General features: G+C 59.9%; 43 protein-coding genes and 1 tRNA gene. 19 read left to right on the forward strand and 25 right to left on the reverse strand.

The window, feature by feature from the left end:
* Positions 1–66: 66 nt before the first annotated feature.
* On the reverse strand, positions 67–1470 hold the full coding sequence (locus tag HMPREF2849_RS01435; protein WP_070862501.1) for a hypothetical protein: 1404 nt from the start codon (positions 1468–1470) through the stop codon (positions 67–69).
* Position 1471: 1 nt separating this feature from the next.
* A complete protein-coding gene (locus HMPREF2849_RS01440) occupies positions 1472–2410 on the reverse strand; it encodes a Ppx/GppA family phosphatase (RefSeq protein WP_161798518.1) in 939 nt (312 codons plus the stop codon).
* A gap of 34 nt (positions 2411–2444) precedes the next feature.
* Between HMPREF2849_RS01440 and HMPREF2849_RS01445 the strand changes: the two genes are divergently transcribed.
* Positions 2445–3377, forward strand: a complete 933-nt coding sequence (locus HMPREF2849_RS01445) for a DUF3109 family protein (protein WP_070862502.1) — start codon at positions 2445–2447, stop codon at positions 3375–3377.
* A 51-nt stretch (positions 3378–3428) separates the two neighbouring features.
* Here HMPREF2849_RS01445 and HMPREF2849_RS01450 read toward each other — a convergent pair whose 3' ends face one another.
* From HMPREF2849_RS01450 to mshA, 5 genes are all read right to left on the reverse strand, one after another.
* Positions 3429–4124 carry a response regulator transcription factor gene (locus HMPREF2849_RS01450; protein ID WP_016421979.1) on the reverse strand — a complete coding sequence of 232 codons (696 nt, stop codon included), beginning with the start codon at positions 4122–4124 and terminating at the stop codon, positions 3429–3431.
* A 3-nt stretch (positions 4125–4127) separates the two neighbouring features.
* Positions 4128–5435 carry a sensor histidine kinase gene (locus HMPREF2849_RS01455; RefSeq protein WP_016421978.1) on the reverse strand — a complete coding sequence of 436 codons (1308 nt, stop codon included), beginning with the start codon at positions 5433–5435 and terminating at the stop codon, positions 4128–4130.
* Positions 5436–5565: 130 nt separating this feature from the next.
* Positions 5566–6312 (reverse strand): phosphoglyceromutase, encoded by a 747-nt coding sequence (locus tag HMPREF2849_RS01460; RefSeq protein ID WP_016421977.1) that lies wholly within the window; start codon positions 6310–6312, stop codon positions 5566–5568.
* Between the two features lie 71 nt (positions 6313–6383).
* On the reverse strand, positions 6384–6869 hold the full coding sequence (locus HMPREF2849_RS01465) for a type III secretion system chaperone family protein (protein ID WP_048732346.1): 486 nt from the start codon (positions 6867–6869) through the stop codon (positions 6384–6386).
* Positions 6870–6928: 59 nt separating this feature from the next.
* The gene (gene mshA, locus HMPREF2849_RS01470) at positions 6929–8191 is read right to left on the reverse strand and encodes a D-inositol-3-phosphate glycosyltransferase (RefSeq protein WP_172620248.1); all 1263 of its coding nucleotides are present in this window, start codon (positions 8189–8191) and stop codon (positions 6929–6931) included.
* A 259-nt stretch (positions 8192–8450) separates the two neighbouring features.
* Here mshA and HMPREF2849_RS01475 point away from each other — a divergent pair, with 259 nt between their 5' ends.
* Complete coding sequence (locus HMPREF2849_RS01475; RefSeq protein WP_083295712.1) at positions 8451–10286, forward strand: long-chain-fatty-acid--CoA ligase; 1836 nt, start codon at positions 8451–8453, stop codon at positions 10284–10286.
* Between the two features lie 315 nt (positions 10287–10601).
* Here the strand turns inward: HMPREF2849_RS01475 and HMPREF2849_RS01480 are convergent, their stop codons facing one another.
* Entirely contained in the window at positions 10602–11777 is a 1176-nt protein-coding gene (locus HMPREF2849_RS01480) for a UDP-N-acetylmuramate dehydrogenase (protein WP_070827660.1), read from the reverse strand.
* 85 nt (positions 11778–11862) lie between these two features.
* Between HMPREF2849_RS01480 and HMPREF2849_RS01485 the strand changes: the two genes are divergently transcribed.
* The 3 genes from HMPREF2849_RS01485 (at position 11863) to purU (ending at position 14157) form a co-directional block, all read left to right on the forward strand.
* Positions 11863–12360 carry a DUF2505 domain-containing protein gene (locus tag HMPREF2849_RS01485; protein ID WP_048732343.1) on the forward strand — a complete coding sequence of 166 codons (498 nt, stop codon included), beginning with the start codon at positions 11863–11865 and terminating at the stop codon, positions 12358–12360.
* Positions 12361–12463: 103 nt separating this feature from the next.
* Positions 12464–13234: an LmeA family phospholipid-binding protein gene (locus HMPREF2849_RS01490; protein WP_016421971.1), complete on the forward strand. Its 771-nt coding sequence runs from the start codon at positions 12464–12466 to the stop codon at positions 13232–13234.
* 17 nt (positions 13235–13251) lie between these two features.
* Positions 13252–14157 (forward strand): formyltetrahydrofolate deformylase, encoded by a 906-nt coding sequence (gene purU, locus HMPREF2849_RS01495; protein ID WP_070862503.1) that lies wholly within the window; start codon positions 13252–13254, stop codon positions 14155–14157.
* Between the two features lie 182 nt (positions 14158–14339).
* Here purU and HMPREF2849_RS01500 read toward each other — a convergent pair whose 3' ends face one another.
* The 9 genes from HMPREF2849_RS01500 to HMPREF2849_RS01540 form a co-directional block, all read right to left on the reverse strand.
* The gene (locus tag HMPREF2849_RS01500) at positions 14340–14696 is read right to left on the reverse strand and encodes a DUF2516 family protein (RefSeq protein WP_016421969.1); all 357 of its coding nucleotides are present in this window, start codon (positions 14694–14696) and stop codon (positions 14340–14342) included.
* Positions 14697–14775: 79 nt separating this feature from the next.
* Positions 14776–16125, reverse strand: a complete 1350-nt coding sequence (locus HMPREF2849_RS01505) for a DUF445 domain-containing protein (RefSeq protein ID WP_070862504.1) — start codon at positions 16123–16125, stop codon at positions 14776–14778.
* 190 nt (positions 16126–16315) lie between these two features.
* A complete protein-coding gene (locus tag HMPREF2849_RS01510) occupies positions 16316–16714 on the reverse strand; it encodes a hypothetical protein (RefSeq protein WP_016421967.1) in 399 nt (132 codons plus the stop codon).
* Positions 16715–16754: 40 nt separating this feature from the next.
* Entirely contained in the window at positions 16755–17504 is a 750-nt protein-coding gene (locus HMPREF2849_RS01515; protein WP_016421966.1) for a succinate dehydrogenase/fumarate reductase iron-sulfur subunit, read from the reverse strand.
* Positions 17504–19522, reverse strand: coding sequence for a fumarate reductase/succinate dehydrogenase flavoprotein subunit (locus tag HMPREF2849_RS01520; protein ID WP_049189510.1), 2019 nt, complete (start codon positions 19520–19522; stop codon positions 17504–17506). The genes HMPREF2849_RS01515 and HMPREF2849_RS01520 overlap by 1 nt, the downstream gene beginning before the upstream one ends.
* A 19-nt stretch (positions 19523–19541) precedes the next feature.
* Positions 19542–20282, reverse strand: a complete 741-nt coding sequence (locus HMPREF2849_RS01525; protein ID WP_016421964.1) for a succinate dehydrogenase cytochrome b subunit — start codon at positions 20280–20282, stop codon at positions 19542–19544.
* A gap of 416 nt (positions 20283–20698) precedes the next feature.
* Positions 20699–23314 carry a glycoside hydrolase family 65 protein gene (locus tag HMPREF2849_RS01530; RefSeq protein WP_016421963.1) on the reverse strand — a complete coding sequence of 872 codons (2616 nt, stop codon included), beginning with the start codon at positions 23312–23314 and terminating at the stop codon, positions 20699–20701.
* Positions 23315–23329: 15 nt separating this feature from the next.
* Positions 23330–24103, reverse strand: coding sequence for an HAD family hydrolase (locus HMPREF2849_RS01535; protein WP_172620228.1), 774 nt, complete (start codon positions 24101–24103; stop codon positions 23330–23332).
* Between the two features lie 258 nt (positions 24104–24361).
* On the reverse strand, positions 24362–26572 hold the full coding sequence (locus tag HMPREF2849_RS01540; protein ID WP_016421961.1) for a malate synthase G: 2211 nt from the start codon (positions 26570–26572) through the stop codon (positions 24362–24364).
* A 1017-nt stretch (positions 26573–27589) separates the two neighbouring features.
* On the opposite strand from HMPREF2849_RS01540, the gene aceA reads away from it, so the two are divergent.
* Both aceA and ramB read left to right on the forward strand, forming a co-directional pair.
* Positions 27590–28882: an isocitrate lyase gene (gene aceA, locus HMPREF2849_RS01545; protein WP_016421960.1), complete on the forward strand. Its 1293-nt coding sequence runs from the start codon at positions 27590–27592 to the stop codon at positions 28880–28882.
* A gap of 214 nt (positions 28883–29096) precedes the next feature.
* Positions 29097–30521, forward strand: a complete 1425-nt coding sequence (ramB, locus tag HMPREF2849_RS01550; protein ID WP_224784085.1) for an acetate metabolism transcriptional regulator RamB — start codon at positions 29097–29099, stop codon at positions 30519–30521.
* 213 nt (positions 30522–30734) lie between these two features.
* Here the strand turns inward: ramB and lpdA are convergent, their stop codons facing one another.
* Entirely contained in the window at positions 30735–32150 is a 1416-nt protein-coding gene (gene lpdA / locus HMPREF2849_RS01555) for a dihydrolipoyl dehydrogenase (protein ID WP_042389081.1), read from the reverse strand.
* An 82-nt stretch (positions 32151–32232) separates the two neighbouring features.
* Between lpdA and HMPREF2849_RS01560 the strand changes: the two genes are divergently transcribed.
* The 7 genes from HMPREF2849_RS01560 to HMPREF2849_RS01590 all read left to right on the forward strand — a co-directional run bounded on the left by HMPREF2849_RS01560 (position 32233) and on the right by HMPREF2849_RS01590 (position 40334).
* On the forward strand, positions 32233–34383 hold the full coding sequence (locus tag HMPREF2849_RS01560; RefSeq protein ID WP_016421957.1) for a prolyl oligopeptidase family serine peptidase: 2151 nt from the start codon (positions 32233–32235) through the stop codon (positions 34381–34383).
* A 10-nt stretch (positions 34384–34393) separates the two neighbouring features.
* Positions 34394–35854 (forward strand): M1 family metallopeptidase, encoded by a 1461-nt coding sequence (locus tag HMPREF2849_RS01565; protein WP_016421956.1) that lies wholly within the window; start codon positions 34394–34396, stop codon positions 35852–35854.
* A gap of 18 nt (positions 35855–35872) precedes the next feature.
* Entirely contained in the window at positions 35873–37258 is a 1386-nt protein-coding gene (locus HMPREF2849_RS01570) for a polysaccharide biosynthesis protein (RefSeq protein WP_016421955.1), read from the forward strand.
* 74 nt (positions 37259–37332) lie between these two features.
* Complete coding sequence (locus tag HMPREF2849_RS01575; protein WP_016421954.1) at positions 37333–38154, forward strand: glycosyltransferase; 822 nt, start codon at positions 37333–37335, stop codon at positions 38152–38154.
* Between the two features lie 23 nt (positions 38155–38177).
* Complete coding sequence (locus HMPREF2849_RS01580; RefSeq protein WP_016421953.1) at positions 38178–38870, forward strand: glycosyltransferase family 2 protein; 693 nt, start codon at positions 38178–38180, stop codon at positions 38868–38870.
* The gene (locus HMPREF2849_RS01585; protein WP_016421952.1) at positions 38867–39289 is read left to right on the forward strand and encodes a DUF2304 domain-containing protein; all 423 of its coding nucleotides are present in this window, start codon (positions 38867–38869) and stop codon (positions 39287–39289) included. Before HMPREF2849_RS01580 ends, HMPREF2849_RS01585 begins: the two co-directional genes overlap by 4 nt.
* A 49-nt stretch (positions 39290–39338) precedes the next feature.
* On the forward strand, positions 39339–40334 hold the full coding sequence (locus tag HMPREF2849_RS01590) for a DsbA family protein (RefSeq protein ID WP_016421951.1): 996 nt from the start codon (positions 39339–39341) through the stop codon (positions 40332–40334).
* Positions 40335–40395: 61 nt separating this feature from the next.
* Here the strand turns inward: HMPREF2849_RS01590 and HMPREF2849_RS01595 are convergent, their stop codons facing one another.
* Both HMPREF2849_RS01595 and HMPREF2849_RS01600 read right to left on the reverse strand, forming a co-directional pair.
* Entirely contained in the window at positions 40396–41361 is a 966-nt protein-coding gene (locus HMPREF2849_RS01595) for a GDP-mannose 4,6-dehydratase (protein WP_038629306.1), read from the reverse strand.
* A gap of 129 nt (positions 41362–41490) precedes the next feature.
* Entirely contained in the window at positions 41491–42780 is a 1290-nt protein-coding gene (locus HMPREF2849_RS01600; protein WP_016421949.1) for an MFS transporter, read from the reverse strand.
* Positions 42781–43531: 751 nt separating this feature from the next.
* On the opposite strand from HMPREF2849_RS01600, the gene HMPREF2849_RS01605 reads away from it, so the two are divergent.
* Positions 43532–44875 carry an MFS transporter gene (locus tag HMPREF2849_RS01605; RefSeq protein WP_016421948.1) on the forward strand — a complete coding sequence of 448 codons (1344 nt, stop codon included), beginning with the start codon at positions 43532–43534 and terminating at the stop codon, positions 44873–44875.
* A gap of 215 nt (positions 44876–45090) precedes the next feature.
* Positions 45091–47142 carry an acyl-CoA dehydrogenase family protein gene (locus tag HMPREF2849_RS01610; RefSeq protein ID WP_016421947.1) on the forward strand — a complete coding sequence of 684 codons (2052 nt, stop codon included), beginning with the start codon at positions 45091–45093 and terminating at the stop codon, positions 47140–47142.
* Between the two features lie 69 nt (positions 47143–47211).
* On the opposite strand, the gene HMPREF2849_RS01615 is transcribed toward HMPREF2849_RS01610, so the two are convergent.
* Together HMPREF2849_RS01615 and HMPREF2849_RS01620 are read right to left on the reverse strand one after the other, a co-directional pair.
* Positions 47212–48183, reverse strand: coding sequence for an N-acetylmuramoyl-L-alanine amidase (locus tag HMPREF2849_RS01615; RefSeq protein ID WP_016421946.1), 972 nt, complete (start codon positions 48181–48183; stop codon positions 47212–47214).
* A gap of 161 nt (positions 48184–48344) precedes the next feature.
* A complete protein-coding gene (locus HMPREF2849_RS01620; protein WP_070862506.1) occupies positions 48345–48926 on the reverse strand; it encodes a TetR/AcrR family transcriptional regulator in 582 nt (193 codons plus the stop codon).
* A 93-nt stretch (positions 48927–49019) separates the two neighbouring features.
* Here HMPREF2849_RS01620 and HMPREF2849_RS01625 point away from each other — a divergent pair, with 93 nt between their 5' ends.
* Positions 49020–49988, forward strand: coding sequence for a hypothetical protein (locus HMPREF2849_RS01625; RefSeq protein ID WP_049180733.1), 969 nt, complete (start codon positions 49020–49022; stop codon positions 49986–49988).
* A gap of 38 nt (positions 49989–50026) precedes the next feature.
* Here the strand turns inward: HMPREF2849_RS01625 and HMPREF2849_RS01630 are convergent.
* Both HMPREF2849_RS01630 and HMPREF2849_RS01635 read right to left on the reverse strand, forming a co-directional pair.
* Positions 50027–50099 (reverse strand) — tRNA-Thr (locus HMPREF2849_RS01630).
* Positions 50100–50233: 134 nt separating this feature from the next.
* On the reverse strand, positions 50234–51607 hold the full coding sequence (locus HMPREF2849_RS01635) for a DNA polymerase III subunit delta' (RefSeq protein WP_070546349.1): 1374 nt from the start codon (positions 51605–51607) through the stop codon (positions 50234–50236).
* An 82-nt stretch (positions 51608–51689) separates the two neighbouring features.
* Here HMPREF2849_RS01635 and HMPREF2849_RS01640 point away from each other — a divergent pair, with 82 nt between their 5' ends.
* Both HMPREF2849_RS01640 and HMPREF2849_RS01645 read left to right on the forward strand, forming a co-directional pair.
* Entirely contained in the window at positions 51690–53216 is a 1527-nt protein-coding gene (locus HMPREF2849_RS01640; RefSeq protein ID WP_070549776.1) for an adenylate/guanylate cyclase domain-containing protein, read from the forward strand.
* 65 nt (positions 53217–53281) lie between these two features.
* Positions 53282–54613, forward strand: a complete 1332-nt coding sequence (locus tag HMPREF2849_RS01645) for a DUF418 domain-containing protein (RefSeq protein WP_246822077.1) — start codon at positions 53282–53284, stop codon at positions 54611–54613.
* A gap of 64 nt (positions 54614–54677) precedes the next feature.
* Here HMPREF2849_RS01645 and topA read toward each other — a convergent pair whose 3' ends face one another.
* Positions 54678–57650 (reverse strand): type I DNA topoisomerase, encoded by a 2973-nt coding sequence (gene topA, locus HMPREF2849_RS01650; RefSeq protein WP_070862507.1) that lies wholly within the window; start codon positions 57648–57650, stop codon positions 54678–54680.
* Between the last annotated feature and the right edge of the window lie 21 nt (positions 57651–57671).

Genomic DNA, 57671 nt, shown 5'->3' on the forward strand with positions numbered 1-57671 from the left:
AATGCAGGGACCGGAAAACTACGCTTCCGACCCCTGCATCAGGTGATGATTATTCTGTTGACCCCACTACAACTGGAAGAGAATCCAGGGGCCAAATGTCAGCGCCAAACCGACAAGTCCTGCGAGAATCGGTGTCAGTTTGTCCTTCTCACGGCGCAGGTAGTTCGCCATTCCCGCGAAGCCACCAGCGACCACGAGAGCCATGATGACAACCACAATCTTTGGCAGCGACGACCAGGCCATGGTGAAGCCCAGGAACACCAATGCACCAGCAATCAGACCCACGAAGACCTGGATTAGCAGCAACGGCACCGAGAGGGAATTGTCCTCGGCGTAGCCATCGCGCGCGACGGCCTTGCCCTTGGAGCTCTTGGATTCTTCACGCTTAACGACGTCCCGGGGCTCCGCCTGCTTCTCGTCAGCTGCGGCCTGGGTCGGTGTGGTCTCGACCTGTGCAGCCTCAGCGGGGGCGTCCTCGGCCTGCTCGATATCGGCCTGTGCGCCTTCTGCCTGTGCAACTTCAGGAGCGACAGCGGCTGCCACTGCCGCCTTGGAAGCGGCACCGGTATCGGCGTCAGCGTCGGCAGCCTCGAAGGTAGCGGTTTCCTGAGCAGCTTCAGCCTCAGCAAGCTGTTCACCGTCGACGTCATCCATTTCAGCGGATGCCTCAGACGCTTCGTCGACATTGTCCTGGACAACCGGAATGGAGGCGGTCGGACGGTCGTCGTAAGCGTTGGAACCGGTGAGTACTGCACGAGCGACTGGCCCCGGCTCCCCAATCTGCTGCGACTCGTCTGCCATGTCACGCAGTTCGGTGAAGGTGTAGGTAATCTCCGAACGCTCGGAGTTGACCATGACCGGACGGGGTTCCATCGGAATTGCCAATGGCACCGCAGGGGCTGCTGGCTGCGCAGTTGGTGTGCTCTGCGCGGCTTGCTCCTGCTGCGAAGCTGCCGGTGCTACTGGAGCAGCCGGTTCTTCAGCAACTTCGGCAACCTCGTCAGCTTCGGCCTCAGCGACCTCGGCGTCAGCTACTTCGGCATCAGCCTCAGCTACTTCCGACTCCTCTTCTTCCTGAGCAGCAGCTTCAGCCTCGACCTCAGCTTGAACCTCATGCTCCGAAGAATCCGCCCCTTCAGCAACTACCACTGAATCAGCGACAGCCTCCGAGTGCTCCGGAGCTTCTGCCTCCGGTTCGGCTGCCTGCGCTTCTTCTGCGGCATTGGCCGCAGCTTCGTCGGCAAGCAAATCACTCGTAGTCGTCTGATCGTCGTCTGCGTTGGAAAGAGCGTGAGCACCACGTCGCGGTTCGTCGGCCTTTACACGAGGGATTGAGCCGGTGAGCTCCTGAACAGACACACCGCCTTCTTCAAGGCTGCGTCGACGGCGGCGCCGCGGTGGTTCAGAGGGGGCTCCCTCCTTCTGCCGCCGCGCCAGCAGTTCGGCAACGGTGAGCTTTTCCTCGCTCATCTCAACCCTTTCCGTATAGGTCACTGTCCAGTCGTCGGAAGATAATGCCCTCACGCAGCGCCCAAGGACAAATCTCGACCTTCTCTAATCCCAATGCTCGCATACTAGCCTCTGCAACGAGAGCACCTGCGACAATTTGGTGAGAACGATTCGCACTAACACCCTCAAGTTCAGCACGGTCAGCCGCCGTCATGCGGGAAATAAACGCAATCAACTGGCGCAAACCAGCGGCAGTCAGAGTGCGCTTAACCCGGGGACCAGCAGCGGAAGGCGCCGCACCGGTCAGGCGAGCGAGAGTGCGGAAAGTCTTCGAGGTGGCGACAGCCAAGTCCGGCTCACCAAGCGTACGCAGATGACGAGCTGGCTCAGCGAGCTCAGCATCAATGTAATCGCGCAGCAGGTCAATCTTCTTGCGCTCCGGCGGATCGGTCTCGAACCACTCGTGGGTCAACCGTCCCGCACCGAGCAGCAGCGAGTACGCGGCCTCCGGATCTTCATCGGTACCCGACGTCAGCTCAAGAGAACCGCCACCGATATCCAGGTTGATTAGACGACCAGCAGACCAGCCGTACCAGCGCCGTACTGCCAAAAAGGTCAGACGAGCCTCATCTTCACCGGAGAGAATCTGTAGCTTAATGCCAGTTTCTTTCTCAACGTGGGCGAGAACCTCGTCCGCATTCGTGGCATCGCGAACAGCTGAAGTGGCGAAGCTAATCATCTCTTCGCACTTCATCTGCTCAACCAATTCCTTGGATTCAGCGACGTAGCCCGTCAGCTTGTCAATGCCCTTCTTGGACAGGTTATTGTCCTTATCCAGGTACTCGACCAGCTTCATCGTCGACTTGGAATCGCTCATCGGAGTCGGATGTCCGCCCCGGCGGGCGTCCACCATCACCAAGTGGACGGTATTACTACCTACATCTAATACACCTAATCTCACTCTTAGTAGGTTAGACGGTCTACGGTGTATTGGTGTGAATCAACCCCACCCCCGCCCCGGTCGCGGACCGCAACCGTCTCCCGCTGAAGTCGCCTATGACTTTCCCCGCGAGTGGTTCGAGTTCACCCACCCGGAGGACCCAGAACACATCATCACCTGCGACCTAACCTGGTTGATGAGCTCCTATCAATGCGCTTTCGGCACCTCCGCTTGCCAGGGCATCGACTCCGCGAACGCGGATGTCGGATGCTGTGGCCATGGCGCCTTTATCACCGACGAAGAAGACCGCGAGAGGGTTATTGACGTCGTAAAGCGAATGGAAGGCGACTCCGCAGAGCCCCAGTGGTGGCAGAACCGCCCCGAACAAACTCTGAAGTGGCTTGAAACCTACGAAACCGACCCCTCCGAACCGTTGGAACCGTGGTTAGTGTGGGACGAGCTTGACGACGAAAACGGAGAGCCTGAGCCTGCTCTGAAAACGAAGGTCGTGAAGAATGCCTGCATTTTTGCCAACCGTGACGGATGGCGCAATGGTGCGGGCTGTGCCATCCACCAATGGGCGATGGCCAACGACATTGACCCCGTAAAGGTCAAGCCGGATGTGTGTTGGCAGGTGCCGCTGCGCCGACTGGAGGACTGGGAGGAACGCCCGGACGGCCAGGAGATTCTGCGCACGACCATTACCGAATACGATCGTCGTGCCTGGGGCGATGGCGGCGAGGACTTTGAATGGTTCTGCACGGGCGCGCCGGCCACACATACCGGTGGCGAGCCGGTGTGGCGCACGCACAAGTCCGAGCTAATAGAGCTCATCGGCGAAGAGTGCTACGAAATTCTGGCGGAGCACTGCCGTGCCCGAGAAATAGCGGGCGCGGCCAAGGCTTTCGGGCCGAGTGGCTACCCACTGCTGGCGATTCACCCGGCCACACGCGCAGCGGCCGAGGGGCTGGCGCCGGACGAGGTTTAAGTCGGGGTTTCTCAGACCGACGGCGGAGATTGTCGGCAGCAGTCTGCTGAGCTAGTCCTCGAACTTGTAACCCAAGCCGCGAACGGTGACCAGGAACTCCGGCGAGGAAGGATTGCGCTCGATCTTGGAGCGCAGGCGCTTGATGTGTACGTCCAGCGTCTTGGTGTCGCCGACGTAGTCGGAGCCCCAGACGCGGTCGATGAGCTGGCCACGGGTTAGCACACGACCACGGTTGCGCAGCAAGTACTCCAGCAGGTCGAATTCCTTGAGCGGCATTGCGACATCATCGCCGTCAACGGTGACTACATGGCGCTCGACGTCCAGCACGACCGGGCCGCCGCGCAAGACCTCCTCGTAGATATCCTCGACATCGTCGGAGTCGTCGTGGCGACCGCGGCGCAGCACAGCCCGGATACGGGCAATAAGTTCCCGAGAGGAATACGGCTTGGTCACATAGTCATCCGCACCAATTTCGAGGCCGACGACCTTGTCAATCTCAGTGTCACGGGCGGTCACCATAATCACTGGGACAGAGGACTTTAAGCGGATGTTTTTGCAGACCTCGGTGCCACTCATACCTGGCAGCATGAGGTCCAGCAGCACAATGTCCGGTTCTGCCTTGGAGAATTCTGCAAGTGCTTCCTGGCCGTCAGCGGCCATCCGCACCTCGAATCCTTCGCGCTGCAGCAGAAACGCAAGCGGCTCCGCCAAAGCCGTCTCGTCTTCGACAATAAGTACCTCAGTCACGGATTACTTCATTCCTTCCTTGGAATCCTTGTTCTGGGAATCCTTATCCTTGCCACGGGTTTTGCCCGTACCGCGCTGCGCGTTTTTCTTAGCCGCAATTTTACCCGCAGGCTGGGTGTGGCCGATTGGCAAACGTGCAGATACATCGCCATCATTCGACGCGGAACCGTTCTTTTCCATCAGCGGGAGCTCAATGGTGAAGGTCGATCCTGTGCCCAGCCGACTCCACAGCTTCACGGTTCCCTTGTGATTCGCTGCGACGTGCTTAACAATTGCCAAGCCCAGACCGGTACCGCCTGTCGCCCGCGAGCGTGCCTTATCCGCACGGAAGAAGCGCTCGAAGATACGCTTCTGATTCGCCTGGGAAATGCCGATACCGCGGTCAGTGACGCGGATAGCGACGGTGTCGTTATCCTCCTTGACCGCAGTCACAGATACAGGCGTGGCCTCTGGCGAGTAGTTGATCGCATTTGAAATCAGGTTGGACACCGCGGTGATCAGCAGGCTGCGTTCACCTTCAACCACCAAATCCGGCTCACAGTCAACGGTGATTTCAATACCCGCCTGCTCCGAGAGCATCTGGTTACGACGCACAGCTCCTTGGACAATCTCTTCAACCTTCACGGGAGACATGTCCGGCAGCGGCTCTGCCCCCTGCAGCTTCGACAGCGAGATGAGTTCCGTAATCATGGTCGACATCCGCTTGGACTCCTGCGTCAGGCTCTCACTAAAGTGACGCACGGCAACCGGGTCGTCGGTAGCTTCATTCAGCGCCTCGACCAAGAGGCTGATGGCCCCCACCGGAGTCTTGAGCTCGTGGGAAACGTTAGCCACAAAGTCACGTCGCGCGGCCTCCATACGGGCCTGTTCGGAGACATCCGCCGCATAAATCACCACAAAACGGTCGTCCACCAGTGACAACGGAGTTAGCTGACAGCGGACAATTGTGTCCGGCGCCCCCGCCCGGCGCGACGGCAGCACCAGCGTTAGCTCCTGGTCCTCCTGCGAGTCAAAGACCTTGAGCGCAGCTTCCCAGCCCACGTCATTGAGGCGGCGCTCATAGACCAGCCCTAACTTGTGCGCCATGGAGTTCGACAAAATCAAATCACGTGAGATGTCAACGACCACCACACCCGTCGGAGACTTCTGAATGGCCAGGTGCATGACCTGCGCCATGGTGGTTATTGAACTTTCCTCGTCGCTCTTCTGACGCCGAGCGGCGTTATAGGCACCCGAGACAACTCCACCAAGAATCAGCACAGCTGCCATAACCGCAGCACCTAATAGAGCGGCGATAATGATTTTTGACACGGGTCTTACCCTAAGCTCTTTTCACAATCCGCGCGCGCTGAAAATCAGTGCGCTAGCTAGCTCTAAATAGACCAAGGAGCACAGCCCCACTTGGCTGCGCCCCTTATCGGCCTATCAAACACCTACATTTTTACTTGTTGCCCTGAGCAGCAACAGCAGCAGCACCTGCAGCTGCAGCTTCCGGATCCAGGTAGGTGCCACCCGGGTTCAAAACCTTGCCCTCAGCATCAAAGTCGTAAACCAGCGGGATACCGGTCGGGATGTTCAGAGCGGCAATGTCCTCGTCCGAGATGTTGTCCAGGTGCTTGACCAGTGCACGCAGGGAGTTACCGTGAGCTGCCACCATGACAGTCTCACCGGCCTTCAGACGCGGCAGGATTTCCTCTTCAAAGTAAGGAATGAAACGCTTCACGACGTCCAGGAGGCACTCCGTGCGCGGAACCTCATCCAGGTTGGCGTAACGCGGGTCATTAGCCTGCGAGAACTCGCTGTCATCCGACAGCTCCGGCGGCGGAGTGTCGTAGGAGCGACGCCAGGACATGAACTGGTCCTCGCCGTACTTCTCCTTGGTCTCTGCCTTGTTCAGACCCTGCAGAGCACCATAGTGGCGCTCGTTCAGACGCCAGTCACGGATAACCGGAATCCACAACAGGTCAGCGGTATCCAGGGCAATGTGTGCGGTGTTAATTGCGCGACGCAGCAGCGACGTGTAGAGAACCTGCGGCTTCAGGCCTGCCTCTACGAGCATCTCACCGGCACGTACTGCCTCAGCGCGGCCCTTGTCGGTCAGTGCAACGTCGACCCAGCCCGTGAACTGGTTGGATGCGTTCCACTCACTCTGGCCATGACGGACAAGAATCAGTTTTCCATTGCTCATACCCCTAATTGTGCCCCAAAACGGGAAAGCCCGCCGTTCGTTGCCCCGCTATGTGGGTTGCTACCCCCCGGCTACTCAACCATGTGGCGGAACTGCTCCAGATTGGCCAGGTTTTCCCCACGGTCAACCCGCCACTCCCACTCACGCTTAATTGCCGATGCAAAGCCGCGTTCGAGGATCTGGTTGAAGTCCCCATCGGCCGTCTCCAGCAGCTGACCGAGGAGACGGTCGAGGTCATCGTCGGAAAGCTCAGCGGGCAGTTGACCGACCAGGTAGATGTCGCCGGCGGCATCGATGGTGTAACCGATGCCGAACAGACGACGGTTGCGCTGTAGCAACCACTTGTAAACGGCCTCGTGGTTTTCTTCGACCGCGCGACAGACGAAGGCTTCAACACGCAGGGAGTCCGGCGCCGGGATGAGGCCGACGATAGTCTTGAGCTTCTTCTTACCAGGCAGGACCACCACGGCGGCATTGTCTGCAATACCATGCTCGACACCGAGGCGTTCCAGCTGCTCACCGAGGGATTTCAGCTGTACTTGGATGTCCGTGCTCATCGTGAATCATCTCCCTGTTTTTGTGGTTACGGCCCTGGCGATACTGAAGCTAACGAAACTTACCGGGAGCCGCCCGCATCCCGGATAGAGCCGGGACAATTTTCCTTTTGGAGTTCGGTTCGATGATAGACATCGGCCAACCGATCCACGGTCTTTTGCCAGGAAAACTCCAAGGAGTGCTCACGCGCCTGGGTGGCCAACTTAATGCGCAGCTCGTCGTCCTCCACCAGGCGACCGAGGGCATCGGCCCAGGCTGCGGGCTCGTGACCGTCGACAAGCAAACCGCTGACCCCATCGTCGACAGCGATGGAGAGCCCGCCGACATTCGCCGCGACAACGGGAGTGCCAGTGGCCTGAGCCTCCATCGCCACCAACCCGAAAGTTTCGTTGTAACTGGGCACGGCGACAATATCTGCGGCCTGGTAGAGCTTCGCCAGGTCCTGCGGCGGGCGCGGGGGCATGAAACGGACCAGGTGGTCGATCCCCTCTTCCGCGGCGAGATTGGTGAATTCGTCGGGCGCATGCAGCCCAGAACCGGAAAGTCCACCGCAGATAATCACTCGGACATTAGTGGCGGGATGGCGACGCATGAGCTCACCGACACCCCGCAGCAATACCTGCGGGCCTTTCAGCCGCTGCAGCCTACCGACGAACAAAATGACCTTAGTGTGCAACGGGATGCCCAGCTCACGACGGGACCGCTCGGTGGCACGATCACTGCCCGGCGAAAAGAGCTCCACGTCCACCCCGGGCGGCACGACATTGATGCGCCACGGGTCGGCATCGTGGAGATCCGCGAGCTGCTTAGCCTCGGCATCTGTGTTGACGATGAGCCGGCACGCATTGTCCACAATCTGCTGCTCACAGATACGCCGAGACTCCGGCTCCGGCGTATCTCCCTCCGCCAGATGGAGATTCTTCACTGCCGCCAGCGTGTGCGCCGTGTGCACAAACGGAATGTCAAGCAAATCCGACAGCAGCCACCCCACCTGGCCAGAGAGCCAGTAGTGCGAATGGATCAGGTCGTATTCAATCCCCTGTTTGCGGGCGAATTCAATGACCCCACCGGCAAAGGCCGGCATCTGCGTAGCCAGGTCTGACTTCTCTAACCCCTCATAGGGACCAGCCACAATGTTGATGACGCGGAAGTTCTCACTGACCTGAATCACCGGCCCATCGCTGGAACGCGTGGCGCGGGTGAAAACATCCACCTTCACACCGCGTCGCGCCAGCTCCTCGCAGGTGCGCAGCACGTAGACATTCATGCCACCAGCGTCACCGATGCCCGGTTGCTCCAGCGGAGAGGTATGCATGGAGATCATCGCGATGCGGTTCGGCCACGCCGGGGTGTTAGAGGTGGCCGCGTCTGCGCCCGCCGTTGCCGCCGGAAATGTTTCGCTCATACTGCCCAGAGTGCCTATGCCAGGGGCAACCCCGCAAATGAGTACCTCAAATACGTGTATTGGAATTCCGGCATCGCAGTGCGACGTACGGCACAATAGAGGTCGATACCTACTACGTCGTAGGTTATTATCACCTCACGACATAGTCAGGTGCTAAACAAAAACCTAGGAGGACCCCATGGCCGATACATCCAGCTCACACGCTGCAAATGACTCCGCCCCAGCTCACGGTTCCACACCCAACGCTGCGGCCTCCAAGGCCTGGCTGAACCTGTATCCGGAGTGGACCCCACCCCACATCGACTACAACTTCGACACCCTCCTAGACGTCTACCGCCACACTCTGAGCAACCACCCGCGCCGCAAGGCATTGACCTTCTTCGGTCGCTCCACCTCCTACGCCGAGCTAGATGCCAAGGTTCGCAGCGTTGCCGCCGGCCTGCGCGCACTTGGCGTACGCAAAGGCGATCGCGTGGCACTGCTCATGCCGAACTGCCCGCAGCACGTCATCGCCTACTGGGCAGTTCTGCACCTCGGCGCTGTTGCCGTAGAGCACAACCCCCTCTACACCGCCCACGAACTGCGCCACCCATTCAACGACCACGGCGCCCGCTTTGCCATCTGCTGGGACAAGATCGTCCCCGTACTTGAAGACCTCCGCAACAACACCCCGCTCGAGACCATCATCGCGGTCAATATGCTGCAGGACCTGCCGTTTGTCATGCGCACCGCCCTGTCGATCCCGCTGCCGAAACTCCGCGCCGCCCGCGCTAAGCTGCACTCCTCCGCACCGCAGGTCATGGGTTTTGACGCTTTGCTTCACGACGCCGTCGGCGGAGACGGCCACGACCTCCAGGCCGATGAATCCATCACTGCCGATGACACTGCAGTGATGATGTACACCTCTGGCACCACGGGCTCGCCAAAGGGCGCACAGTTGAGTCACCAGGGGTTGGTAGCGAACATTCTGCAGGGCAAGGCCTGGGTGCCGGGCCTTGGCAAGGAGCGGGAAATCTCCCTCGGCGTTCTGCCGATGTTCCATGCCTACGGCCTGACCATTGTCACCAACTTGTCCATGCTGATTGGCGCTGAACTGGTGCTGGTGCCGGCACCGGAGATTCCGCTGATTATGAAGGTGATGAAGAACAATCGCCCGACATGGGTGCCTGGTGTGCCGACTCTCTACGAGAAGATTGTCGAAGCCGCCGAGCGCGATAATGTCGACCTCTCCGGCGTGAAGTTCGCCTTCTGCGGTGCTGCTACCCTGCCGGTTTCCCTTGTGCAGAAGTGGGAGAAACTCACTGGCGGGCGTCTTGTCGAAGGCTACGGCCTCACCGAAACGTCACCGATTATCGTCGGCAACCCGATGGACGGCAACCGCCGCCCGGGCTACGTTGGCCTGCCATTCCCTGACACCGAGGTCGCCATCGTTGACCCCGAAGATCCCACCAAGCTCCGCGCTGACGGCGAGGAGGGCGAGGTCATCGTCCGAGGCCCACAGGTTTTCGCCGGTTATCTCAACCTCCCGGAGGCAACGGAGAAGTCCTTCACCGATGGGCCTGCTGAGCTTCCCGCTGGCGATCGTTGGTACCGCACCGGCGATGTCGGAGTCATGGAGTCGGACGGCTTCATCAAGCTGGTTGCCCGCATCAAGGAGGTCATCATCACCGGTGGCTTCAATGTCTACCCGGCCGAGGTCGAGGAAGTACTGCTCTCCCACCCAGACATCACCGATGCCACGGTCGTCGGCCTCCCGAAGAGTGACGGCTCCGAGATGGTCGTGGCCGCCATCACCCTTGCTGACTACGCCCGACTGGATTCCGACGCCTACCGCGACCACTGCTACGACAACCTGACCCGGTACAAGGTGCCGCGCGCATTCTTCCACCTGGAGGAACTTCCTCGCGACCAGATGGGCAAGGTCCGCCGCCGCGATGTCCGCGACGTGCTGCTCACGCAGCTGGAGCAGAAGGGCCAGAGCGTCGATTCGCTTTCCCACCGCAAGCACCATTAGTTCACGGTGGTTTTGTAGTTGGGATAGGGGCCTGAGTAGAGCGGGCTCCTATCCCTTTAAGGCGGACCCCGGCTCCCCCCCCAGACTTAGTGACTAGGTTTATGACAAAAAACTGAGGGTGAATAATATTCACATGTCATAAACCTAGTCACTTTCTCTATCCCCGACCCTGAGAGAAGGCCCGGGAGCGCAAGCTGAGGACTACTCAGCGGCTCCAGCGACTCCAGCGCCCCCCCATCAAGCCCGCCAGCCCCAGCAGTCCCGCCAGCCTCTCCAGTCCGCCCCCCCACTGGCCATCAGCCACCCGCCGCGGGCCTAGTCGATGCTCACGCCGACCCACACCGGCTCGGGCACCAGGGTCACGCCGAAGGCCTTTTCCACACCAGCGCGCACATCGCGCGCTAAAGCCACCAAGTCGGCGGCGGTCGTAGGCGTACCGTCGCCGGACTCCCCGCGGTTGGTCAGGGCAAGAGTGTGCTTAGTCGACAGTCGTGCGGGCGCACCGTCACCGGGGTAGCCCTTCGGGAACCCGGCGCGCTCGATAAGCCACGCCGCCGAGAGCTTCACGGCTCCCTCGTGGCCGGGGCCAGCGGGGAATGCGGGCATATTCGCGGCCTCATCGGCCCCACGCAGCGCGGCAACCTTTGCACGCACGGCCTCCACCGAGTTCTCCGGAATGATCGGGTTGGTAAAGAAAGAACCCGCCGACCAGGTATCGCGGTCAGCATCTTCGAGCACCATGCCCTTGCCCCGGCGCAGCTCAAGCACCTTTTCGCGCACCAACTCAGCCGGCCTGCGAATCTCGCCAGCCGCAGCCTCGGCCTCGTCGACGCCCAGGCGCCGCGCCAGTTCGCCATAGCGAAGTGGCGCGGACATGCCATCCACACTGAGCTCGAACCGCACGGCCAGCACCACTGCCCGTGCGGTGAACTTCAGGTTCGAGTAGCGGTAGGAAAGGTCGAGAGACTCCGGTTCCACCCACTCGACCGAGCCGGTTGCGCGGTCGTAAAGCTGCACCGCGTCCAGGACCTGCGACACCTCAGCACCGTAGGCGCCCACGTTTTGCACCGGAGTGGCTCCGGCCGATCCCGGAATACCCGACAGGCATTCAAGGCCGCCAAAACCTGCGTCGACACTCATCTCCACGACCTCGTCCCAGACCGCACCGGCCTCGGCCTCCACGATTGCCGACACGGACTCCAGCCCGTGTCCGCGAGTGCTCATGGTCACGTTGTCGGCCTCGATCACCACGGCCACCAGCGGCTCGAGTTCATCGGCTACCACCAGGTTGGATCCGCCTCCCACGATGAGGAGGGGTACGTTAGCGTCGTCAAGCGCGCGTACAACATCGACCACAGCGTCCGTCGTGCTACACCGGACGACGGCACGCGGCACCCCGCCGAGGCGGAGCGTCGTCAAATCCGCGAAAGCGGTATGCGTGCTGAGCTCCACCCCCTCTAGCCCCGCAAGCCCATCGATGGCTTCTTCCATGTCGGAGGTCAGGTGAATTGGGTTCGGCGATTGGTCGAGATTTTCCACGCCCCTAGCGTAGTGCAAATTACGTATCATCAAGCGCATGACTACGACTAACACGCACACCGTCAACTTCGACCAGCCGATTGAGAAGGTTTACGAGGCCCTCACCGACGCCGGTTTCTGGGAGAAGGTCGCAAACCGTTTCTCGGCAGCTGACGGCAAGGTGGAAAAGTTCGAGACCACCGACGCTGGCACCACCGTCGTGATTCGCCAGACCGTCTCTGCTGACAAGATTCCGGCGCAGGCGCAGAAGTTCGTTAAGTCCGGGGTCGGCATGACGCGCACGTTCGTCATCAGCCCGCTTAACGACGACGGCGCGACCTCTACCGTGACCACAGAAGCTTCGGGCGTACCGGCGTCCTTCAGTGCGTCCCAGAAGCTCACCGCCCAGGGTGAAGGTTCAGTGCTGACCACCAACTCCGAGTTCGCCATCAACGTGCCGCTGCTCGGTGGCAAGCTCGAGGAGAAGGCAGCTCCGTACCTGGAACGCGTCCTCAACGCTGAGACCGCTGTGCTGGCGGACTACGTCGCTAAGTAGGTTGCGCACTGGGGGGGGGCACTCCGGGGCGACACCGAGGGGACGGATACCGGGCGAAGATAAGTGGTAGCGACGGAGCCGTCGTTAAGCAAGACTGGGAACCATGAGTTCTGCTAAACGCTCGTCGAGCGTCAAAGTCCTGCCCACCGTCCTCGGTGTCATCATCGTGGTGGCGCTCATTGCGATCGCCGGCGAAATCGGCGTCCGGATGTTCGTGAGCAAGGAGATTTCCGACGGCTACCGCACCTCCGCCGAAGAGCGTGGTGCGACGGTCACTGAAGACCCCAAGGTTTCTTTCGGCACCCGCCCGATGCTGCTCGCCTTGGCCACCAAGTCAGTGCCCTCGATGGATCTGTCCACTCCGAACACACTGGAGGTCAAGAACCCGGAGGCGCTGGGTGGCGCACCGGAGATCAACGGTGACCCGGCAGCGGAAGTGCACCTGGAAAACGTGGATCTGAGCAATCGTGCGGATCCGACGGCAGAGTCGCTGCGAGTAGACGTCACAATCCCACCTCAACTGCTGCAGGCGCTAATTAACCGGGAAAGCGGTGTACGCGCTTCCACAATCACGCCGTTGCCGGACGAAGGCCTGTTCAACATTGAATTCGCCTCCGGATTTGCGACCTCCAAGTTCCGCCCGATTGCCAACGGCGGTCATATCGAAATCAACTTGGAGGGCGGCTCAATCCTCGGCTTAAACCTCGATGGCCTGGCCGGCTGGCTGGGAGAAGCGAGCGGTACGCTGTTGAGCTACGACATCGGCCACGGTATGCAGGTGGAGGAAGCGCACGTCACCGGGGAGGGCCTGGCGTTGACGCTGACGGGCGCAAATCTGCCTTTGTCGACCGTGAGCGAACTTACCTTTAGCTAGCAGGTAAGATACCGAGAATGACTCGCTCTCTCATCACCGCAAATAGCGGTACTCCCACCGAGCGCCAGTACATCTTCTCGCTCGGCTGTCCAGACCGTACCGGTATCGTTTCCACCCTGTCGACCTTCCTGTCCGACATTGGTGCGTGGATTACCGAGGCGGACTTCTTCTCCGACCCGGAGACCGGATGGTTTTTCACTCGCCAGGCGGTCCGCGCCGACGCGCTCGACCTGACTGTAGAAGAGCTGCGCGAGAAATTCGCCGAGCTCGTCGGTGATTGGGGCCCTGAGGTCCGCTGGAAGGTCACCGACAACGCTGTCCCGAAGCGCGCTGTCATCCTGGTGACCAAGGAAGGCCACTGCCTGCAGGATCTGCTCGGCCGCGTCGCACAGTCGGACTACCCGATGGAAATCGCTGCAGTAGTTGGCAACCACCGCGATCTGGAGCCACTGGTCGCAGCGTATGACATTCCCTTCCACCACGTGCCCTTCCCCAAGGATGCCGTCGGCAAGCGTAAGGCATTCGATGAGGTCGCCGAGATTGTCGACGCCGAAAACCCGGATGCCATCGTGCTCGCACGTTTCATGCAGATTCTGCCGCCGGATCTGTGCGAGAAGTGGGAAGGCCGCGCAATCAATATCCACCACAGCTTCCTGCCGTCGTTCATGGGCGCGCGCCCGTACCTGCAGGCTTATCGACGTGGTGTGAAGCTCATCGGTGCCACCTGCCACTACGCCACTGAGGACCTCGACGACGGCCCGATTATTGAGCAGGACGTCATGCGTGTCTCCCACAAGTACACCGCTGCGGACATGCAGCGTGAGGGGCGCGATGCGGAGAAGCAGGTCCTCGCCCGCGGTTTGCGCTGGCACCTGGAGGACCGTGTGCAGGTCTACGGCAACCGCACCGTGGTGTTCCAGTAGGTTACCGTGGTGTTCCAGTAGGTTTTCGGGGAGCCAGACCTATCCCTATCCCCTCCCCCAGAAAGAAAGTGTCTGGGTTTATGACAAAATCACCGGGTTTTTCACCCAGAAACTGTCATAAACCCAGACACTTTCTCAGTTGTGCGGGCTAACACCCGCCCTGGACTAGCACCCGCCCGGGACTAATAACCGCCCTGTGCGTTCGACAAAATGTCCTTGATCTGTGGGCGAACATCCAACCAGTAAATCCCCGTGATGACTAGTCCGGCAATCAGCGGGATGCCCAGCATTGCCCAGCCCAGCCACGGCAGGAGTAGGAAGATAGCCGAACCGACCAGCATGCCGGCCCAGACGTTGCGGCTCTTGCGGTCTGCAGCGTCAAAGGCATCCGCGCGGGTGGTGATGACAAGCACCGCACCGATTAGCGCCAAGATGCCGATGACAAACGGAATGGCGAACTGAAACAGGACGTCCACATAGACGGAAATTGCCATCAGCGGCGAATCCGCAAGACTGGGCAAAGATGGTAACAGGCGCACCGGGGGAACAACTCCTTTAACAGGGATGCATTGCTTTTTACATGCTAACGCACACGGTCTGATGTGCTGGGTTGTGCTGCTAAATAGCCCCAAACACCAAGGTCGACAGGGTGTAAATAGCCAAACCGGCCAGTGATCCGACAACAGTGCCGTTAACGCGAATGAACTGCAGATCGCGACCGACCATCAGTTCAATCTTGTCGGAAGCCTCATCGGCGTCCCAACGCTCGACGGTCTCGGAAATGATCGAGGTAATCTCGCCCGCGTAGTTCTCAGCGATGAAGACGACAGCCGCTTCCAGACGGCGGTCCATTCGTTTGCGCAACTCAGGATCGGACTGGATTCGCTCGCCGTAGCAGGCGGCCGTTTCCGAGACCTTCCGACGGAGCAGGGAGTCCGGGTCGCGGGCAGCGTCGACAAGCTTTGCGGATGTCGATGCCCAAATCTTCGCCGGTGCCTGTGTGACAGCGGCGGACGAAAGAATGTCAGTCTTAATTTCTTCGACCTTGGCGATGGTCTTCTCGTCGTTCTGCAAATCAACGGCGAGCTGCGTGAGGAAGCGGTGGAGCGCCAGGCGCGCGTCGTGCTTAGGGTCATGCTGCACCTGCCAGGTCCAATCAACCAGCTCGCGATAGACCTTGTCGCCGATGAGATCGTTGACAAAGCTCGGTGCCCAGGAGGGGGCGCGCTCTCCGACAAGTCGGTCGATAAGATTCTGCGAGCCCAGCGACTTCCGGTGCAGCCACTCAGCCATCTGCTGGACAATAGGCTCGGTGCGCCCCTCTTCGATGAGCTGCTCGAGAACCTTACCCGCTGGTGGCCCCCACTCCGGGGCTGCAACTTCGTCGATGACTGCTGACTTCAGCACTGCGGCGGCATCGTCAGGATTAATCGCCTCCAGCACATTTCCGGTGAGCTTACCGACCTCTGCGGACACTTTGTCGGCGTTTCCCGGCGCTACCAGCCATTCGCCGATACGCTCAGGAATCTCGGCCTTACGCACCTTGTCCACAATCAAAGCGGGGTTCAGGAAGTTATCACCGACGAACTGCGCCAGGGACTCACCGACTTGGTCCTTCTTGCGGCGGACGATAGCGGTGTGTGGGATAGGAATGCCGAGCGGGTGGCGGAACAGGGCTACGACTGCGAACCAGTCGGCGAGGGCACCGACCATGCCAGCCTCAGAAGCAGCGCGAACGTAGCCCACCCACGCGGGCACAACTTCGCCTGCGGATAAGTGTGAAGACTCAATACCGCGGCATGTGAAATACACAGCGGTTGCGATGACCAGCAGCATCGTAGCGAAGGCCTTGGCCTTACGCAGTTGCGCACGTTTTTCCGCCTCAACCTCTGGTGATGGCCCGGGAACTTCGAGACGGCCCGAGACCGTATCTACAGCTGCCGGGAGCTTAGCGGGGTTGTTATCCATGTGTATAGATTAGGCGCCGAAAACGCGAAAATGCCACCGCGCCGCAGTCCGCTGTTGGTGAGAGAGGTACTTCTCAATACTTCCCTACCCCAGCGCACTGTGCACAGTGGCATCAACTGTGGAGGTGCTAGTTCAAAAGGCTAGCGTTGCATCCGCCTAGAGGCGAGCCCCTTTAAACTGGGGCAAGCCTTTAGTGGTGAGTGCCGAATTCCTTTCGGTAAGCCTTGTAGTCACGACGACCGATGGAGATGCAGGCCAGACCCGCAATAACCATAACCAGTCCGACTACCAGGCCAGCCCACATGAACACGCTGCCGTCGAAGTTCCAACCACCGGTGTAGTCGGTGTAGTTGGCGGCATCCTTAGCCAGGAAACCGTTGCTGTGAGAGGCAGCAGTCTGGTCGGCAAAAACGGTCGTTGCGAGACCGAAAATGAAGGTGCCCCAAGCCGCCAGAGAGGCGAGCATGAGTCCCATGCCAATCCAGGTAATGCTCTTGTGAAGCGAGGAGTATTCGGCATTCATGCTCTGAGGCACGTAACCGTCGACGAAGTGCTCTTCGCCCTGGTAACGCTTGACTGCATTCGCCATAATCTATGTCCCTTCTGGAAAACTCTAATCGAGAAAGAGTTTAGTCGTCCTTACCGCGGAAGAACGAACGAGCTCGTTCCTTGGTAACGGCGGCAACCGCAGTCAGCGGGATACCGGCCGGGCAGACGTCAGCACATTCACCATAGAGGGAGCACGGACCGAAGGTGCCTTCGACCTCGTCAACCATCTTGCGAGCACGCTTGCCACGCTCTTCCTTACCCAGCGGGACCAGGGAGAGGTGAACCAGCTTTGCGCCGGTGAACAGGTGTGCAGCACCGTTCGGGCAAGCTGCGACACAAGCACCACAGCCGATGCAGGCTGCGTGGTCAAGTGCGAACTCAGCCGTCTCGTGGTTCAGGTGCAGAGTATCTGCATCCGGAGCGGTACCAGCGTTGATGGAGACGTAGCCACCCTGCTCGAGGACACGGTCCAGAGCGGAGCGGTCAACGACCATGTCCTTGATGACCGGGTATGCGGCGGAGCGCATCGGCTCGATCTTCAGGGTGTCACCATCGCTGAACTGGTGCAGACGCTGCTGACAGGTCGGGGTGTTCTGGCCCGGGCCGTGCGGACGACCGTTGACGTTCAGACCACAGGTACCACAGATACCCTCACGGCAGTCAGATGCGAACGCGAACGGCTCCTTGCCGGACTCGACGTACTTGGAGTTGACGTGGTCAAGCAGCTCCAGAATCGACATCTCTGCGACGGCGTCGTCAACGTCAACGGATTCAAAGTGTCCCTCGACGTTCGGACCTGCTTGGCGCCAGATTTCAAGGTGCAGTTTCATTACTTGTAGTTCCTTGTCATGAGCGGGACGGCTTCGAAGGTGAGCGGCTCGGCGTGGCGAATGAATTCGTAACCGGACTGATCCCATGCAGGACCGTTGTTGCCTCGCTCCCATGCGGAAACGAAGCACCAGTTAGCGTCATCGCGCTCTGCCTCGCCATCTTCGGAGATGTGGTCATCGCGGTAGTGAGCACCGCAGGACTCATCGCGGTCGAGGGCGTCGACACACATGAGCTCACCGAGGTCGATGTAGTCAGCAACGCGGTTAGCGTACTCGAGCTGCTGGTTCATCTCGTTCGGCTCACCCGGAATGAACAGGTCAGACCAGAATGCCTTACGCAGTTCGCGGATCTCCTCGATACCGCGAGCCAGGTCTTCCTTGTTACGGGCCACACCACAGTCGCGGTAGAGAATCTCACCGAGCTGGCGGTGGAAGTACTCAGCGCCGTGCTTACCCTGGATGCTCATCAGCTTGTCCAGGCGAGCCTGAGCGCGGTCCAGTGCTTCCTTGGCCTCCGGGGCATCCTCAGCCAGGCGGTCGGTACCGAGCAGCGGGCCGAGGTAGTTCGGAATGGTGAACGGCAGGGTGAACCAACCGTCGACCGAACCGGACAGCAGGGAGTTTGCACCCAGGCGGTTTGCACCGTGGTAGGTCCAGGATGCCTCGCCACCGGTGAACAGACCCGGGATGGAGGTCATCTGGTTGAAGTCAGACCACAGGCCACCCATGGTGAAGTGGCAGGTTGGAGCAATACGCATCGGAACCTTGTACGGGTCCTCACCGATTGCCTCTTCGTACATCTGAATCAGGTTCGAGTAGCGTTCCTTGATGACCGGCTGGCCCAGGCGCTCAATTGCGTCACGCAGATCCAGATAGACGGAGTTCTTCAGCGGGCCAACACCGTAGCCGGCGTTAATCTGCTGAGAGTTGGCGCGGGAAGCGACGTCACGCGGGACGAGGTTACCGAATGCCGGGTAGCGACGCTCCAGGAAGTAGTCGCGCTCGTCCTCCGGGATGTCGTTGGCCGGGCGCTCGTCGCCCTTCTTCTTCGGGGTCCAAATACGTGCGTCGTTACGCAGGGACTCGGACATCAGAATGGTCTTCGACTGCCAGTGCGCGTTGACCGGAAGACCGGTCGGGTGGAACTGGATGAAGGACGGGGATGCGAAGTAAGCACCCTGGTCGTATGCACGCATGATGGCCGAAGCGTTGGAGTTCTTGGCCAGCGTGGACATGTGGTAGACGTTGCCGTAACCGCCGGTAGCCAGAATAACTGCGTGAGCAGTGTGAACGGTCAGCTCACCATTGATGAGGTTACGCATGATGGCACCCTGGCAACGGCCGTCGGCGACGATGATGTCAACCAGCTCGTTGTGGGTGAAGATCTCGACGTTGCCGAGACCAATCTGACGCTGCAGAGCCGAGGTAGTCGACAGCTGCAGCTGCTGACCCGTCTGACCACGGGTGTAGTACGTACGGGAGACCTGCACACCACCGAAAGAACGGGTTGCCAGGGTACCGCCGTACTCGCGAGCGAACGGAGCACCAATTGCATTCAGGTGGTCGATGACGCGGACGGACTCGACAGCCAGACGCCAGCAGTCGTTCTCGCGGCAGCGGTAGTCGCCGCCCTTAACGGTGTCCTTGACGTGGCGGTAAGCGCCGTCGTTGTCGACCTTCTTACCGCGAGCGGAGTTGACACCACCCTGTGCAGCAATGGAGTGCGCACGGCGCGGAGCGTCGTGGTAGGTGAAAACCTGCACGTCGTAGCCGAGCTCACCGAGGGCAGCAGCGGCAGCGCCGCCAGCCAGGCCGGTACCGACGACCATGACGCGGAACTTACGACGGTTCAGCGGCGAAACCAGGTTGGCGTGATCCTTCTGGTACTGCCAGTGGTCCTTCATGGAGACCTTGTCACCCGGGGAGTTATCGGACAGAACCTTGCCGATCTTGACCCCGTCGACAGCGCTTTCCGGCGCGCGGAAGTCCGCAGCGACGGTTGCTTCAGTGTTAGTCATAGTAAATTTCCTCCTCGACCTACGAGACCAGACCGGTCAGGACGGCGACTGGGATGAAGATGTTGCCGACAACAACCAGCAGCGGCAGCAGGCCGGACAGGAACAGCAGAACCTTGCGCCAGCGCTTACCGGTGATACCGAGGTCGGAAGTAGCGGTCCACAGACCGTGGGACAGGTGCAGCAGCAGAGCGAGCTGAGCAATGATGTACCAAACAACAACACCCGGACGCGAGAAGGACGCAACCACGTTCTGGTATGCCTCACCGTGCTCGAAAGAAGACGGAGAAACGCCAGCACCGATGGTCAGGTCCAGCAGGTGGAAGATGATGAAGGCCAGCAGCACGATGCCGGTGATCACCATCGAACGTGCAGTAAAGGTGTTCCAGCTGGACACCATGCCCTGACGGCGGAACTTGCCGCGGGACTGCTTTGCACGTGCAGCCAGGGTGAGGCCACCGAAAATGTGCAGGACAATAGCTACCAGCAGGACAATGCGGAAAATCCACAGAATGCCCTCGTTCGGAACTGCCGGAGCACCGACAGTGCGTAGGAAGGTCGCGTATGCGTTGAAGTCTTCCTCGCCAGCGAAAATCTTCAGGTTACCCAGCATGTGGACAATAACGAAGAGGCCAAACAGCACGCCAGTGACGGCCATGGTCAGCTTCAGAGCCCATGAAGGGTATTTAGGCTGCTCGCGCAGCGGTTCTACATTAATTTTGCCGTGCGCGATTGCGTCACGGTTTGAACTTTTAACAGTCATGGCACCTCCAGTGTCATATTCACTCTAAAGTCACACAGCGCCTGGTAAACATTTTTCCCCCTTTTGGGTGGGGATTTTCACAGGTTACCTAGGTCTTTTCTCCGCCTTTTCTCAGGTTATCGCATTTTAGCCACTTCTGACGTCGTCGCTGCATAAACCCTCTCCCCCACCATAAAAACGCCCCTACCCCGACTTTTGCCGATTTTTCCCCCGCCCAAACTAGCTAATAACGCAACATAAATAGCACGAAAATAAAAAACCGCCCACTTTTCTCAGGTGGACGGATTTAATACTCAATAATTATGTTGCGAAATTCTTTATTTTTACCCCTGCCGAATTCCCCAAAGGCCCAAACAGCCACCCCCAACAGGCAATCCCCCCCCCTATTGGCACCGTGTACGGCCGAAGCCGTCCGACTAATCCTCGCTCTGATCCGAGTTCGCCATCACCACGGTCAACGGCTCCGGACCAATGATCACCTCATGTCCTGCGACCATAATCGGCCCAACCTGGTGGTCTCCCTCCTCCAGGACGACTTCCACCGTGCGGCCGCGCACCGTCACTCGGATACGACAACCACGAATAGTGACTCGGTACGTCAGACCACTCCAGTCCTCCGGCAGACGCGGGTCAATACTGTAGCGGCCGTCATGATCGCGGAAACCACCGAAACCATAGACCAGGGACTGCCACACACCACCGGCAGATGCGACGTGGACACCATCGGCAGCGTTGCCATGCAAGTTCGCCAGGTCCACATAGAGTCCGCGTAGGAAGAAGTCCATTGCCTGCTCCTGCAAGCCCAACTCGGCCGCAACAATGGACTGCACAACGGCGGACAGCGAGGAATCACCGGTGGTGAGCGGATCGTAATACATGTAGTCTGCGCGCTTTTGTTCCGTCGTAAAGCGATTGCCCATGAGGAACAGTGCGAGGACGACGTCCGCCTGCTTAATGACCTGGTGACGGTAAATCGTCAGCGGGTGGTAATGCAGCAGCAGCGGGCGCAGCGGGCCAACTTCGGGATCGTCGAGATTCCAGCGCTTACGCAGCAGGAACTGGTCATCCTGAGGGTGAATGCCGAGCTTCTCATCGAACGGGATGTACATCGCCTCAGCGGCCTGCTCCCACTCTTCAACCTCGCGCTCAGTGAGGTCGAAGCGGTTGGTCAGTTCGCGATAGGCAGCAGGGCGATCACGCTTCATCTGCTTGACGACGTCCGCAGCAACCCGCAGGTTATACTGCGCCATCACGTTGGTGTACAGGTTGTTGTTCACCACCGTGTTGTACTCATCTGGACCGGTGACGCTGTGAATTTGGAACTCTCGCTGCTCGGCATCAAAGAATCCCAACGACATCCAAAACCTGGCCGTGCCGAGCAACAGATCCGTGCCCTCCTTGAGCAGGAACTCCTCATCGCCGGAGGCATAGACGTACTTCATCATCGCGTACACGATGTCCGCATCGATGTGGTACTGCGCCGTGCCGGCCTCAAAGTAGGCCGAGGACTCCTGACCATTGATAGTGCGCCACGGGAAGAGGGCACCGTCGTGCGCCAGTTCGTCGGCACGCGCCCACGCGGCTTCGAGCATGTCCCAGCGGAAACGCATGGCATTGCGCGAGAATTGCGGCGACGTATAGGTAAGGAATGGGGTCACGTAGATTTCCGTGTCCCAGAAGTAGTGGCCGCCGTAGCCGGTGCCGGTCATTCCCTTGGCCGGGACGCCTTGGAATTCGGCGCGGGCGGCGGCCTGGATAATCTGCCAAATGTTCCAGCGCACTGCCTGCTGAATCTCCGGCTGATTGTAAATGACCACGTCAGAGCGCTCCCAGAAGCGTTCGAGCCACTCCTCCTGGTTCTCCATCAGCCCCAGCATGCCGATGCGGCCGACGCGGTTCAGGGTGCGCTCACAGCGGAATGCCAGCTCTTCGGCACGCACCTTACGGGAGGAGTGGTACGCGACCAGCTTCTCCAGGCGTATGACAGTGCCGACCGGCGCATCCAGGTTGAACAGGGAGCTGGCCACATCCGGCTCGGTCGACTGCGAAATCTCTACGAACGGCTCCGTGCCGTCGGGAGTGCGGACAGTAAAGGTGTGGTCCATGGAGGTAGCCACGGTCATACCGGAGTTCGCGCAGCGGTAGCCCAGCGTCGAGCGCTGCCCGTGCGCCGATTCCGACTGAAATGCCGGAATGAGAACGCGGTCTTCCAGCGCCTCGGCGCGACGGGGATCCAGTTCGGTGCCCTGCGCCTTAGCGGCATCGTGGTATTCGTCCTCGCCGTCCTGGCGGTTGAGGATCTGCGAGTTAATCATCACCGCAGCATCCGCATCCAGCAGCTCGACTTCCAGACTCATCGCGGCGACATGCTTTTCCTGGAAAGACACCATGCGCTCAGAGGTGACGCGAACGCGCTTGCCACCCGGGGTGCGCCAAATGAACCGACGACGCAGCACGCCCTCGCGGAAATCCAGGCTACGTTCGTAGTCGCTGACCTCAGCATTGCCGAGACGCAGGGGCTCATCGTCAATGTAGAGACGCATTGCCTTAGCGTCCGGAGCATTGACAATCGTCTGCCCCTGGCGGGCTAGGCCGTAGGCGTCCTCGGCGTGCCTAATCGGCCAGGTCTCATGCAGACCGTTGATATAAGTGCCGTGCTCACTGGAGTCACGGCCCTCCGGCGGGTTGCCACGCATGCCGATGTACCCGTTCGACAGCGCAAACAGCGTCTCGCCCAAACCGAGCGGGAGGCCGTTCGGCTTCGTCTCAATCAGACGCCACTCATCGACCGGAGTGATGTCTCGGTCCATGAGTCCCTCGGCATTTACAAGGTGGTGGTGCTTATCCGCACGATCCGCCGGGAAGTTACGACGCTGCTTACGACGAACTGGGGACACCGTCTCCTCCTGTTTTTCAGCCTCTGCGGTCTCCGCGTCGTGACCCTGCCCCTGCGGAATCACACGCTCAGTCTCGTCGACTGCTGCCGTGGTCGAATCGTTGGCCATGATGCCTTCCGGTTTTGTCTCAGCCATTTGTCACGAGCCAGCCTAGACGAGTGCCGCCAAGTCACTGACCACAACGTCGGCGCCCGCTCGGCGCAGCGCTTCCGCACCAGCACCGCGGTCAACACCAATGACCAGACCAAATGCGCCGGCTGCACCCGCTTGCACACCACTGATGGCATCCTCGACCACCACAGCATCGCGCGGCGCCACCCCCAGATTCTTCGCCGCGTACACGAAAGTATCGGCGGCTGGCTTACCCGGCAGGTTGTTCTCATGCGCCACCACGCCGTCAACAATCTCCACGAACCGCTCACGCAGCCCAGCGGCCGTCAGCACCGGCACCGCGTTCTTCGACGAGCTAACCACCGCCAACTGCGGTTTTTCGCTTGCCGACGAGTCCCTCGCGCCCTGTAACTCGTCGAGCAGCGCAACCGACCCCGGGTAGGCCTCAATTCCCCTCTCGACTCGCGCCAAGAAGTCATCATTTTTGCGCTTCCCGAGCCCGACAATCGTCTCGTCTTTCGCTGTGTCCTCATCGCTACCGTGTGGCAGCGAAATGCCGCGAGATTCCAGGATTGCTGCGATGCCCTCATCGCGGCGGCGGCCATCGAGGTAGGTGAAGTAGTCCTCCTCTGTGTAGGCCGAGACACCCTTGTGCTCGAAGTAGTCGCTAAACATGTCCGCCCACGCCTGCTCGTGAACATCGGCAGTAGGGGTAATTACCCCGTCGAGGTCAAAGAGGATTGCGCCCGCGCTATGGAGGAATTCTTTGGCCTTGGCGAGGTTGGTAGCACTGTCGGTCGTGGAATTAGTCATGGGGGGTCGCAGCTCCTTGGACGTTGCAGACTGCATATTCTCAATTAACTTCCCAATCAACGCTAGCAACGTTGCCCCTACCCCGCTTGCGAACCCGGGTATCTCGAATCCGAGAATCATGGTGCGCTTCCCCCAAAAACAAAACTGCCGGCGCGCATGCGGAATTGGCATCAGAGGTTAGCCAATACCACCTACACACCGGCAGTTTGGATATCTATTTTGTTATTGCAGGCTCGGCAGCCGCAGCCCGACCAAGAATTAGTCCTGGTCGATGCCCTCGCGCTTCTTGAACTCCAGGCGACGGCGGTGCAGGATCGGCTCGGTGTAACCGGACGGCTGGTTCACACCATCGAGGATGAGCTCCTTGGCAGCCTGGAAACCAATGGACTTGTCGAAGTCCGGGGCCATCGGCAGGTATGCCTCATCGCCCTCGTTCTGGCGGTCAACGACCTCGGCCATGCGCTCCAGCGAATCGATGATCTGCTCCTCGGTGACAACACCGTGCAGCAGCCAGTTAGCCAGAGTCTGGGAGGAAATACGCAGGGTAGCGCGGTCCTCCATCAGGTCAACATCGTTGATGTCCGGCACCTTGGAGCAGCCAACACCCTGCTCAACCCAGCGGATAACGTAGCCCAGGATGGACTGGCAGTTGTTGTCCAGCTCGTTAGCCTTGTCCTCATCGGACCAGTCAGCGCCCGGCTCGCCAGCCTTAGCTGCCGCTACCGGGATGGTGAGCAGGTCACCCATGGAGTCGCGGCGACCGTCGGTAAGCAGCTTGTCCTGAACGCCGAAGACGTCAACCTCGTGGTAGTGGGTAGCGTGCAGCACACCACCGGTCGGGGACGGAACCCATGCGGTGGAAGCACCCTGCTTCGGCTGACCGATCTTCTGCTCCAGCAGCTCAGCCATCTGCTCGGTCATGGCCCACATGCCCTTGCCAATCTGAGCCTTGCCCTGCAGGCCGTGTGCCAGACCGGAGTCGACGTTGTTGTCCTCGTAAGCCAGCATCCACGGAGCGGTCTTCTGAACAGCCTTGCGGAACATCGGACCAGCCTGGATGGAGGTGTGGATCTCATCACCAGTGCGGTCCATGAAGCCGGTGTTAATGAAGACGACACGCTCGGAAACAGCCTTGATGGCGGCGTCCAGGTTGACGGAGGTACGACGCTCCTCGTCCATCAGGCCGACCTTCAGGGTGTTGTGCGGAAGACCCAGCAGCTTCTCAACGTCTGCGAACAGCTCGTTGGTGAATGCAGCCTCATCCGGGCCGTGCTGCTTCGGCTTCACGATGTAGATGGAGCCGGTACGGGAGTTCTTACGTGCGTTGTCCTGGTCCAGGCCCGGGATTGCACACACAGCGGTGACGACGGCATCCATGATGCCCTCGAAAATCTCCTCGCCGTCGCGGTCGAGGATGGCCGGGTTCTGCATCAGGTGGCCGACGTTACGGACCAGGTTCAGGGAACGACCGTGCAGGGTGACCTCGGAACCGTCAAGAGCGGTGTAGGTGCGGTCGTCGTTGATGGTACGGGACAGCTTCTTGCCGCCACGGGTGAACTCGACTGCGAGGTCACCGACGTTCAGGCCCAGCCAGTTGGTGTAACCCAGGGTCTTGTCAGCAGCATCAACTGCGGCGACAGAGTCCTCGAGGTCCATGATGTTGGTGACAGCGGCTTCCAGGATGATGTCCTTGACGCCAGCCTTGTCGGTCTTGCCAACCGGGGACTCCGGGTCAATCAGCAGCTGGATGTGCAGACCGTTGTGCTTGAAGTAAATGGACTCCGGCGCGTCCTTATCACCGGTGTAGCCGACCAGGGTCTCCGGCTCGCGCAGACCGGAGGTAGCGCCACCTTCCAGGGTTGCCTGCAGGTGACCGTCGACGATGTCGTAAGAGGTGACGTCCGCGTGGGAACCGTCGACCAGCGGCAGAGCCTTGTCCAGGAAGTTACGACCCCATGCGATAACGCGGTCACCGCGGACCTTGTTGTAGCCCGGGGTGTCCTTCTCCGCACCGCCATCTTCAGGAATAGCGTTGGTGCCGTACAGCGCGTCGTAAAGCGAGCCCCAGCGTGCGTTCGCAGCGTTGATGGCGAAACGGGCGTTGAGAACCGGCACAACCAGCTGCGGGCCAGCGGTGGAAGTGATCTCGGTGTCGACGTTAGCGGTAGTGACCTGGAAGTCACCCGGGTTGTCAACGAGGTAGCCAATTTCCTTCAGGAATGCGACGTACTCATCCTGATTCTGCTCGCCCGGGTGTTCCTTGTACCAAGCGTCGAGCTTTTCCTGCAGCTCATCGCGCTTGGCCAGCAGCTCGCGGTTGCGCGGAGTGTACTTAGCGACAATGTCACCGAAGCCGTTCCAGAACGCGTCCTTGTCCTCAATGCCGGCGGCGGGGAGTGCGGTGTCATTAACGAAGTCGTAAAGAACCTTCGCGACCTGCATTCCACCTGCCGAAATACGCTGTGCCATTGCTCTCCTCAAAACTATTGATTGCAATTTGCCCATCCAGTCACGGCCACGTCAGCGGCTCACACTGGATGCGTTGTTCCCCTACTGTATGTGATTCGGCGCACTTATGAACCGTCTTTTTCCATAACCGCCAACCGCCAGCCCGGTATAACGCCGCTCACATTTGCCATTTCATTCGCTTTACGACGAGCACCCCGCGAACAGACCCCACCCCCTCCCCGATGACCATTCGGGCATTTAATCCTGACGCCACAACCAGCCCTCCCCCACCCACATTGACCGCAGTATCCCCGGCACTCTTTCCTCCAGCCACGGAACACCACATGCAATGGGAAAGTGTCGCGCCTCACAGACATTTACTATTGCGACCTGCGTATGAACGGCCAGCGACCAATCACGTCGCTACAGCCTCCGCCTTCAAACCAGACCATAAAAGCGAGATGACAACCGAGACCCTGGCCACTACCCAGGGATGCTCCGGCGGGGTACTGACGGTGTAACGGCAGTGTATTTAGAAGCCCGTTTCCACCTTTACGGCCGTAATTTCGGGGGTAGCGAAACACCCCCTAAACCCCAAACACTGTTAACGGCCAGCTTTGATAAATACCAAAATATAAATCACCCCAAAGCGGGGGGAACATTATTCGCGAGCCCGCCATAGGGAAATAACAGTACAAATGTACCGGCCGGTCACAGGCGAAAATTGTTAAAGCCAAGCTACACATCACAATGTTTGCAATCTTCACAAGTGTTATCCGTATTACATACTTGAATTCACATCGGAAGCTGCTTGACGAACGTAGCGCTATGCCCCAAAATGTGAGACATGGCACGCGGAAGCGGACATTGTTTTTGTTCGCGTGTTTGCGTGCAGGGGTACAGCACTCTGCTAGCGCCCCCTGCATTCACGTGACACCGCGGTCACTATCGGGTCAGCCTGTAGATCGGTTCTGTCGGAATTGTTCTTAAGTCAGCACCCGGAGTTCAAAAAGCAAGCAAAAGGAAGTGACTCCGTTTATGTCTAACGTTGGTAAGGCACGTACCGCCGCCGAAATCCAGAAGGATTGGGACGAGAACCCGCGCTGGGAAGGTATCACCCGCGACTACACCGCTGAGCAGGTTGCTGAGCTCCAGGGCTCCGTCGTCGAGGAGAACACCCTCGCTCGCCGCGGCGCTGAGATCCTGTGGGAAGGCGTCAACGTTAAGGACGACTCCTACATCAACGCTCTGGGCGCACTGACCGGTAACATGGCCGTTCAGCAGGCTCGCGCTGGCCTGAAGGCTGTCTACCTCTCCGGTTGGCAGGTTGCTGGTGACGCTAACCTCTCCGGCCACACCTACCCGGACCAGTCCCTGTACCCGGCCAACTCCGTGCCGAACGTCGTTCGCCGCATCAACAACGCTCTGCTCCGCGCAGACGAGATCGCTCGTATCGAGGGCGACGACTCCGTCGACAACTGGCTGCTGCCAATCGTCGCTGACGGTGAGGCTGGCTTCGGTGGCGCTCTGAACGTCTACGAGCTGCAGAAGGCTATGATCAACGCTGGTGCCGCTGGTACCCACTGGGAGGACCAGCTCGCTTCTGAGAAGAAGTGTGGCCACCTGGGCGGCAAGGTCCTGATCCCGACCCAGCAGCACATCCGCACCCTGACCTCTGCTCGCCTGGCTGCTGACGTCTCCAACACCCCGACCGTCATCATCGCCCGCACCGACGCTGAGGCCGCTACCCTCATCACCTCCGATGTTGATGAGCGCGACCAGAAGTTCATCACCGGTGACCGCACCTCCGAGGGCTTCTACCACGTCCAGAACGGCCTGGAGCCGTGCATCGAGCGTGCAAAGTCCTACGCTCCGTACGCTGACATGATCTGGATGGAGACCGGTACTCCGGACCTCGAGCTGGCTAAGAAGTTCGCTGAGGGCGTCAAGGCTGAGTACCCGGACCAGCTCCTGGCTTACAACTGCTCCCCGTCCTTCAACTGGTCCGCTCACCTCGAGAAGGACGAGATCGCCAAGTTCCAGAACGAGCTGGGCAAGATGGGCTTCAAGTTCCAGTTCATCACCCTGGCTGGCTTCCACGCCCTGAACTACGGCATGTTCGACCTGGCTTACGGCTACGCTCGCGAGCAGATGTCCGCATTCGTCGACCTGCAGAACCGCGAGTTCGAGGCTGCCGAGAAGCGCGGCTTCACCGCTGTCAAGCACCAGCGCGAGGTTGGCGCTGGCTACTTCGACCGCATCGCCACCACCGTCGACCCGAACTCCTCCACCACCGCCCTGAAGGGCTCCACCGAGGAGGGTCAGTTCTAAGTCACTCGACTTAGGGCTTAGGTCAAGGACCTAACTTCAACACCCAGCGAGGGTTGCACTTACAGCCCTCGCTGGGTGTTTTTGTGTGTTCATCGACGTGTCGACTCCGGGCCGTCGTGAAGCGTGCCTGAGAACCTCAGCACCTACACACGTAAGCAAAGGTTGCAACGGTTTTCTACACAAGTTCAGCAAAGCCCGCGATATGCTGGGCAGTATGTCGAAAACCTATGTCGGATCCCGCCTCCGCCAGCTACGCCGCGAGCGCGACCTCAGCCAGGCTGCGCTCGCACAGGCGTTGGGCCTCTCGGCTAGTTACGTCAACCAGATTGAGCACGACGTCCGCCCGCTGACTGTGCCCGTGCTGCTCCGCATCACGGACACATTCGGCGTTGACGCGACTTTCTTCTCCCGAGATGACGACTCCCGCCTCCTCGCTGAGGTCCAGGACGTGGTAATGGACAAGGAGATCGCTAAGTCTCCCATGGATCTGCAGGAGATCTCGGAAATGGTTCGCGACCACCCTGATATCGCCCGCATCATGGTGGACATTCACCGCCGCTACCGCAACGTCACGGACAAACTCTCTCTGGCCACCGAGGAGCGCAACTTCGGCAACAGCACCGACACCGCCTCCGGTTCACAGGCGCTGACCATGCCTCATGAGGAGGTCCGCGACTACTTCTACGCCCGCCAGAACTACATCGCTTCGGTCGACACCGCCGCCGAGGAGCTGGCTCGCGAGCTGCGCATCACCGACGAGACCACCGATGTCGTCTCTGTGCTGGCCGACAGGCTATCCAACGACCATGGGATTCGGATTGCGCTGGAATCGTCGTTAGGCGATGTGCAGCACAGCCTTGATCGGCGGACGAAGACGCTCTACCTCGCGCGGCACCTCTCGCCGGGGCAGCGGGCCTTCCGTATAGCCACGGAGCTGGGGTTTTTGGAGCAGGGTGAGACCATTTCCGAGGCTGTCGCGTCCGGGCATTTCATGTCGGAGGAGTCGCGGAAGCTGGCGCAGCGCGGAGTCGCGACGTACTACGCGGCGGCGCTTATTCTGCCGTATGAGTCGTTCCATGCGATGGCTGAGTCGAAACGCTACGACATCGAGCTGTTGTCGCGCACTTACGGCGTGGGCTACGAGACCATCTGCCACCGACTGTCCACGATGCAACGCCCCAGCTTGCGCGGTATTCCATGGACATTCGTGCGCGTCGACCGCGCGGGCAACATGTCCAAACGTCAATCCGCCACGGGCTTCCACTTCACGCATTCGGGCGGTACCTGCCCGTTGTGGAACGTCTACGAGACTTTCTCCTACCCCGGCAAAGTCATGCGGCAGGTCGCGCTCATGCCGGATGGTCGGCCGTACATGTGGATCTCGCGGACCGTGGAGCATCACGCGGCACGTTTCGGCAAGCCAGGTAAGGTTTTTGCCATCGGTTTGGGCTGCGAGGCCCGTCACGCTGAGCGCACCGTGTACGCCGATGGTCTCGATCTCGCGGACCTCGATGCCGCCACCCCGATTGGCGCCGGCTGCAGGGTCTGCTCCCGCGAGGCCTGTCCGCAGCGCGCGTTCCCGCCGATTCATCGGGATATCGACATCAACATGCACCGCTCCACCGTCTCGCCGTACTAGTTCGCTTCACGACGGGCGCAGGGCTGGCCTGTTTGCGGGGGCTTGGTTCGCGCAGGATGCCCCAAAAAAGGAAGACCCCAAAAAGAAAGTGCTTAAGTTTATGACACTTTCGCACCGATTTTCACGGTCAAACTGTCATAAACTTAAGCACTAACTCGTATCTGCCTGAGCCAGGACCAGCGAAAACTGGCCCCAGGCCAAAGCCACAACCTCTTACAGGTTGATCATCTTGCCCATAACGCCCTCAGCTGCTTCCTTCATAGCCTCGGACATGGTCGGGTGAATGTGGACGGCGCGGCCGATTTCCTCAGTGGTCAGCTCGTACTTCTCAGCCAGAACCAGCTGCGGCATGAGCTCGGAAACGTTGGCACCCACCATATGGCCACCCAGCAGCTCGCCGTATTCGGCATCTGCAATGAGCTTCACGAAACCAGCCGGCTCCGCCAGCCCCTGGGCCTTACCGTTTGCAGAGAACGGGAAGGTGGAGACCTTAATCTCGCGACCGTTCTCCTCTGCCCACTTCTTGGCCTGCGCCTCGGTCTTACCGAAGGAACCAACCTGCGGGTTACAGAAGGTTGCGCGCGGCATCATGTTGTAGTCCGGGATGGTCTCGGTCTCGTGACCCGCCATGTGCTCAGCTGCGATAACGCCCTGTGCCTCAGCGACGTGTGCCAGCTGCAGCTTCATGGTGACGTCACCGATGGCGTAGATGTTGTCGACGTTGGTGCGCATGTACTCGTCGATGACAATCTCGCCGCGCTCGCCCAGCTCAACACCGGCCTTGTCCAGGCCGATGCCCTCGGTGCGCGGTGCGAAGCCGATGGAGACCATAACGCGGTCGACGGTCAGAGTCTGCTCGTCGCCGCCATCCTTGGCCTCGACCTTGACCTCAACCGAGTCACCATTGTCCACGATGGAGGTGGTCTTGTGCCCGGTCATGAGCTTGACGCCCAGCTTCTTGTATTCCTTGGCAATAACCTTGGAGACGTCTGCGTCCTCGTTCGGCAGAACGTTGTCCATGAACTCGACGATGGTGACATCCACGCCGTAGTTAGCCAAGACGTATGCGAACTCCATACCGATGGCGCCAGCACCGACGATAACCATGGAGTCCGGCAGCTCGTCGGAGAGAATCTGCTCTTCGTAGGAAACGATGTTGCCGCCGACCTCAACGCCCGGCAGGGAACGGACGACAGAGCCGGTCGCAATAATCGCCTTATCGAAGGTAATTTCCTTGCCTTCGTCATCGCCATCAGTGATGGCCATGGAGGTCGGGCCAGTGAATTCACCGAAACCGTTGATTTCGGTGATCTTGTTCTTCTTCATCAGGAAATGAACACCCTTGACGATGCCCGCGGACACCTTGCGCGAACGCGCGTGTGCGGCACCGAAGTCAAAGGAGACATCGCCGGAGATACCGAAGGTCTTAGCCTCATGGTTGAAAATGTGCGCCACCTCGGCGTTCTTCAACAGAGACTTGGATGGAATACAGCCAACGTTGAGGCAGACACCGCCCCAGTATTGCTTCTCCACCACAGCGGTCTTCAGACCCAGCTGGGATGCACGGATTGCTGCGACGTATCCGCCAGGACCGCCGCCGAGTACTACAAGATCAAAATGTTCAGCCACGTGCACAAGTCTACGCACGACTTGTCTTTACTTCACGCGCGAGTCCCGGTTTTACCTACTGCGGTCGGCTACGGTGGTGGGCATGGGCACCGACACGGACACCGACTTGGGCAACAATCTCTCCTTCCTCTCCACTGATCTTGTCCCCGATTGGCTGGACGATATCGACGGCTCCCAGGCGCTGGCGTGGGCCCGCGCGCAGTCGGAGGCCACCGTCGCAGGTGTCGATTCGCTTGCCGACGACACCAGCGACCGCACCAACCTGGAACAACGCATCCTGGCTGCGCTCAACACCGATGCCCGGATCGCATACCCGGTGCGGCGCGGCGAGTACCTCTATAACTTCTGGCGGGATGCCGAGCATCCGCGGGGCCTGTGGCGGCGCACCTCGTTGCAGAGCTATCTGGCTGGCCAGGACGATCCGCAGGCGACCGAGTGGGAAACTCTCATCGACCTCGATGCGCTGGCGAAAGCCGAGGGAGAAAACTGGGTCTGGAAGGGCACGGTGTGCCGTTATCCGGAGTATGACCGCGCGTTGATTCTGCTCTCTCGCGGCGGCGCCGATGCCACTGTGGTGCGGGAGTTTGACCTCGTCAACTGCACTTTTGTGGAGGATGAGCCGTTCTACCTCACGGAGGCGAAGTCCGATGTCTGTTGGTTGGGCCGTGACGAGATTCTCGTTGGCAGTGACTTTGGTCCGGGGTCACTGACGGATTCGGGCTACCCGCGGCAGGTGCGGAGGTGGCGGCGCGGCATGCCGTCGTCAAGCGCGGATGTGATTTTCTCAGGCCACAGTGATGATGTGGCCGTGGGCGGCTGGTTCGACGCGACGGAGGGTTTCGAGCGGCTGTTTGTCGAGCGTGCGCATGATTTTTATAATTCGCAGCGGTTCGTGGCAGCGGAGCGTCCGGGCAAGTTGGCGGCGCAGCAGAATGGGGACTTTTCCCTGCAGATCCTGGAGGTGCCGCAGGACTGTCGCACGAGTGTCCATCGGCAGTGGTTGGTGTTGATGCCCCGCACGGAGTTCAATGGCATTCCGGCTGGTGGCGTGGCCGTTGTGGAGCTCGATAAGTGGCTGGCGGGCTCGCGTGAGGTGGAGGTGATTTTCACCCCTGATGCGCACACCTCGTTCCAGCAGCTGGCGTGGACGAAGAACTTCCTGGTGTTGACGCTGTTGGAGGATGTGGCGACGAAGTTGGTCGTGTTGCGGGAGGGCTCGTGGGAGCCGGTGGAGGCTTTCGGCGAGTTACCGGCACAGGCCACTGTGAGCGTGATTGATACGGCCTCTGAACGCGACGATGAAATCTGGTTGGTGTCGACCTCGGCAACGCAGCCGGCAACTCTCTGGTACGGGCAAGTCGGCAACCCGCTCACGGAAGTGCGGCGTGCTCCGGCGCTCTTCGACAGTGAGGGGATGGAGACGCGGCAGCACTGGGCGACCTCGGCCGATGGCACGCGGATTCCGTATCGCATCACCGGCCGCTTCGACGCAGGCGCTAGTGCAGAGACAACCACAGCCACACCCACTCCGAACCCAGCCCCTACCCTCGTGCACGCCTACGGCGGTTTCGAGGTCTCGCTGGTCCCACAGTACTCGGCGATTCGTGGACTGACCTGGCTCGATCGGGGCGGCTACTTCGTGGAGGCCAACCTGCGTGGCGGTGGCGAATTTGGCCCGACCTGGCACTCCTCGGTGGTCAAGACTGAGCGGATGAGGGTCTATGAGGATCATCAGGCCGTACTGCGCGATTTGGTTGCACGTGGCTACTGCACGCGCGAACAGCTGGGCGTGCGCGGTGGTTCCAACGGCGGGCTGCTGACCGCAGTCTGCCTCACCTCCTACCCGGAGTTAGTGGGAGCGGTGGTGTCCCAGGTGCCACTGGCGGACATGATGCGCTACCACAAGCTGTCCGCAGGAGCCTCCTGGATGGCCGAATATGGAAACCCGGACGACCCCACCGAGCGGGCTGCGATTGCGCAGTATTCGCCGGTCCAGCGCGTCGTCAAGCGAGAGCAGCGCGCCTACCCACCAGCGTTGATTACGACGTCTACCAGGGATGACCGTGTCCACCCGGCACATGCGAGGAGCCTGGCGTGGCTGCTGGAGGAAGCGGGACAGCCGGTGGATTATCACGAAAATACCGAAGGAGGCCACGCCGGTGCGGCGGATAATTCGCAGGTCGCGTTCGTCGAGGCACTCATATCTACGTGGCTGTGGAACAAGCTCAAGTAAGGTAACAGCCGTGAGTAGCGCTGATTTCACTAATCCTTATACCGGTATTGCGTTCAACCTGGGTTTCCGGGTGAACAAATACGAGCTGGACCTCGATTATCGGGTCGGGCCGAATCGTCTGAAGGCGACGGCGACTCTGCATATCGAAATCAATGCTTGGACCTCACACATCACGCTCGACTTTGCGGATGCGCTGGGGGTCGATTCGGTGGATGCGATTTCCGATTCGCAGGCACACTCAATCGATGTAAAGCGCTGGCGCCATTCGGGACGCAAGCTGCGCGTCACCTTTGACCGCGAGTTGGCTCCCGACGAGACGCTGCGGCTGATTGTGACTTACTCGGGCACGCCACGTCCGGTGCGCTCGAAGTGGGGCGAAATTGGCTGGGAGGAACTCGAAAACGGTGCACTCGTGGCATCGCAGCCGGTGGGCGCGGCGTCGTGGTACCCCTGCGATGACGATCCCGAGGTCAAGGCATTTTACGAGTTCACGATGGTCACCGACGCTCCCTACGAGGTCGTCGCACCAGGGCTTGCCGACGCTCCGGTGAACGTGGGCGGATCGCGCCGCCGCTGGCGGTTTGTCACCGAGGAGCCCATGGCCTCCTACTTGGCCACCATCAATGTCGGCCAGTTTAAGAAGGTCGAGCTGCCGTGCCAGACCTCGACCGTAGTGGCCTGGGTGCCCTCTGAGTTGGTGGCAAATGCCCGCCACGACTTCCGCGACCAGGGACGCATGCTCGATGAATTCGCCAAGCTCTTTGGCCCTTACCCCTTCCGTGCCTACCAGGTGGTCATTTGTGAAGACGACCTGGAGATCCCCATCGAGGCACAGGGTCTGTCCATCTTCGGAGCCAACCACGCCGACGGCAAGGACACGTGGAATCGACTGATTGCCCACGAGTTGTCGCACCAGTGGTTCGGCAACAGTGTCGGCATTTCGCAGTGGCGCGATATCTGGCTCAACGAGGGTTTTGCCTGCTATTCCGAGTGGGTGTGGTCCGAGGTCAGCGGCGGTGCCAGCGCGGATGTGCACGCCCGCAAGCACTACCTGGACCTGCTTGAAGATGATCAGGACATCGTCATCGCCAACCCAGGGCCCAAGCTGATGTTCGACGACCGTCTGTACAAGCGCGGCGCGCTGACTGTGCACGCTCTGCGTCTGCTGCTGGGCGACGAGGTGTTCTTCGACCTGGTGCACAAGTGGACCACCACCAACCGCCACAGTGTGGTCGATGCAGTGGACTTCCGCGCACTGGCCAACCGCGTATGCCGTGAGCGTGGCATCACCACCTCGCACCTGGATGTCATCTTTGACTCCTGGCTGTCACGCAGCTCCTTGCCGGACTTCCCCACCGACCCAACGCGTTCCCCTGCTGACCAGGGCATCGACGATAATGGTGCTCCAATCGTGGACGAGGAACTGGCCGCTCAGTTTGAAAAGCTCGGCTACTCGAAGGCCAAGGACTAGAGAGCTAGAGGCACGTCAATGTCCGGTTTCAAATGGTTGTCGCTGGCCACGATTGTCGCGGCGATAGGCAGCTTCGCGGTGCTGATTATCTCGGCCCGCGCACTTCCCAATGCGGTAAACCTGCAGTTCGTGGCGTTTTGGGGACTGTTCTTCGCGCTCACGGGTGTTCTCGGCGGGTTGATGCAGGAGACCACGCGCGCGATTGGTGCTGCGGAAGCGCGGAACCGGAAGCGGGAGCGGCCCCGTGAACAGACCCCAGAGCAGAAGCCGGAGCAGGAACAGGAGCAGACAGCTACCGAAACGGGTCAAACTCTCGGCGCTCGTCCCATCACGGTTTCGCTGGGCGTCGCCGCAGTTACTTTCATCACCATGGCAGTGACGGGTCCGCTGTGGGCCCCACTGGTCGTGCAGGATGACGCCGGCACTGCAATTCTGCTCATGGCCTCTGGCCTTGCTCTGTACTCGATGCAGGCCACCACCTCGGGTCTGCTCAGCGGCCGCCAGCTGTGGGGCCCCTACGCCGCCCTAATCATGATCGACATTCTCGTGCGCGTAGCACTGGCACTCGTCGCCTGGTACTTCGGCTGGGGTCTGCTGGCCTGGCTGATTATTACGGTGTTCGGGACAGTCAGTTGGCTTATTCTCGCGCTGTTTTCCTCGGCAACCCGCTCGGTCATGTTCGCGCGTGCCGACGTCCCGGTGCGCCGCTTCATCACTCTCATGGTCACGGCCATGGGCGCATCTGGCGCATCTGCTGTGCTGGTCACAGGTTTTCCGACAATCGTCAAGATTGCCGGCGAAGCGGTCACCACTGGCGCCGGGATAGCCGAGTCACTTACCCCGCCGCATGCCAACAACTTCACCGCAGCAGTGACCATTGCGGGAATCGCCTACGCCGTAACGCTGACCCGCGCTCCGCTGCTCATGCCCTTGGAGAAGTTCCAAAACGCCATCATTGTGAGCTTTGTCCGGCATCGCTCCGAGGGCGTGCTGGCAGCGCTGGCCAAGCCGTTGGGGGCGCTGGCTGCTTTCGGCACCTTCGGGGCGGGCCTGGCATGGCTCATCGGCCCGTGGATCATGACTCTCATCCTGGACGATAGCTATCACGTGTCCGGGCCGGTGCTCGCGGCGCTGACGCTCGGTGCGACGTTGACCGCCATGTTGATGATTACCGGCTCGGTCACCTTGGCAGTGGAGAAGCACCATATGTATCTGATCGGTTGGTTGGCTGCGACCACGATCGCCGTTGCCATTCTTTTCCTCCCTGGGCACCTGTCGGTACGCACGGTCGCCGCTATCGCCGTAGGCTCTGCAGTAGGTGTTGCCATTCACCTGCTTGCGCTGCGCACACTTTCCCCACGTGCTGCCAGGTCAGCCGTATCGGAGGCTTTTGCGGTGGAATAACACCACCCGCATCCGATGCCGTCCCAAAAAGCACCGTCCATATCTCCCTGCAACTCCCAAGGTTCGAGACTCACATGTCCACCATCACTGACCTCACGGTTCTCATGACCGTCTACCACCGCGTCGTCCCCGACCAGCTCGATACTGCGCTGCAGTCGCTGTGGAACCAGACGCGTCCGGCCGCGCACGTCATTGTGGTCATCGATGGCCCGATTGGGCAGGAACTCGACCGGGTCGTCGTCAAGCATGAGCAGGCGCATTCGGAGATGACCGTGCTGCGTTGTGCGGAAAATGGCGGCTCGGGAGTGGCTTCGCAGGCGGGTCTTCAGCTGGTGGAGACCCCATGGGTGGCGCGGCTGGATGCGGACGATATTGCGCGTGCGGACCGATTTGAAAAGCAGTGGGACACGCTGACCGCTGACCCGGAGTTGGATGTATTGGGCAGTGCAATGGCGGAGTTCGAGGGCACGCCGAACAATGTGGTGCGCGTGCGGACTCTGCCGCAGACGCACGCCGAAATTGCGCGTTATATCAAGATCAATTCGCCTGTAAATAACCCCTCCTCGATGCTGCGCACGGCGAAGGTGCGTGAGGTCGGCGGGTATCGCGACATCCGTCTGATGGAGGACTACGACCTCTGGGTGCGCCTCATGGCCGCTGGCGCGAAGTTTAAGAATCTGCCCGAGCCGCTGGTGTACTTCCGCGCCGACGGCATGTTCGAGCGGCGAACCTCGCGCGGCATCATCCGCGGTGAACGTCAGCTCCAGCGCACGCTGGTAGCTGAGGGGCTGATTTCCAGGCCGCGGGCGGTGTTTAACTTGGCGGTGCGGACACTTTTCCGACTTTTGCCAACTCAGCTCATGTCACGCGCGTATCGACGATTGTTTGTGCGGTAGGCTTCGGAGCGATGACTGACAACATGGATTTCTCGGACACCTGGCTGATTGTGCCGTGCTACAACGAGGGCCAGGTTATTCGTGAGGTTCTCGAGCACGCTCGCGAGACCTTCCCCAACATTGTCGCGGTCAACGACGGCTCTTCGGATAACTCCAGCCTGGAGATCCACAGGGCTGGCGCTCACCTGGTCAACCACCCTGTCAATTTGGGTCAAGGGGCGGCTATCCAGACCGGCGTGGAATACGCTCGCGCGCAGGCTGGCTCGAAGTACTTTGTCACCTTCGACGCCGATGGCCAGCACCAGGTCAAGGACGTAGTCGCCATGGTGCAGCGACTGCGCAGCGAACCAATCGACATCATTGTGGGGACCCGTTTCGGCCGCCCTCGCGCCGAAGATGACCAGGTGCCGCTGATTAAGCGAATTGTCCTCAAGACGGTGGTCATGTTGTCACCACGCACGCGCCGGCTCGGTCTTACCGACGCCCACAACGGCCTGCGCGCCTTCAACCGCACGGTGGCAGAGCAACTGAACCTGCGCATGAACGGTATGAGCCATGCCTCCGAATTTGTCGAGGTCATGGACAACAGAGGTTGGCGTACCGCTGAGCAGCCGGTGGATATCCTCTACACGGAATACTCCATGTCCAAAGGGCAATCCTTGTTCAACGGTGTCAATATCCTTGCCGACTCCCTGATTTCGAAGAGGCTGCCATGACCGCATCCATCGTTCAAATTATTTTGCTGCTGGCGATGGTGGGCCTGGTCGCTTACTTCGTCGCTAACCGTCGTAAAGCGCGCGCCAAGGCGGGCGTGAAACTGGGATTCGTCGTTTTCGTCATCGCGTGTCTGTGGGCAATCGTGCGTCCCGACGATCTGACCGTGGTGGCCAACTGGATTGGTGTGACCCGGGGCACCGATTTGCTGCTCTACGTACTGGTGTTGGCGTTCGTGTTTACCACGGTGTCGTCCTACATTCGCTTCCGCGAACAGGAGCTACGCTACGCACGACTGGCTCGTGCAGTGGCCTTGAAGACCGCTGTGCGTCCGGAAGAAGAAATTGTGATTTCGGGCAGCCAGAGCAGCAGCCAAAAAGACAGCGCGACAAACGTCGAGAACAACGCTCCGTCCGACTAGTCGGCACGCTAAGCGCATGTGAATCTGAGGCTGTGGTTCCATAGAAGCCATGAGCGAAGAAAATAAGGACAACATCGCCGCTGACCATAGCGGCGATTCGCAGCAGCCATCGGCCGATGAAGCACGTCAGGAGACACTGCAGGAACCCCAGCAGGCTTCTCAGCCGGTACCCACTGAGCAGGACTTGGAGTCCTGGTCTGCCGACAGTGATGGAAAAACCAAGTCGTGGTACTCGATTCCGAACGCCGCATGGGCGCTAGCTGTCGTCGCATTGATCGTTGTCGGCGCAGCGGGCTTCTTCGCTGGCTCGCGTTCGGCTAACTTCAACGGCGTGAGCACCGTCAACATGGCGGGCGTTGCACCAGGCAAGGGGGAAATTGCGCCTGTACCTGGCCCGAATGGCTCTTTCGACGCCAGCATCTACGGCCCAAAGGCGGGAGCGCAGCTAAAGTCCCCGGAGGATATGGACAATGTCCACCGCCGCAATGAAAATGATCCTTTTGCTCTCGGTGCAGTGGATGCGCCGGTCGTAATCTCAATCTACTCGGACTTCGAATGCCCGTTCTGCGCGAAGTTCGCAAACGAAACCGAGTCTGCCCTCGTGGAAAAGTACGTCAATGAGGGACTGGTCCGCCTGGAGTGGAACGATATGGCCATCAATGGTGAGAAGGCCATCAAGGACGCTGAGGCCGGCCGTGCCGCGGCAGCTCAGGGCAAGTTCTGGGAGTTCTCCCGTGCGCTGTTTAAGAAGGCCGGCGAAAAGGGCCAGGGCCACCCGGAGTTCACTGAAAAGGAACTGATTGCCGTCGCTCGTGAGGCCGGTGTGCCGGACATGAAGCGCTTTGAAAAGGAGCTTAAGGACGGCAAGTGGACCGAGGCGGTCGAGAATGCCACCCAGTTCGGTTCCATGCTGGGCATTTCCGGTACTCCGGGCTTCCTCGTTGGTACTCAGTTCGTCTCGGGCGCACAGCCTCTCGACGTGTTCGAGGACAATATCGAGCTGGCTCTCATCCACGCCAAGCGCGCGGAGGAAGCTGGCAAGTAACCTGGCTGACTCACGGCTAACCTACGCGGACGACTGCGCGAAGCCGCCCGCGTAAGCTGCGCTAGCCCTGATTCCGGAAGTACTCCACAGTACGAGCAACACCTTCCTGAATACTCATAGCTGGCTCCCAGCCGAGTACCTCACGCGCCCGCGTGGGATCCAACGCCGACCGCGCCACATCACCAGTGCGCGGCGGTGCAAACTCTGGATTATCCTCGGCATCCGCAGCCTGCGCCACCAACGAGTGCAGCTGCCGATCCGAGGTTTCTACGCCGGTGCCAATATTAAAGCGCATTCCACCACCGACCTCGCCGGATGCGCGGTAGAAAGCATCCACCACATCGTCGACATAGACATAGTCGCGGGTATTTCCTCCGTCACCGAATACCTTGGTTGGCTCTCCCGCCAGCAGTCGCTGGGCGAAAATAGCAACCACACCGGCCTCGCCGTGCGGATCCTGCCGCGGGCCGTACACATTCGCCGGCGCGATGTGCGAGCATTCGAGCCCGTAAAGATTGCGGAACATATTCAAGTACAGTTCGCCCGTTGCCTTTGAGGCGGCATAGGGGCTCATCGGATTGACCGGCACGTTTTCCGTCACCGGAAGCTCCTCCGGCGTGCCGTAGATGGAACCGCCCGAAGATGTAAACACAACCTTGCGGACACCGTGCTTTCGGGCCGCATCGGCAAGTTTGATTGTGCCAATGATGTTCAGCGTCGCATCTCGCACCGGGTCGGCCACGGAAATCCGAACATCAATCTGCGCTGCGAGGTGGAAAATAACCTCCGGGCCGCTTTGCTCGAGCAGCTCGTCCCAGTCCACCTCCAGCACATCGGCGGTTATGAACTCAAAGTCGTCGTTAAGCGATGCCTGCTGGAGGTTTTCCAGCTTTCCGTGGGAGAGATCGTCCAGCGCCGTGACCGCGTATCCTTCGGCCAGCAACCGGTCAACCAGCGTCGAACCGATAAATCCCGCACCGCCCGTCACCAGCGCGCGCGGTTTCGCGCTTGCCGACGATTCTGTCATCGCGGTGGCCGGTGATTCGTTCTTGTGCTTCTCCATAGGAAGAACTATAGGCGCTTAGTAAGGAAAACCGCTTATACGTGTGCCAACCTCACATTGACGGGGTTGATTAGTCTTCCGAGGAATGCGAGATTACTCAGCGCGCTGTGGCAGGTTGACAGTGGAATTGAAGAAAATAACCAAGCCCATCAAGATGGCGATGACCATACCGCCACCGAGCATGACCGGGTAGGTCATCCAGGAGATGGACTCGGAGAGCTTGGTCAGAATTGCCGGGAATGCGAAGCCGATGTAGGTCAGACAGTAGAAGATACCGGTCAGACCAGCCATATCGCGCGGGCCAGCGATGCGCTGTACCTCGTTGAGGCCGGTAAACATGGACAGACCGTAGCCGGCACCCAACACCAGCGCTGCAATGAACGCCGTCACTGCGGTGGGGTTGGTGGACATCCAGGCCGCCAAGCCCATACCGATAACCACAATGCCAATTGCGATTAGCGAACCGCGGGCGTTGTGCTCGGTCACAAAGCGGGGACCAATCTGCTGAATACCAAAACCGCAGAGCAGCGCAAACAGTGTGACCATCGCGGAGTAGAACACTGGCTGGGAGACGTGGTCCTGAAGCAGAGACGGAATGATTGCGTAGGCAACACCGGCTGCACCGAAGACCCACGGCGCTCCCATCGCGGCGACGAGCAGGAAGCGACGGTTAGTTACCGATGGGGTACGTAGAGACTCCCAGAGGGTCTCGCGCGGAGCATTACTGCCGCCCAGGTGCGGCGACTGGCGGGTCTCCGGCACGGCCAACAGACCGAAGATTGTCGGGATAGAAATCAGGATGTGGATGATATAAGCCAGCTGCCCCGGCAGCGGTGCGAACTGCGCCAGCGTGCCGGCAATTCCCGCACCCAGACCAAAGCCCAAGGTCAGCGCCATGGACTGACGCTTCGCACCCGAGGTTGACTTGGCCTTGGGGTCAAAGCGCGGATCAGAGAGCTCTTTTACCCACGAGCCGCCCACGGCCATGACAATGCCGACTGCCAAGCCAGAGATAAAGCGACCAGTGAGAATAAGCGGGGCGGTAGTCTCGCCCAACGCAATAAGAGTCGACCCCAGAATCGAGAGAACCGGCGCGGCGAGCATCACCGGCTTACGGCCGATACGGTCCGAGATTGGGCCGGAAATCAGCAGTGCCGGCGCGATACCGAGGGCGTAGACCAGCAATAGAAGGTCAATAAACACCGGCGCCAGGTCGGCATTTTCGCGGTACATCACCATCAGCGGCGTGAATTCGTTGCCACCCCACGCGACGGCGAAAACTGCAATTGCGGCAAGCAACCACAGCGGCGTGCCCTTATTGGATTTGGCCCTGCCGTGAGGTACCTCATTTTCATTGCCGTTAGTTCCTGCGTGAGAAGACATGTCGTTTACTTTACGACGGTCCCCAGCGCCTTACGCGCAATGGTGGAAATTGAGTTACGGGGGCTAACCACAAAAGATGTGTCGGGGTGGTTTCGGCGCTTGGCGCTACCACCGCCCCAAAATGCCCCTGAAACCTGGGGCCCACACCCCCGTCTCGGGGTGACTTGTTGCCAACCTTGTTTCCCTGCCCCATCCGGGGGCAGTGCCCTTTTCGACACTACATCGTTATTGTTCCGTTACTTCTTCTGTATCTTGAGCCACTTTTGCCACACCATTCACACAACTTCTGAATATATAATTACAAATTAGTTCAATGTGGGGGTAGTCGAACAGCCATAAAACGCAGATTTCCCCTATTTAAGACAATCTCGCACATAGACGGCCGCCAGGTCGCGCAAATCGATCCAGAAACAACCCGTCGTTAAGTAGTGCCCAACCCACCCCCTTTGCACACCCCCGAATCCGCCTTTTTCAGGCATGCGTATAAATAAATCGGTCACAAACAAAGGAAATCTACCGCCATTCACCGACCCCCATTACCCCCGTTGTTCACTTTTTGTCACCGCTCGCTGAAGTTCAAACGCTGGTCGCTACCGGTCTGGCTGTGTAAGAATTCGACACCGTCAAACAATCTGTCCATTCCCCAAACGCTGGCTGAGAAAAACCTGGGGCGATTTCTGCGCGACCGCTGAGATCACCAAGGTCCTCGATGGCCGTGCGGACGGGTATGTAAAGAAAGTCTTGTTTTTTTATGACTACTTCGATCATCGCGAATGATCCCAAGCAGCGCCGTCAGGTGCTCACGGGAACTCTCGTGGGTACGACCATCGAGTTTTATGACTTCCTGATTTACGCTCAGGCCGCAGCTATCGTGCTTGCTCCGCACTTCATCGAGCCTGCTGCACAGTCGAATCCACAGGTGGCCCAGGTCCTCGCTTGGGCAACCCTGGGTATTTCCTTCCTCTTCCGCCCGCTTGGCGCGATCGTCGCTGGCCATATCGGTGACCGTTACGGCCGCAAGATGATTCTGGTCTTCACCCTCATCGGCATGGGTGCGGCTACTTTCTGCATCGGCCTGCTACCGACCTATGAATCAATCGGCATCGCCGCACCTATCCTGCTGGTTCTCCTCCGTGTTTTCCAGGGTATTTCCGCTGGCGGTGAATGGGGCGGTGCAGCCCTGATGTCCGTGGAGTACGCACCGAAGGAAAAGCGCGGTCTCTACGGCGCATTCCCGCAGGCCGGTGTTCCGCTGGGTCTGACCCTCGCGACCGGCACCATGCTGATTGTTATGGCAATCGTCGGCGAGGAAGCCTACATGGACTGGGGCTGGCGTGTGCCGTTCCTGCTGTCCTTCATCTTGGTTCTGATCGGTTACATGATTCGCCGTTCCGTTGACGAGTCCCCGGTCTTCCAGGCTATGCAGACTGAGTCTGCCGAGCGTTCCGCTCCGCTGCCGGAGCTCTTCCGCAACCACTGGGGCAAGGTCATCCAGGGTGCTCTGATCTTCGCTGCTCAGCAGGCTACCGGTTACCTCGTGATCGCATTCTTCGGCGCTTACGCACAGAAGACACTGGGCTACCCCGCAACCGTCGCATGGACCGGTACTCTCGTCGCTGGTATTTGCTGGACCATCTTCATGTTCATCGCCGGTGCTTGGTCCGACCGCATCGGCCGCGCTAAGACCTTCATCATCGGCTACGTCGTGATTATGATTTGGGAGGCCGTCATGTGGAGCATCCTGGACCAGGGTCCGTTCCTGTACATCATGACCGTCGCAGTTCTCACCCTGCCACTGGCCCTGACCTTCGGCCCGCAGCCAGCCATGTACTCCGAGATGTTCCCGGCTGAGGTCCGCTACTCGGGCGCTTCCATCGCTTACGCCATCGGCGCCGTCCTCGGTGGCGCATTCGCTCCGATGATTGCCCAGATGATCATGGACGCCACCGGCAACCCGTTCTACATCTCCGTCTACCTGATGGCCATGGCTATCCCGGCACTGATTGCCCTGTTCCTGCTGCCGAAGGGTCTCGAAGACCGAGACCTGATCGAGCACCCGGAAACTAACCTCGACGAAGTTAAGTCGCGCGTCTAGTTCCCACAGCTAAGGGATCTGCCCCACCGAGGGTCTGATTACGCAAGCCGTCGTCAAGCATTGCACAACGCAGCATTTGCTTGACGACGGCTTTTGCGTTTCCACCTTCTTTTTCTCCCGATAACCCGCTTTCTCTTTCCTCGGTCCCGATTTCCTCATGAGTTTCTCAGTCGAAAGCGACTGACAAGCCCCAGATATCCCATTAACGTTGGGTTATGGCACAGAATTCTTCCAGCTCCACGCGAATCCCCCGCCGGCGCTCGACCGACGCTCCGAAGACACTCCCCTCCCGTCCGGAACCGGAAGTGGCACGCGCACTGCAAAAGGTCCTGGACGGCTATTTCCCCGAGGCGCGCGCTGATGTCCGCGCCCTTTTAGAAGACCCCACCCTGCGGCCCACCTCTGGGCTGACCGTGGAGGAGGCCAGGCAGCACACCACCGAGGCGTTGTCCAAGGTGCTTAAGACCGGCATGCCCTATGGTGCTTTCCGCACTGACCAGGGAGGCACAGGAGATACCGGCGGGACACTCTCCGGGATTGAAATGCTCGGCCACACCGACTTGTCGTTGATGGTGAAGTCCGGAGTGCAGTGGGGCCTTTTCGGCGGCGCTGTCAGCAATCTGGGGACTGAGCGTCACAGCGAGTTGGTGCGTGACCTCATTGAGCTGCGGGCTCTCGGCTGCTTTGCGATGACCGAACGCGGCCACGGCTCGGACGTGCAATCACTCGAAACCACGGCACATTACGACCCCGAGACGGAAGAATTCATCCTCAATTCGCCGACAGCTTCCTCTGAGAAATGGTTTTTGGGCAACGCCGCGCGCGATGGGCGCTGGGCTGCGGTTTTTTGCCAGCTCTACACACCAGGACAAGAAGAATCCCATGGTGTGCACTGCATTGTTGCCCGGATCCGCAATGATGACGGTTCGCCTGTCGACGGGGTTGCGATTGGCGACCACGGCACCAAAGGTGGCCTCTTGGGCGTGGACAACGGCACTCTCATGTTCGACCATTACCGCGTGCCGCGGGAGAACCTGCTTAACCGTTTCGCAGATGTCTCGGCCGCTGGCGAGTACAGCAGCGATATTGGCAGCCCCAATGCACGGTTTTTCACGATGCTCGGTGCCCTCGTGCGCGGCCGCGTGACAGTCGGTGCGGCCGCTGGTGCGGCAACCCGCACCGCACTGACCATCGGCACCAAGTACGCACACTTGCGGCGCCAATTTGCTCCCGACGATTCGCTGCCGGAAAAGAAACTCATTGAGCACCGCCAGCACCGAATCCGACTACTCCCCCGCATTGCGCGTTCGTACGGTCTGCAATTTGCCACCAACCTGCTGATCAAGCGGATTCACGACCTCGAAGCGGAAGGGCTGGACCGTGCGAATCTAACCCCGGAGCAGGCTCGCGATCTACGTGAAGCGGAGGCACATGCCGCCGCATTGAAGGTCGCCAACACCGCGCATGCCACCGATGCCATCCAGGAGATGCGTGAGGCCACCGGTGGAGCTGGCTACATGGCGGAGAACCTGTTGACCATTCTCAAAGAGGACTCTGACGTATTCACTACCTTTGAGGGCGACAACGTGGTGATGTTGCAGCTGGTCACCAAGGAACTTTTGGGTGGTTTTGCCCGGGAGGTACAGAGTTTTTCCAACCTGGAAATGGTGCGCTTCGGCCTCGACAATTTCAGTGGCATTTTGCGCCGTCGCACCGGTGCGGACGCCGTCGTTCAGAACCTCTTGGATGCGCTGACTGACGCTGATGAGTCCTCGCTCTTTGACCCCGCCAGCCAGATGCAATTGCTCATCGAGCGCGAGAATCGACTTCTCAAGTCCCTTGCTCGCAGGCTGCGCCCGGCGCGGAAACTGCCTGTGGAAAAGGCCGCGAAGCTGGTGGACAAGGTCCAGGACCACATGATTTCCTGCGCGTGGGCGCATATCGATCGCATGATTTTGGAAGCGTTCTTTGAAGCTGAATCCACACTCACAGATGAGCGCTCTCAAGAGGTGCTCGAGCAGGTTCGCGATGTGTTCTTCCTGTCGGTGGTCTGCGATAACGCCGGCTGGTTCTTGGAGCAGTCACTGCTCACCGGTACTCGCACCAAGGGCGCGCGGGCGGGCTTGGCCGATCTTGTTGATTCCCTTGGCCCCTGGTCTGAGGTGCTTGTCGACGCCTTCGGTGTCCCCAGCACCATGCTGGATATCCCCATGATGGAGCCTTACGACGCGATGACACCGAAAGCTAAGGCAAACCCGGCTAGTTAGCGTGTTGGCCGGTTGGCTGCTGTGGCGGTGACTGGTGTGAGGTAGCTACGGCCTGGATGCGCAGGTTGGCTACTGCGCCAAGAAACCTTCCAACCCAGCCACAGTGGCCTCTGCCAAGCGCTGACGGCCTTCGTTGGAGGTCAAGAGGGCAATGTCGCTGCTATCACGCATGTTGCCGTATTCGACCAGTGCCTTTGGTTTCGTCGATAGGTTGAGTCCGGTGAGGTCAGCGCGCGGATTCAGCCCCTGGCTACCGAGGTAGTTGGATGGAGCAAAACCGGCTGCGACAAAAGCATCGCGCAGCGCGGTTGCCAGCGCGGTAGATCCCTGCTCGTCATTATTGGCGAGCGGCTGCGAAATCGCAGACACATGGAATCCGCGGTTGCCCTCTCCAGCACCATCTGCGTGAAGGCTCACCACGGCATCGGCGTTGGAGGCATTTTCCTTCTCTGCACGGGCATCGATGCAATCTGCACGACCGGTGTCATCGACGCGGCTGAGCAGCACCTGAGCACCGCGCTGTTCGAGCAGCTGCTTAATTTCCTGCGCCATCAGCCAATTGAACTCATGCTCCGGGAAGCCGTCATTGGAAGCGGTACCGGAGGTATTACATGGCTTCTGGCCACCGCGGCCGTCAGTGACCATCATGTCCGCTGGTGGTGGGGTGCCGGCGTGTCCCGGGTCGAGGTAGATGACCTTGCCGGCTACAGCGCTGGAGCCGTCGGCACGCGAAGTAGCGCGATTAGCTTGCTGTTGTTGTGCATCGCCAGAAGCGACTGCGTCGGGGTTAGCAGAATCAGACATTGCAGACTCCTCATTCGGCGGAGTGGGGTTCGGCATCTGCATAGCCTCTTCTTCAGCTGCCAACGACGTTTGCGTTTCTGTCGACGCAGCTTGCTGAGCGCTTCCTGCTTTGGAAGCCTCCGTGTCGATGGTGCAAGCTACAAGACCGGCTGGCAAAATTGCCGCAGCCACCAAAGCCACAGCTAGTCGTCTTGCTGATCGCTGCACTGCTAGTCCCTGGTGTCCGGGCTGCCGCATAGTGCGTTCTCCTAGTTTCCGCGTACCTGCTATGTGCTGAGTAACAGTAGCAAACACTCGATTGAGAGTCGCCGGCTCCGAGATTTCCTCCCCCTTCGTTTCGGGGAATCACCGCACGTCGGGACGTGTGCAGGATTTTTCAGGACTTATCACCGAGGGGTTTAGTGATTCCCCTTCGCCTGTGCTGCCAAACCCGTAAGCACTAAGTCCACAAGCTTTTCTTGCACACCGGGAAAGTACTGCTCGACCGCTGCAGAGTTAGGAAGGGGACGCGACACCACAGCGAGCCCAAGGTGGAAATCAAGCGGTGCAACGTCCTCCGGGCATAGCCCAGCTGCTTTTGCCTTATCCAGCAGTCGCGTATAGCTCTGACGCAACTCCGTCATTCGCTTTTCGATAATGCCATCAATCTTTTTCGCCTCGCTCCCCAAACTGGTATTGAGATCGCTGAATAATGCCTGGGCAAGTGCCGCAACACTTAATTTCGCGATCGCGTGGACTGCTTCGTGCCAAGCGCCGTCCGGATCGTCGTCAAACTGAGCTACGGCTGCCTCAGTAACCCTGTCGATATCAGCTGCAACACGAGCACTGACTGCGCCGAGAAGCTCAATCCTGCTGGGAAAGTGCCTGCTTGCCGTAGCTAAACCGACACCGGCCTCCCTGGCAATCGCACGCATGGATACACCGGCTCCTTGCTCTATCAAGAGTTTTCGCGCTGCTTCCACGATGGCATCACTGTTCATCACTGCATCTTGTCTCACACTCGCATCCTAACAAACGGAACACTATGCTCCACTTTGTAAGTGAAACACTCTGCTCCAGTTAGGAGATAGGCCATGTCAACAGCTACGACTGAGACGAAAAAAGCCTCACCCGCCCCCAAAGCAGTAGCCGTGATCTTCGGTATTCCGCTCGTCATCGGGCTCATGCTCTTCGCGTTCCTGGCACCGACATTTGCCTCCGGCCCGAAGGATGTCCCCATTGCGCTGACTGCCCCCGCCCCAATGTCCGAACAAATCACCCAAGCCATCGAGCACAAAGCTGGCGACAATGCTCCTGACATCCAGGTGATGGACACTCCTGATGCCGTACGCGAGTCAATCCTCAATCGCGAAACTGTTGGCGGCATCGTCATTTCCCCGACGGGCGCTACCGCCTACACCGCTTCAGGCAACGGCGCACCTTACTCGCAGCTTATCGACGGCATTGCGACGACCCTCGAGTCTCAAAACATCCCTGTAGAGCGGGAGGATTTGGCTCCAACCACCCAGGATGACCCACAAGCTTCCGGTGTCGCGCTCCTCGGCTTGCCGCTGGCTTTCGGCGGTATCATTTCAGCAGTTATAGCCACCTTCCTTTTCCGCGGTAAGAAGTGGACGAAACTGAGCGTCCTCACTGGCATCGCAGTCTTCGGGGCTCTCGTGGCAACGTGGATGCTCCACTCTGTCTACGGCACGCTTTCGGGCAGCTTCGGCATGGAATGGCTGGCAATTTCTCTGGGAATCCTGGCTACCTCAATGCTTACCGCCGGGCTCGCGGCCATTATTGGCACTCCCGGTGTGGGCATCGGCGCCATTTTGACGATTTTCTTGGCGAACCCGCTCTCTGGACTGTCCACCGGCCCCTGGCTGCTTCCGGCCGGTTGGTCCACCCTTGGCCAGTGGATGCCCATTGGGGCGACTGGCTACCTAGTCAGGTCACTGTCATTTTTCGATGGCAACGGTGCTGGGGCAGCGTGGTGGGTTCTCATCGTCTGGGTTGCCGCTGGATTTGCTCTACTCATGTTTGATCGTTCCAAAAAATAAAAAACGGGACCCCTTTAAAAGGATCCCGTTTCACACCGAGCCGCCTGCGAGAATCGAACTCGCGACCTTCTCATTACGAGTGAGACGCTCTACCGACTGAGCTAAGGCGGCACGCACATTGCGCCGAGCTTTCAAGCAAGCAGAAATAACCCTGCACAAAATGTACAAGCGGTAATACTACTGCACTGCCCCCATCGCTACCAAAATGGAGCCTACAGGCCGCTAAATTGGGAGCTTCTCCCGGATTACCTGCGGCCAACCTGCCCTGCAATCTGCAATTTAGCCATCAATTCATCCATCAAGACCGTCAACTTCACTGCAGTCACGAGCATGCCGCGCACCTCGGTGACAGCATCAATGGAGGCCAATATCGCCTCCGGCGGAAGGCGTCGGGCTAGCTCCGTGGCTGTCCGACGACGGTCTGGATTTATGAGGTAGACCGCGCCATCGCCAAACTCAGAACCAGCACCAAAGCCCGAATCCCCCGAAGCAGTCTCACCACCACGTTCCGCCCCAAACGCCAGCACCAGGGCGTCACGGTAAAGCCCCATAATGTCGGTCAACGACAGGTCGATCAGATCTGACTCCGCGCGCCTGCGCCGCCGCTTCTGATTTTCCTCCAGCTCCTTGATAACCCCCTTAGAGCCGCGCAGTGCCGCCTGCGCACCCTTGCCGGACGCACCTACGCCCAGTGAGCGCTCGAGGTTCTCCAGCTCCTCAGCCTCTAGTGGCTCCATCCGCCGCTTCACCTCGCCAGCCACTTCGTTGGCTAACTCTCGCGCCGCCAAATACGACTTCGCCGGGTCGAACACGGCCTCTACGAAATCCAGGGCCTTGCCCCGCCAGGCACGCGAGCCCTCATCGGAGACAAAGCCACGCGCACGCCCAATGTGACCGTTGGACACCGTCGCGGCCCAGACCGCTTGCTCGTCGGTAAGCTCTGGCCGCTCGGCGCGCAGGAGGTTTGTGACGTCGTCGATATGCGGCGTCGGCACATAGACGTGGCGGCAGCGCGAACGGAGCGTAACGGAGAAATCCTCCGCGTTCGTCGTTGGTGCGCACATGATGATGACGGTGCGCAGCGGCGGTTCTTCCACCACCTTGAGCAGCGCATTTGAGGCGGATTCGTTGAGGCGGTCGGCGTCTTCGATGATTAGCACGCGACAATCCGCCGTTGTGGGCATCTTGTAGGCCCAGGGCCGCAGCTCGTCCCTCACCGTCGCCACGGAAATGATGGTGCCCTCCGGGCGCACAATCTTGATATCGCCATGTGTTCCCGCCAGCGCCGTCCGGCAGCCCTCGCACTCGCCGCATCCGGGGTTGTCATGCCGCGTGCACAGCAGCGCCGCCGCAAACGCCGTCGCCGTCACCGACCGCCCCGACCCCGCAGGTCCCGTGAACAGCCAGGCGTGCGTCATGTCCGAGTCGCGTGGCACATCGCTTAACGACGACCCCGCGTCCCCACCTTCCGGCGAAACCTCCACCCCATCGCCTGCCAGCGGTTGACCGTTGGCAAAGCGATAATGCGCAGCGCGCACAGCAGCCTGCAGCCGCTGGCGAACCCCACCGGTTTCGGGCATACGAGAAAACACGCTGCGCTCTGTCATCGGCTCTGTCATGGCCACAACTCTAGCGCGCCCCACGAGACTCTTGTGAGGTAACTACTCCCTGCAATCCGGGGTTGCCACTAAGGTAGTAATCATGCAACGGCTCTGGCGAAATCTGAAATGGCTAAGCGGGACAATGTGGCCTGCTTATGCCTCATTTATCTTCGTCTGCAACCTTGTCGGAGCCATGATTGTCGGCTTGTTCCTCGGCATGCTGTTGCCACTGAACCAAGAAACTCACCTGCCGCGGTTGGCTAATGGGGTCATCTATGCCCTGGCTGGTTACCTGGTTCTGGCAATTATTGCGGGAATCGGCACTACTTGGATCCTGTTCAAGCCGCTGTTGAAATGGCAGCGTCATCCAGAGCTGCACGATCCGCGGCGGGTGCGCTATCTGGTCATGCGCGTGCCTGTCTATCAGGCACTCTTGGGTACCGTCATCTGGTCTCTGGGCGTGATTGTCTTCAGTGGAGTCGCGTTCGCCTATGACAGCAAGATTGGCCTGATGGTGCTGCTCACCTCGGTGCTCGGTGGCGCCATGGTGGCACTGTTGACCTATCTAATTGCGGAGCGCATGGTGCGTCCGGTTGCTGTGGAGGCGCTGGCGCGTAGGGCCCCGGATTCTTCGCTGGAGCCACCGATTGGCCACCGCCTGCGCCAGACGTGGGTGTTGACCAGCGGTGTTCCAGTGGTAGCAATCCTGCTTGTGCTGATAGGTCAGCGCCGTGGTCTATTCACAGATGACGCGGCAGATTTGCTGCCCACCATCACCGCGCTGGCAATTCTGGCTCTGATTACCGGCTATTTCGGCACGATGTTGGCCACTATGTCCATCGTCGACCCGATTCGTGATCTCACGGGTGCGATTAACAAGGTCCGCCAGGGCCAGGTGGATACGCGCGTGCCTATTTACGACGGCTCCGAGATGGGCGTTCTCCAGGCGGGTTTCAATGAAATGATGCGTGGCCTGCAGGAGCGTCAGCGGGTCCGTGACCTCTTCGGCCGCTATGTCGGGTCTGAGGTCGCCCGTAAGGCTCTGGAAGAAAAGCCGACTTTGGGCGGCGAGAATCGCCTCGTCGCGGTGCTGTTTGTGGACGTGATTGGTTCGACCAACTTCGCGGAGAAGAACTCGCCAGAAGTCGTTGTCCGTGAGCTCAATGCCTTCTTCGACCACGTTGTTGACTGTGTGCACCGCAATAAGGGCATTATCAACAAGTTCCAGGGTGACGCGGCTCTGGCTGTCTTCGGCGCTCCCCTGCCCCTCGATGACACTGCTGGGCACGCCCTCACAGCCGCCCGTGAACTGCGCGAGGAACTGCTCGACCTCCAGCTCACCGCGGGTATCGGCGTCTCCGCCGGTCATGTCGTCGCCGGCCACATCGGTGCTCGTGACCGTTTTGAATACACGGTTATTGGTGACGCGGTTAACCAGGCTGCCCGTCTGACTGAGTTGGCTAAGGACACCCCGGGCCGCGTGCTCGCTACAGCTTCCACTATCCGCCTGGCCAACGAGGACGAGCAGGCTCGCTGGACCACTCTGAAGTCTGTGGAGCTGCGCGGCCGTACGCACATGACGCAGCTTGCGCGCCCGGTGCGCCCGACGCTTGCCGACGAGGCCTAGGGGGCAGCGGACTCGTCGGTCTCGCCAACCTGCGTACCCTCCCACAAATCCTTTACGTTGGAGGAATGACTGACAGCCGCTCCAGCTCTAGCACCAACCCCAGACCTCGCATGCTCGTCCCCGACGCTGCGCGCGGATTCGCTCTTCTCGGCATCGCTATCGCAAACATTGCCACTGCCTGGCTGGTTGCAAGCCCCGAGCTGCCCGGAGCATTCTTCGGCGGCGTCATAAACGACAGCATCGCCGACAAGGCCACCGTGCTTTTTACCGCTGTGACCGCACACAATCGCGGGCTGCCGATGTTCGCAACGCTGCTCGGTTTCGGTGTCGGACTCATTGTCCGCAGTTTGGCCAGGAGGAACTTTCCACGGTCGCGGGCGCGAGTGGTCGTCGTAAAGCGTTATGCGTTCCTGGGGCTGTTCGGCATCGCGCACATGCTGTTTCTGTTCTTTGGCGACATCATGTTTCTCTACGGCATCTGCGGCATCATCCTGGGGCTGCTTATGGGGCTTAGCAACAAAGTGCTGACTATCCTCGCATGGATTGCGCTGACAGTTAATGCGGTATTGAGCCTGCTGTTTTTGGTTTTCACAATTGCGATGCCCGACGTCGGGTTGGACGGTTCCGACATGACCGAGCTCGTCAACGGCGGTGCGATTGAAACAAGTTACCTGGATATGCTCGCCGCGAATCTCGAGGCCCTGACAATGAGCATCACTACTCTGCCGCTACAGCTGTTCCTCTACCTGCCGGTGATGATGATTGGCTTCGTGTGGGCGCGCAAAGGCGTGCTTGACGACGTTGACGCGCACCGTCCCCTGCTTATTCGGTGGCTCGTGGTGGCCGTGATTGTCGCCTTCGGTGTCGGTATCCCTATGGGGTTGGCAGCGATTGGAGTTCTTCCAGCCGGACAGCACATGATCTACCTAACAATCAACAGTTTTGCCGGAGTGTTCGCCGGTCCTGGCATCTTAGCCGGGCTGGCGTTGGCGCTGCAGCCGCTCCAGCGACGCCTGAACGAGGGCACCGCTGTGCCTGGTTGGCTGGTGCCGATTGTGGCGCTCGGCAAGCGTTCGATGACGGGCTACCTGATGCAGTCCATCATCTTCTTTGTGCTGGTGTACCCGTTTATGCTGAACATCCCGCGCGACATGGGCGCGTTCGTGCAAACCCTCATCGCTGTGGGTGTCTGGTTGGTGACCCTGTTGGCCGCGTGGGCAATGGAGCGACGCGGCATGCAGGGGCCGTTTGAGAAGGTGCATCGCCGGCTGTCGTACGGGCCGACGATGCGTGCGGAGTTGGCCGGAGTGGGAGGCCCCAAGCCTGCTCCGCAAGGGGCACTGGTCTCAGCGGGTGCGCCGGGTGCGCCGGGTGCGGCGGACGCGGCGGGCGCTTAAGGCGCGGCGGCAGCTTAAGTGCTCTGCACCCAGTTAGCCCCTGCCGCGGCTAACGGTCAATGCGCTACTTGCCCTTACGCGTTGCCTTCACCACTCGCTTGGTGGTGCGCTTGACCGTCTTCTTAGCGGTCTTTTTTGAGGTCTTCTTCGCAGCCTTCTTCGCGGTCTTGCGAGTCGACTTCTTCGCAGCCTTCTTAGTGCCACCGTTTGCGGCTTCCTTCGCGCGGCGCTCAGACAGCAGCTCGCAGGCGCGGGCATCGGTCAGGGTCTCAGGCGTATCCCCCTTGCGCAGCGAAGCATTGGTGACGCCATCGGTGACGTACGGACCGAAGCGGCCATCCTTCACCGACATCGGGCGACCGGAGACATCGTTGTCGCCCAGCTGCTTCAGCGGCGGCTTCGCAGCAGCACGACCGCGGCGCTTCGGCTCAGCGTAGATACGACGAGCCTCGTCTAATGTCACGGTGAAAATCTGCTCTTCGTTAGCCAGTGAACGCGAGTCCGTGCCCTTCTTCAGGTACGGGCCGTAACGGCCATTCTGAGCAGTAATAACCTCGTTATCGACCGGGTCGACACCGACCTCACGCGGCAGGCTCATCAGCTTCAGAGCCTCTTCCAACGTGACCGTCGACGGCTCCATGGAGGAAAACAGCGAGGCCGTCTTCGGCTTCAGAGTTTCCTCGATAATTTCCGCGGTGCGCTTTTCCTTCTGCTTGGCAGCGGTCTTGGTTTCCCAGTTCTTCTTTCGCTTGCCCTCGGCAGCGCGCTGAGCGTCCTCTTCGGCGCGCTCAGCTGCGATGATCTCCTCAGCCTTGGCTACGACACCTTCGCGCTCTTCATCGGTGACCAGCTCGGTGACGTAGGGACCGTAGCGGCCATCGCGAGCAACAATCATGCGACCATTGGCCGGGTTAATGCCCAGTTCACGGCCACCCTGCGGCATGGCCAGCAGCTTCTCGGCGGCGGCCAGATCCAGCTCGTCCGGAGTCATGGCCTCCGGGATGTTGGCGCGCTGCACCTCGTCGGCACCGTTTTCACCGGCACCCGGGCGCGTGCGCTCCAGGTACGGCCCATAGCGGCCAACGCGAACGATGATTGGGTTACCCTCGGCATCGTCGAGAAGGTGGAGCGAATTGACCTTCCGAGCATCAATCGATTCCAAGTTCACGTCGATGATGTTCTTCAGGCCACCATGGGTCGCAATGGCGTCGGCTCCCTTGTGGCGGTGATCCTTGTCATCGCCGAAGTAGAAACCGGTCAGCCAGGTCGTGCGATCCTTATTGCCCGCAGCAATGCCGTCGAGCTCATCCTCCAGCTCGGAGGTGAAGTCGTAGTTGACCAGATCGGAGAACGCTTCCTCCATCAGCCCCACCACGGCAAAGGCCACCCACGAGGGCACCAGAGCGTTGCCGCGGGAGTAGACGTAGCCGCGATCCTGAATGGTCTTGATAATCGACGCGTAGGTCGACGGACGCCCAATTCCCAGGTCCTCCATCTTCTTCACCAAGCTGGCCTCGGTGAAGCGCGCAGGCGGGTTGGTGGAGTGGCTGTCGGCACTGAAGTCCGTGGCCGTCAGGCCCTGGCCTTCCGTCAACTGTGGCAGACGCTTCTCGGCGTTGTCGGCGACCTTGCGACCGTCGGAAAGCGCGGAGACCTCGACGTATGCCTTGAGGAAGCCCGGGAAACGAATCGTGCGTCCGGTGGAGGCGAACTCGACGGCGTGCGTGTCGGTGGCACCGGCGATAGTGACCTTCATGGACGTGCCGCGTGCGTCGGCCATCTGCGAGGCGACGGTGCGCTGCCAGATCAGTTCGTAGAGTTTGAACTCCTCGGCATCCAGTGAGCCAGCCAGCTGACCTGGCGTTGCGAACGTCTCGCCAGCCGGACGAATCGCCTCGTGCGCCTCCTGCGAGTTCTTCACCTTGCGCGAGTACTGGCGCGGCGCATCGGCGACGTATTCCGAGCCGTAGAGCTCCAGCGCCTGCTTACGCGCGGCGTCGATGCCGGCCTTGGACAGCGTCGTGGAGTCGGTACGCATGTAGGTAATGTGACCGTTTTCGTACAGACGCTGCGCCACACGCATCGTGCGCTCAGAGGTGTAATGCAGCTTTCGGCCCGCCTCCTGCTGCAGCGTGGACGTCATAAACGGCGGGTACGGCCGGCGGGTGTACGGCTTCTCCTCCACCGACGCGACCTTGAGCTCAGAGCCCGCGAGGTCCGCCGCCAGAGTTTCGGCGAGCTGCTTATCGACGACCCGAATGCCCTCAGACTTCTTCAGCTGGCCACGGTCATCGAAGTCCCGGCCCTGCGCTACGCGCTGACCATCAACGCTGGTCAGGGTTGCGACAAATTCCTTCGGCTGGTTGGCATCAGCAGAAGCCGAACCGGTGTCCAAAGTTGCGGCGACATCCCAGTACTCAGCGGAGATAAACGCCATGCGCTCGCGCTCACGCTCGACGATGACCCGCGTTGCCACCGACTGCACACGACCTGCCGACAGGCGCGGCATGACCTTCTTCCACAGCACCGGGGAGACCTCGTAGCCGTAAAGACGGTCGAGGATACGGCGACCTTCCTGGGCATCAACCAGGTTCTGGTCCAGCTCACGAGTGTTGGCCGCGGCCTCCAAGATGGCCTGCTTGGTGATCTCATGGAACACCATGCGGCGCACCGGCACCTTGGGCTTCAGAACCTCCAGCAAGTGCCAGGCAATAGCCTCGCCCTCACGGTCGGGGTCAGTTGCGAGATAGAGTTCGTCGACTTCCTTGAGCTTGGCCTTCAGGTCAGCGACTTTCTTCTTCTTATCAACGCTGACGACATACAACGGAGCGAATCCGTTGTCGACATTCACACCCAGACGAGCCCAGGGCTCCTTCTTGTAACGAGCCGGAACGTCGGCTGCGCCACGGGGCAAGTCGCGAATGTGGCCCACCGACGCCTCCACGATGTAATCATCGCCGAGATACGGCTGAATCTTGCGAGCTTTCGTCGCCGACTCGACAATTACAAGGCGCTTGAGGCCGTCTGAATTCGCCATAGAAGTTTTTCTATCCTGCAA

It is taken from the genome of Corynebacterium sp. HMSC073B01 (assembly GCF_001838255.1).
GTDB lineage: Bacteria > Actinomycetota > Actinomycetes > Mycobacteriales > Mycobacteriaceae > Corynebacterium > Corynebacterium jeikeium_D.

What these genes read in the sequence shown, in the direction of transcription:
- HMPREF2849_RS01435 (WP_070862501.1), bottom strand. Translation starts at nt 1,470, where the DNA reads ATGAGCGAGGAAAAGCTCACCGTTGCCGAACTGCTGGCGCGGCGGCAG.
- HMPREF2849_RS01460 (WP_016421977.1), bottom strand. Translation starts at nt 6,312, where the DNA reads ATGAGCAATGGAAAACTGATTCTTGTCCGTCATGGCCAGAGTGAGTGG.
- HMPREF2849_RS01465 (WP_048732346.1), bottom strand. Translation starts at nt 6,869, where the DNA reads ATGAGCACGGACATCCAAGTACAGCTGAAATCCCTCGGTGAGCAGCTG.
- mshA (WP_172620248.1), bottom strand. Translation starts at nt 8,191, where the DNA reads ATGATCTCCATGCATACCTCTCCGCTGGAGCAACCGGGCATCGGTGAC.
- HMPREF2849_RS01475 (WP_083295712.1), top strand. Translation starts at nt 8,451, where the DNA reads ATGGCCGATACATCCAGCTCACACGCTGCAAATGACTCCGCCCCAGCT.
- HMPREF2849_RS01480 (WP_070827660.1), bottom strand. Translation starts at nt 11,777, where the DNA reads ATGGAAGAAGCCATCGATGGGCTTGCGGGGCTAGAGGGGGTGGAGCTC.
- HMPREF2849_RS01485 (WP_048732343.1), top strand. Translation starts at nt 11,863, where the DNA reads ATGACTACGACTAACACGCACACCGTCAACTTCGACCAGCCGATTGAG.
- HMPREF2849_RS01490 (WP_016421971.1), top strand. Translation starts at nt 12,464, where the DNA reads ATGAGTTCTGCTAAACGCTCGTCGAGCGTCAAAGTCCTGCCCACCGTC.
- purU (WP_070862503.1), top strand. Translation starts at nt 13,252, where the DNA reads ATGACTCGCTCTCTCATCACCGCAAATAGCGGTACTCCCACCGAGCGC.
- HMPREF2849_RS01505 (WP_070862504.1), bottom strand. Translation starts at nt 16,125, where the DNA reads ATGGATAACAACCCCGCTAAGCTCCCGGCAGCTGTAGATACGGTCTCG.
- HMPREF2849_RS01510 (WP_016421967.1), bottom strand. Translation starts at nt 16,714, where the DNA reads ATGGCGAATGCAGTCAAGCGTTACCAGGGCGAAGAGCACTTCGTCGAC.
- HMPREF2849_RS01515 (WP_016421966.1), bottom strand. Translation starts at nt 17,504, where the DNA reads ATGAAACTGCACCTTGAAATCTGGCGCCAAGCAGGTCCGAACGTCGAG.
- HMPREF2849_RS01520 (WP_049189510.1), bottom strand. Translation starts at nt 19,522, where the DNA reads ATGACTAACACTGAAGCAACCGTCGCTGCGGACTTCCGCGCGCCGGAA.
- HMPREF2849_RS01525 (WP_016421964.1), bottom strand. Translation starts at nt 20,282, where the DNA reads ATGACTGTTAAAAGTTCAAACCGTGACGCAATCGCGCACGGCAAAATT.
- HMPREF2849_RS01530 (WP_016421963.1), bottom strand. Translation starts at nt 23,314, where the DNA reads ATGGCTGAGACAAAACCGGAAGGCATCATGGCCAACGATTCGACCACG.
- HMPREF2849_RS01535 (WP_172620228.1), bottom strand. Translation starts at nt 24,103, where the DNA reads ATGACTAATTCCACGACCGACAGTGCTACCAACCTCGCCAAGGCCAAA.
- HMPREF2849_RS01540 (WP_016421961.1), bottom strand. Translation starts at nt 26,572, where the DNA reads ATGGCACAGCGTATTTCGGCAGGTGGAATGCAGGTCGCGAAGGTTCTT.
- aceA (WP_016421960.1), top strand. Translation starts at nt 27,590, where the DNA reads ATGTCTAACGTTGGTAAGGCACGTACCGCCGCCGAAATCCAGAAGGAT.
- ramB (WP_224784085.1), top strand. Translation starts at nt 29,097, where the DNA reads ATGTCGAAAACCTATGTCGGATCCCGCCTCCGCCAGCTACGCCGCGAG.
- HMPREF2849_RS01560 (WP_016421957.1), top strand. Translation starts at nt 32,233, where the DNA reads ATGGGCACCGACACGGACACCGACTTGGGCAACAATCTCTCCTTCCTC.
- HMPREF2849_RS01570 (WP_016421955.1), top strand. Translation starts at nt 35,873, where the DNA reads ATGTCCGGTTTCAAATGGTTGTCGCTGGCCACGATTGTCGCGGCGATA.
- HMPREF2849_RS01575 (WP_016421954.1), top strand. Translation starts at nt 37,333, where the DNA reads ATGTCCACCATCACTGACCTCACGGTTCTCATGACCGTCTACCACCGC.
- HMPREF2849_RS01580 (WP_016421953.1), top strand. Translation starts at nt 38,178, where the DNA reads ATGGATTTCTCGGACACCTGGCTGATTGTGCCGTGCTACAACGAGGGC.
- HMPREF2849_RS01585 (WP_016421952.1), top strand. Translation starts at nt 38,867, where the DNA reads ATGACCGCATCCATCGTTCAAATTATTTTGCTGCTGGCGATGGTGGGC.
- HMPREF2849_RS01590 (WP_016421951.1), top strand. Translation starts at nt 39,339, where the DNA reads ATGAGCGAAGAAAATAAGGACAACATCGCCGCTGACCATAGCGGCGAT.
- HMPREF2849_RS01595 (WP_038629306.1), bottom strand. Translation starts at nt 41,361, where the DNA reads ATGACAGAATCGTCGGCAAGCGCGAAACCGCGCGCGCTGGTGACGGGC.
- HMPREF2849_RS01600 (WP_016421949.1), bottom strand. Translation starts at nt 42,780, where the DNA reads ATGTCTTCTCACGCAGGAACTAACGGCAATGAAAATGAGGTACCTCAC.
- HMPREF2849_RS01605 (WP_016421948.1), top strand. Translation starts at nt 43,532, where the DNA reads ATGACTACTTCGATCATCGCGAATGATCCCAAGCAGCGCCGTCAGGTG.
- HMPREF2849_RS01610 (WP_016421947.1), top strand. Translation starts at nt 45,091, where the DNA reads ATGGCACAGAATTCTTCCAGCTCCACGCGAATCCCCCGCCGGCGCTCG.
- HMPREF2849_RS01615 (WP_016421946.1), bottom strand. Translation starts at nt 48,183, where the DNA reads ATGCGGCAGCCCGGACACCAGGGACTAGCAGTGCAGCGATCAGCAAGA.
- HMPREF2849_RS01620 (WP_070862506.1), bottom strand. Translation starts at nt 48,926, where the DNA reads ATGAACAGTGATGCCATCGTGGAAGCAGCGCGAAAACTCTTGATAGAG.
- HMPREF2849_RS01625 (WP_049180733.1), top strand. Translation starts at nt 49,020, where the DNA reads ATGTCAACAGCTACGACTGAGACGAAAAAAGCCTCACCCGCCCCCAAA.
- HMPREF2849_RS01635 (WP_070546349.1), bottom strand. Translation starts at nt 51,607, where the DNA reads ATGACAGAGCCGATGACAGAGCGCAGCGTGTTTTCTCGTATGCCCGAA.
- HMPREF2849_RS01640 (WP_070549776.1), top strand. Translation starts at nt 51,690, where the DNA reads ATGCAACGGCTCTGGCGAAATCTGAAATGGCTAAGCGGGACAATGTGG.
- HMPREF2849_RS01645 (WP_246822077.1), top strand. Translation starts at nt 53,282, where the DNA reads ATGACTGACAGCCGCTCCAGCTCTAGCACCAACCCCAGACCTCGCATG.
- topA (WP_070862507.1), bottom strand. Translation starts at nt 57,650, where the DNA reads ATGGCGAATTCAGACGGCCTCAAGCGCCTTGTAATTGTCGAGTCGGCG.